Source organism: Lentibacillus sediminis, from assembly GCF_002763455.1.
Lineage (GTDB): Bacteria > Bacillota > Bacilli > Bacillales > Amphibacillaceae > Lentibacillus_D > Lentibacillus_D sediminis_A.
Genome location: NZ_NIXK01000001.1, coordinates 749,731 through 807,401 on the forward strand (window position 1 = coordinate 749,731; position 57,671 = coordinate 807,401).

60 protein-coding genes, 1 pseudogene and 1 riboswitch (2 of these 62 only partly in view) are annotated in these 57,671 nt (G+C 46.8%); of the genes and pseudogenes, 51 read left to right on the forward strand and 10 right to left on the reverse strand.

Going from position 1 to position 57,671, the window contains the following annotated elements; translation table 11 throughout:
- On the reverse strand, positions 1–219 hold the 5' end (the start) of the coding sequence (locus tag CEG13_RS03505) for a YeiH family protein (RefSeq protein ID WP_100010372.1). It extends 834 nt beyond the left edge of the window; the window shows 219 of its 1,053 coding nt (coding positions 1–219); the start codon lies at positions 217–219; the stop codon falls past the left edge of the window.
- Positions 220–420: 201 nt separating this feature from the next.
- On the opposite strand from CEG13_RS03505, the gene CEG13_RS03510 reads away from it, so the two are divergent.
- From CEG13_RS03510 to CEG13_RS03520, 3 genes are all read left to right on the forward strand, one after another.
- Complete coding sequence (locus CEG13_RS03510) at positions 421–1,302, forward strand: LysR family transcriptional regulator (RefSeq protein ID WP_100010374.1); 882 nt, start codon at positions 421–423, stop codon at positions 1,300–1,302.
- Between the two features lie 74 nt (positions 1,303–1,376).
- Positions 1,377–1,559, forward strand: coding sequence for a cold-shock protein (locus tag CEG13_RS03515; protein ID WP_100010375.1), 183 nt, complete (start codon positions 1,377–1,379; stop codon positions 1,557–1,559).
- 241 nt (positions 1,560–1,800) lie between these two features.
- On the forward strand, positions 1,801–2,265 hold the full coding sequence (locus CEG13_RS03520) for a hypothetical protein (RefSeq protein WP_100010377.1): 465 nt from the start codon (positions 1,801–1,803) through the stop codon (positions 2,263–2,265).
- A 59-nt stretch (positions 2,266–2,324) separates the two neighbouring features.
- Here the strand turns inward: CEG13_RS03520 and CEG13_RS03525 are convergent, their stop codons facing one another.
- Entirely contained in the window at positions 2,325–2,903 is a 579-nt protein-coding gene (locus tag CEG13_RS03525; protein WP_100010378.1) for a Uma2 family endonuclease, read from the reverse strand.
- A gap of 144 nt (positions 2,904–3,047) precedes the next feature.
- Between CEG13_RS03525 and CEG13_RS03530 the strand changes: the two are divergent.
- The 3 genes and pseudogenes from CEG13_RS03530 to CEG13_RS03540 all read left to right on the forward strand — a co-directional run.
- Positions 3,048–3,587, forward strand: a pseudogene (locus tag CEG13_RS03530) (plasmid pRiA4b ORF-3 family protein); the annotation flags it as partial.
- Between the two features lie 118 nt (positions 3,588–3,705).
- Positions 3,706–5,226 carry an aldehyde dehydrogenase gene (gene adh / locus CEG13_RS03535; RefSeq protein ID WP_100010380.1) on the forward strand — a complete coding sequence of 507 codons (1,521 nt, stop codon included), beginning with the start codon at positions 3,706–3,708 and terminating at the stop codon, positions 5,224–5,226.
- A gap of 58 nt (positions 5,227–5,284) precedes the next feature.
- A complete protein-coding gene (locus CEG13_RS03540; protein ID WP_100010382.1) occupies positions 5,285–5,644 on the forward strand; it encodes a DUF779 domain-containing protein in 360 nt (119 codons plus the stop codon).
- Between the two features lie 53 nt (positions 5,645–5,697).
- Here the strand turns inward: CEG13_RS03540 and CEG13_RS18675 are convergent, their stop codons facing one another.
- Together CEG13_RS18675 and CEG13_RS03545 are read right to left on the reverse strand one after the other, a co-directional pair.
- Entirely contained in the window at positions 5,698–5,862 is a 165-nt protein-coding gene (locus CEG13_RS18675; RefSeq protein WP_158234640.1) for a hypothetical protein, read from the reverse strand.
- 19 nt (positions 5,863–5,881) lie between these two features.
- On the reverse strand, positions 5,882–6,793 hold the full coding sequence (locus CEG13_RS03545) for an acetamidase/formamidase family protein (protein ID WP_100010383.1): 912 nt from the start codon (positions 6,791–6,793) through the stop codon (positions 5,882–5,884).
- A gap of 145 nt (positions 6,794–6,938) precedes the next feature.
- Between CEG13_RS03545 and aldA the strand changes: the two genes are divergently transcribed.
- Positions 6,939–8,384: an aldehyde dehydrogenase gene (aldA, locus tag CEG13_RS03550; protein WP_100010385.1), complete on the forward strand. Its 1,446-nt coding sequence runs from the start codon at positions 6,939–6,941 to the stop codon at positions 8,382–8,384.
- A gap of 72 nt (positions 8,385–8,456) precedes the next feature.
- Here the strand turns inward: aldA and CEG13_RS03555 are convergent, their stop codons facing one another.
- From CEG13_RS03555 to CEG13_RS03565, 3 genes are all read right to left on the reverse strand, one after another.
- A complete protein-coding gene (locus tag CEG13_RS03555) occupies positions 8,457–10,478 on the reverse strand; it encodes a penicillin-binding transpeptidase domain-containing protein (protein WP_100010567.1) in 2,022 nt (673 codons plus the stop codon).
- 109 nt (positions 10,479–10,587) lie between these two features.
- On the reverse strand, positions 10,588–11,532 hold the full coding sequence (locus CEG13_RS03560; RefSeq protein WP_100010387.1) for an LCP family glycopolymer transferase: 945 nt from the start codon (positions 11,530–11,532) through the stop codon (positions 10,588–10,590).
- Positions 11,533–11,642: 110 nt separating this feature from the next.
- The gene (locus CEG13_RS03565) at positions 11,643–12,233 is read right to left on the reverse strand and encodes a class D sortase (RefSeq protein WP_100010388.1); all 591 of its coding nucleotides are present in this window, start codon (positions 12,231–12,233) and stop codon (positions 11,643–11,645) included.
- 431 nt (positions 12,234–12,664) lie between these two features.
- Between CEG13_RS03565 and CEG13_RS03570 the strand changes: the two genes are divergently transcribed.
- From CEG13_RS03570 to CEG13_RS18870, 9 genes are all read left to right on the forward strand, one after another.
- Positions 12,665–13,240, forward strand: coding sequence for a TasA family protein (locus tag CEG13_RS03570; RefSeq protein WP_100010389.1), 576 nt, complete (start codon positions 12,665–12,667; stop codon positions 13,238–13,240).
- A gap of 103 nt (positions 13,241–13,343) precedes the next feature.
- A complete protein-coding gene (locus CEG13_RS03575) occupies positions 13,344–13,910 on the forward strand; it encodes a TasA family protein (RefSeq protein WP_100010391.1) in 567 nt (188 codons plus the stop codon).
- Positions 13,911–14,027: 117 nt separating this feature from the next.
- A complete protein-coding gene (tapA, locus tag CEG13_RS03580) occupies positions 14,028–14,933 on the forward strand; it encodes an amyloid fiber anchoring/assembly protein TapA (protein WP_100010392.1) in 906 nt (301 codons plus the stop codon).
- The gene (gene sipW, locus CEG13_RS03585) at positions 14,930–15,508 is read left to right on the forward strand and encodes a signal peptidase I SipW (protein ID WP_100010393.1); all 579 of its coding nucleotides are present in this window, start codon (positions 14,930–14,932) and stop codon (positions 15,506–15,508) included. Before tapA ends, sipW begins: the two co-directional genes overlap by 4 nt.
- A gap of 39 nt (positions 15,509–15,547) precedes the next feature.
- Entirely contained in the window at positions 15,548–16,222 is a 675-nt protein-coding gene (locus CEG13_RS03590; protein ID WP_158234641.1) for an LPXTG cell wall anchor domain-containing protein, read from the forward strand.
- A 121-nt stretch (positions 16,223–16,343) separates the two neighbouring features.
- A riboswitch (cyclic di-GMP riboswitch) is annotated at positions 16,344–16,427 on the forward strand.
- A 20-nt stretch (positions 16,428–16,447) separates the two neighbouring features.
- Positions 16,448–16,585: a DNA-binding anti-repressor SinI gene (gene sinI, locus CEG13_RS18570; protein WP_143469650.1), complete on the forward strand. Its 138-nt coding sequence runs from the start codon at positions 16,448–16,450 to the stop codon at positions 16,583–16,585.
- 69 nt (positions 16,586–16,654) lie between these two features.
- On the forward strand, positions 16,655–16,978 hold the full coding sequence (locus CEG13_RS03595) for a helix-turn-helix domain-containing protein (RefSeq protein ID WP_100010397.1): 324 nt from the start codon (positions 16,655–16,657) through the stop codon (positions 16,976–16,978).
- A 602-nt stretch (positions 16,979–17,580) separates the two neighbouring features.
- Entirely contained in the window at positions 17,581–18,090 is a 510-nt protein-coding gene (locus CEG13_RS03600) for a VanZ family protein (protein WP_100010399.1), read from the forward strand.
- A 136-nt stretch (positions 18,091–18,226) separates the two neighbouring features.
- Complete coding sequence (locus tag CEG13_RS18870; RefSeq protein WP_192869509.1) at positions 18,227–18,385, forward strand: hypothetical protein; 159 nt, start codon at positions 18,227–18,229, stop codon at positions 18,383–18,385.
- Positions 18,386–18,454: 69 nt separating this feature from the next.
- Here CEG13_RS18870 and CEG13_RS03605 read toward each other — a convergent pair whose 3' ends face one another.
- Positions 18,455–19,183 (reverse strand): GntR family transcriptional regulator, encoded by a 729-nt coding sequence (locus CEG13_RS03605; RefSeq protein ID WP_100010400.1) that lies wholly within the window; start codon positions 19,181–19,183, stop codon positions 18,455–18,457.
- A gap of 295 nt (positions 19,184–19,478) precedes the next feature.
- On the opposite strand from CEG13_RS03605, the gene nagA reads away from it, so the two are divergent.
- Both nagA and nagB read left to right on the forward strand, forming a co-directional pair.
- A complete protein-coding gene (gene nagA / locus CEG13_RS03610) occupies positions 19,479–20,654 on the forward strand; it encodes an N-acetylglucosamine-6-phosphate deacetylase (protein WP_100010402.1) in 1,176 nt (391 codons plus the stop codon).
- A 4-nt stretch (positions 20,655–20,658) separates the two neighbouring features.
- Positions 20,659–21,384, forward strand: coding sequence for a glucosamine-6-phosphate deaminase (nagB, locus tag CEG13_RS03615; protein WP_100010403.1), 726 nt, complete (start codon positions 20,659–20,661; stop codon positions 21,382–21,384).
- Between the two features lie 270 nt (positions 21,385–21,654).
- Here nagB and CEG13_RS03620 read toward each other — a convergent pair whose 3' ends face one another.
- Positions 21,655–22,302, reverse strand: a complete 648-nt coding sequence (locus tag CEG13_RS03620; protein WP_100010405.1) for a YigZ family protein — start codon at positions 22,300–22,302, stop codon at positions 21,655–21,657.
- A gap of 141 nt (positions 22,303–22,443) precedes the next feature.
- Here CEG13_RS03620 and CEG13_RS03625 point away from each other — a divergent pair, with 141 nt between their 5' ends.
- The 32 genes from CEG13_RS03625 (at position 22,444) to bshB2 (ending at position 55,326) form a co-directional block, all read left to right on the forward strand.
- Positions 22,444–23,595 (forward strand): sensor histidine kinase, encoded by a 1,152-nt coding sequence (locus CEG13_RS03625; RefSeq protein ID WP_100010406.1) that lies wholly within the window; start codon positions 22,444–22,446, stop codon positions 23,593–23,595.
- Positions 23,596–23,695: 100 nt separating this feature from the next.
- Positions 23,696–24,388, forward strand: coding sequence for a response regulator (locus CEG13_RS03630; RefSeq protein WP_100010408.1), 693 nt, complete (start codon positions 23,696–23,698; stop codon positions 24,386–24,388).
- Positions 24,389–24,778: 390 nt separating this feature from the next.
- Positions 24,779–25,621, forward strand: a complete 843-nt coding sequence (locus tag CEG13_RS03635; RefSeq protein WP_100010409.1) for a DegV family protein — start codon at positions 24,779–24,781, stop codon at positions 25,619–25,621.
- Positions 25,596–27,098, forward strand: coding sequence for an ATP-dependent helicase ComFA (locus CEG13_RS03640; protein WP_239984553.1), 1,503 nt, complete (start codon positions 25,596–25,598; stop codon positions 27,096–27,098). Before CEG13_RS03635 ends, CEG13_RS03640 begins: the two co-directional genes overlap by 26 nt.
- 1 nt (position 27,099) lies before the next feature.
- Positions 27,100–27,774 (forward strand): ComF family protein, encoded by a 675-nt coding sequence (locus tag CEG13_RS03645; RefSeq protein WP_100010410.1) that lies wholly within the window; start codon positions 27,100–27,102, stop codon positions 27,772–27,774.
- A gap of 36 nt (positions 27,775–27,810) precedes the next feature.
- Complete coding sequence (locus tag CEG13_RS03650; protein WP_100010411.1) at positions 27,811–28,227, forward strand: TIGR03826 family flagellar region protein; 417 nt, start codon at positions 27,811–27,813, stop codon at positions 28,225–28,227.
- 104 nt (positions 28,228–28,331) lie between these two features.
- On the forward strand, positions 28,332–28,595 hold the full coding sequence (gene flgM / locus CEG13_RS03655; RefSeq protein WP_100010412.1) for a flagellar biosynthesis anti-sigma factor FlgM: 264 nt from the start codon (positions 28,332–28,334) through the stop codon (positions 28,593–28,595).
- A gap of 29 nt (positions 28,596–28,624) precedes the next feature.
- Positions 28,625–29,113: a flagellar protein FlgN gene (locus tag CEG13_RS03660; protein ID WP_100010414.1), complete on the forward strand. Its 489-nt coding sequence runs from the start codon at positions 28,625–28,627 to the stop codon at positions 29,111–29,113.
- 19 nt (positions 29,114–29,132) lie between these two features.
- Positions 29,133–30,620: a flagellar hook-associated protein FlgK gene (gene flgK, locus CEG13_RS03665; RefSeq protein WP_100010415.1), complete on the forward strand. Its 1,488-nt coding sequence runs from the start codon at positions 29,133–29,135 to the stop codon at positions 30,618–30,620.
- A 6-nt stretch (positions 30,621–30,626) separates the two neighbouring features.
- Complete coding sequence (gene flgL / locus CEG13_RS03670) at positions 30,627–31,502, forward strand: flagellar hook-associated protein FlgL (protein ID WP_100010417.1); 876 nt, start codon at positions 30,627–30,629, stop codon at positions 31,500–31,502.
- 82 nt (positions 31,503–31,584) lie between these two features.
- A complete protein-coding gene (locus tag CEG13_RS03675; RefSeq protein WP_100010418.1) occupies positions 31,585–32,148 on the forward strand; it encodes a DUF6470 family protein in 564 nt (187 codons plus the stop codon).
- 53 nt (positions 32,149–32,201) lie between these two features.
- Positions 32,202–32,612 carry a flagellar assembly protein FliW gene (gene fliW, locus CEG13_RS03680; RefSeq protein ID WP_338032999.1) on the forward strand — a complete coding sequence of 137 codons (411 nt, stop codon included), beginning with the start codon at positions 32,202–32,204 and terminating at the stop codon, positions 32,610–32,612.
- 2 nt (positions 32,613–32,614) lie between these two features.
- Entirely contained in the window at positions 32,615–32,848 is a 234-nt protein-coding gene (gene csrA / locus CEG13_RS03685; RefSeq protein WP_100010421.1) for a carbon storage regulator CsrA, read from the forward strand.
- A gap of 86 nt (positions 32,849–32,934) precedes the next feature.
- The gene (locus CEG13_RS19050; protein WP_239984567.1) at positions 32,935–33,018 is read left to right on the forward strand and encodes a hypothetical protein; all 84 of its coding nucleotides are present in this window, start codon (positions 32,935–32,937) and stop codon (positions 33,016–33,018) included.
- A gap of 34 nt (positions 33,019–33,052) precedes the next feature.
- A complete protein-coding gene (locus CEG13_RS03690; RefSeq protein ID WP_100010422.1) occupies positions 33,053–34,531 on the forward strand; it encodes a flagellar hook-associated protein 2 in 1,479 nt (492 codons plus the stop codon).
- Between the two features lie 52 nt (positions 34,532–34,583).
- Positions 34,584–34,985, forward strand: a complete 402-nt coding sequence (gene fliS, locus CEG13_RS03695; protein WP_100010424.1) for a flagellar export chaperone FliS — start codon at positions 34,584–34,586, stop codon at positions 34,983–34,985.
- Positions 34,985–35,338: a flagellar protein FliT gene (gene fliT / locus CEG13_RS03700; RefSeq protein ID WP_100010425.1), complete on the forward strand. Its 354-nt coding sequence runs from the start codon at positions 34,985–34,987 to the stop codon at positions 35,336–35,338. The genes fliS and fliT overlap by 1 nt, the downstream gene beginning before the upstream one ends.
- A gap of 222 nt (positions 35,339–35,560) precedes the next feature.
- Entirely contained in the window at positions 35,561–36,118 is a 558-nt protein-coding gene (gene hpf / locus CEG13_RS03705; protein ID WP_100010426.1) for a ribosome hibernation-promoting factor, HPF/YfiA family, read from the forward strand.
- Positions 36,119–36,814: 696 nt separating this feature from the next.
- A complete protein-coding gene (locus tag CEG13_RS18680) occupies positions 36,815–36,955 on the forward strand; it encodes a hypothetical protein (RefSeq protein ID WP_158234642.1) in 141 nt (46 codons plus the stop codon).
- Positions 36,956–37,340: 385 nt separating this feature from the next.
- On the forward strand, positions 37,341–39,854 hold the full coding sequence (gene secA, locus CEG13_RS03710; protein WP_100010428.1) for a preprotein translocase subunit SecA: 2,514 nt from the start codon (positions 37,341–37,343) through the stop codon (positions 39,852–39,854).
- Between the two features lie 47 nt (positions 39,855–39,901).
- Positions 39,902–41,003 (forward strand): peptide chain release factor 2 gene (prfB, locus tag CEG13_RS03715; RefSeq protein WP_100010430.1). Its coding sequence is split into 2 segments (ribosomal slippage): positions 39,902–39,973 and positions 39,975–41,003, totalling 1,101 coding nucleotides; the frame shifts between segments, so codons are not numbered across the junction.
- A gap of 447 nt (positions 41,004–41,450) precedes the next feature.
- Positions 41,451–41,813, forward strand: a complete 363-nt coding sequence (gene cccB, locus CEG13_RS03720; RefSeq protein WP_100010431.1) for a cytochrome c551 — start codon at positions 41,451–41,453, stop codon at positions 41,811–41,813.
- A gap of 308 nt (positions 41,814–42,121) precedes the next feature.
- On the forward strand, positions 42,122–42,808 hold the full coding sequence (ftsE, locus tag CEG13_RS03725) for a cell division ATP-binding protein FtsE (RefSeq protein ID WP_100010432.1): 687 nt from the start codon (positions 42,122–42,124) through the stop codon (positions 42,806–42,808).
- A complete protein-coding gene (gene ftsX, locus CEG13_RS03730; RefSeq protein ID WP_100010434.1) occupies positions 42,798–43,691 on the forward strand; it encodes a permease-like cell division protein FtsX in 894 nt (297 codons plus the stop codon). The genes ftsE and ftsX overlap by 11 nt, the downstream gene beginning before the upstream one ends.
- A gap of 113 nt (positions 43,692–43,804) precedes the next feature.
- The gene (locus tag CEG13_RS03735) at positions 43,805–45,250 is read left to right on the forward strand and encodes a murein hydrolase activator EnvC family protein (protein WP_100010435.1); all 1,446 of its coding nucleotides are present in this window, start codon (positions 43,805–43,807) and stop codon (positions 45,248–45,250) included.
- A 352-nt stretch (positions 45,251–45,602) separates the two neighbouring features.
- Positions 45,603–47,072, forward strand: coding sequence for a S41 family peptidase (locus CEG13_RS03740; protein ID WP_100010437.1), 1,470 nt, complete (start codon positions 45,603–45,605; stop codon positions 47,070–47,072).
- Entirely contained in the window at positions 47,056–47,196 is a 141-nt protein-coding gene (locus CEG13_RS18685; RefSeq protein WP_158234643.1) for a hypothetical protein, read from the forward strand. Before CEG13_RS03740 ends, CEG13_RS18685 begins: the two co-directional genes overlap by 17 nt.
- Positions 47,197–47,317: 121 nt before the next feature.
- The gene (locus tag CEG13_RS03745; protein ID WP_100010569.1) at positions 47,318–48,505 is read left to right on the forward strand and encodes a PDZ domain-containing protein; all 1,188 of its coding nucleotides are present in this window, start codon (positions 47,318–47,320) and stop codon (positions 48,503–48,505) included.
- 603 nt (positions 48,506–49,108) lie between these two features.
- A complete protein-coding gene (gene uvrB, locus CEG13_RS03750) occupies positions 49,109–51,091 on the forward strand; it encodes an excinuclease ABC subunit UvrB (RefSeq protein WP_100010438.1) in 1,983 nt (660 codons plus the stop codon).
- A 28-nt stretch (positions 51,092–51,119) separates the two neighbouring features.
- A complete protein-coding gene (uvrA, locus tag CEG13_RS03755; RefSeq protein WP_100010440.1) occupies positions 51,120–54,008 on the forward strand; it encodes an excinuclease ABC subunit UvrA in 2,889 nt (962 codons plus the stop codon).
- Between the two features lie 277 nt (positions 54,009–54,285).
- Positions 54,286–54,639, forward strand: coding sequence for a YojF family protein (locus CEG13_RS03765; RefSeq protein WP_100010444.1), 354 nt, complete (start codon positions 54,286–54,288; stop codon positions 54,637–54,639).
- Positions 54,640–54,663: 24 nt separating this feature from the next.
- Positions 54,664–55,326 (forward strand): bacillithiol biosynthesis deacetylase BshB2, encoded by a 663-nt coding sequence (gene bshB2 / locus CEG13_RS03770; protein WP_100010446.1) that lies wholly within the window; start codon positions 54,664–54,666, stop codon positions 55,324–55,326.
- Between the two features lie 522 nt (positions 55,327–55,848).
- On the opposite strand, the gene CEG13_RS03775 is transcribed toward bshB2, so the two are convergent.
- Entirely contained in the window at positions 55,849–57,264 is a 1,416-nt protein-coding gene (locus CEG13_RS03775; protein ID WP_100010448.1) for a metal ABC transporter solute-binding protein, Zn/Mn family, read from the reverse strand.
- A gap of 248 nt (positions 57,265–57,512) precedes the next feature.
- Between CEG13_RS03775 and CEG13_RS03780 the strand changes: the two genes are divergently transcribed.
- Positions 57,513–57,671: the 5' portion of a Na+/H+ antiporter NhaC family protein gene (locus tag CEG13_RS03780; RefSeq protein ID WP_100010449.1), read on the forward strand. The gene runs 1,395 nt beyond the window's last position; 159 of the gene's 1,554 nt are visible here — the first part of the coding sequence; it begins with the start codon at positions 57,513–57,515; the stop codon falls past the right edge of the window.

Here is a 57,671-nt window from a genome sequence, read left to right on the forward strand (position 1 = left end):
AGCTTCCGGATAGCTGAACAGCTGCCGGTAGAGAATCGCCAGCAAAATGGCACAGGCAAGCGGTCCCACCCGGCTGAAGCCAGGCAGTACAGCCAGCATATAGCCAATACCGGCAATCAGGAAGGTAAACAAAACTCCCAGTATCAGTTTTCTCCAATATTCCGTATTCTTTATTTCCGGTTGCATCATACCATTCCTTTCATCTAAAACATGCCGCATTTCGTTAAACCTATACCATTTAGTATAAAAGGCTTTTTATTATAAGAAAAATAAATTATAATGATAGTGATGATAAGTGAATGGTTATGAGATTGGTGTGAGTAACTGAGATCCGGGAAATCCGCGGAAAATCTGCACGCCAAAAGAGCCAGTGGGGACTCCCCAGCAACAGCACCCCCAATAAATAGGAGGAAAACTCAGGTGGATCAGCGTCTCATCGTATTCAAAGAAGTAGTGGAACGAAAAAGTTTTTCCAAAACCGCGGAGGCATTGCATATGTCGCAGCCTGCGGTCAGTCAGTATATTGCTTCACTGGAAAAAGAGTTTGGCGTGCGTCTTTTGGAACGGAGCAATAAATTTGTTCATCTGAATCATGCAGGGCGCATCGTTTACAGTCACGCCCAGGAAATTTTGCGGAGTTACGAGCGGATGCATATCCTTGTATCTGATTTAAAAAATGAACCGGCCGGCGAGCTGAAAATCGGTGCCAGTTATACGATCGGTGAATACATGGTGCCAGGCATTCTTGGCACCTTGAAGCAGGAATACCCCAATATTTTGCCCGATGTGATGATTGCCAATACGAGCCGGATTGCCCGGCGGCTCCTGAATCAGGAGATTGATATTGGCCTTATCGAGGGGGAGTACTCTCACCCGCAGCTCACAGAAGAAGCGTTTGCGACGGATCAAATGTATATAATTGCAGCGAGTGGTGAATCCTTGGTAAAAGAGAAAAGATTATCCCCTGCTGATCTGGAGAACGAAACATGGATCATTCGTGAAGAGGGTTCAGGGACAAGGGAAATGGCAGAAGCCTTTTTCCAAAAACATCAGATAAAGCCGCAGAACCTGCTCACTTTCGGCAGCACCCAGCTGATAAAGGAAGCGGTGGAAGCGGGTCTTGGGATTAGCATGCTTTCCGAATTAACCATCAAAAAAGAACTGCAGCTGCAAACGCTCAAAAAGCTGGCAGTGCAAGGTACACCCACTCAGCGCACCTTTTCCATTATACGAAATAATCACGAATTCCAGCCAAGATCACAAATTGTTTTCGGGCAAGTTGTACAGGCATCGGTTGTCTGATTTGTTTGTATTGCCTTTCTTTCTTTGCTGAAAAGGAGTATAATGGAAGATGTATCAAGAAAGGAGATGCAATGATGTCATTTTCTCGCAGACCGAAAGAGGAAGTGCCGGAAGTTGAAACGAATGTATGGTCATGCACCAGTGATGATTGCCAGGGATGGATGAGGGAATCCTACAGTTTTGCCGCTGAACCAAAATGTCCGCTTTGCCAATCCGCAATGGCCCAGGAAGTACGCGTGCTTCCGGAAATGAAATAGGTCCGCTGGCATTACGTATCTTATAAGAGGAAGCTATTTTCCGGTTGCTGGTATTATCGGTTTATTATATTATGAGTGGTGACTCCAGACGTGGCTCTGGTGTTTTTTACAATCGGAAATAGCTTCAGTTTAAACCCTGGCATTTGGTGCTGGGGTTTTTTGCTGGGAGGAAGGAATTTTGCTCCTGGTTCCAGAACAAATATAGGTGAATACATATGTTTAGAAAGAGGGGGCGGGTCCATTGGTTAATAACAGCGAAGAAATATGGGAAGCATGGCAGCCTTTTGGTAGTTTAAACAAGTATGGAATGAATTATATGGTTTACAAAGAAATCGTCAGACATAATGACTATTTGAAGATCACCTTGGAAGATCAAAACGAAAATGAAATCGAAATTGTTTATGACGACCCTAATCAGGTATGCCCCCTGGAATATGTCGTATGGGCTTTCCGCTATGGAACAGAGATGGGATATTCTCTTTCAGGATCCGGGTCAAAGCATGACCTTAGTCTGCTGGAAGATGAGACAGCATTTCGTTTTTATAAGGTAAGAAACTCTCAATACATTAAGGAATTTGACCAAAATCATCTAGCAAATCGTCACATTTATCCCAACGTAGAACATCATGTTTACGCAACAGGAGATGAGATTCTTGAGGTAATCGCAAACTATGAACCGCGGTTTGTGGAGAGAAGGAAACAGTAAATCTTGTCAAACAACTCGACTAAAGCACCCTGGCTGGAAGTCAGGGTCTTATGTTACGGCTAAATCCGCATCCCTTCCTTCACCACAAAAGAAGCGCACGGGATCTGCTCGGACGTGACGGTATCATCTGCTTCAAAAACACGTCTTAAATCATATTCCTCGCCGCCCGGTTTCAATACATACTGTTCGATGGTCTTGTTGTTATAATCGGCAATCCAATATTCGGAAACACCAAACTTCGCATAGCTTTCTTTTTTCATGATCCGGTCCCGTGCGGCGCTGTTCGGGGATAGGATTTCCACACAGAGATCGGGTGGCCCGACTACAGCATGTTCTTCAATTATATGCTCCCTGCTGCGGTGGATCATCAGAATGTCAGGCTGGCGGGTTTCATCCTCGGAGATAAGGACATCAATTGGCGAGTCGATAATAATATACTCTTTTTCACATGAATCTATCAAAATTCGCTCCAAACGCTGACTGATCCGCTGATGCGTGGTAGTTGGTGATGGTTTGAGTTCCAGGATGCCTTTGACAATTTCATACTGATTTCCATCTTCCGGCAACTGATAATAATCGTCTACCGTCCAGCCTGGTTCGTTTATGACAGGTTTTTTGACACGCTTTTTCTCGTACATGTGGTTAGTCCTCCTGTTTGTTTCTCCTATTATCTCATTCTTTGCAAAAGTAAGCCAGCATAATATGGACCTTAATTCAACCCATTCCCGAAATATGTAGACTATGCAAAAAGGTGGCGAAAAGATGATCTATTCAGGGTAGCGTTAAAAGATGTCAGTGTTCCTGTTTGGCGAAAAATTCAGATCGGTAAAAATGCAACCTTGCATTATATGCATCAGGTTCTGCAGGTTGCTTTTAACTGGTATGATTCTCACCTGCACAGTTTTTTTGTGAATAAAACGGATGGCAAGCGTGCGGATAATTTGGAAATTGATAACCCGGATCGGGATGATGTTACGGACTTATTCGGCGGGCAGGTCTATCAGGGAAAAGAAGAGACGCTGGCTGACTGGTTTATCATGCCGAAAGATAAGACCACCTATGTTTATGATTTTGGCGATGACTGGAATCACGAAATTGTTTTCTCTAAAAAGATCACCCCTGAAAATGCAGTGAACTATCCGCGCTGCACGAGTGCGAAAAATCTTGCACCGGATGAGAACCCCAGATGGGAAGTGATTCAAGGAGAAGTTGACCTTTCTCACCCTGATGGCAAACAGCTGGCTCGTGAGGTGATTGAAGGTTTACATAACATGTTGGAAGATATGCTCACTTCCTATGGAGGCGAGATGATGCCATTCTAATCAAAAGGTTGTCCTGCTTGTGGATAGGGGCCCTATTTTTTCAAAGTTTAAGAGTTGAAATTTTTCTGAACTAAATGGTATGATGTTTGTAAGCGCTATCAAACAAAGGAGGAAGGGTATGAGGTACGCAAATCCAAACACAGAGGGGTCATTGGTCACATTCAAGGAGAGGTATGACAATTTTATCGGCGGGGAATATCGTCCGCCGGCAAACGGGAAGTATTTTGAGAATGTGAGTCCGGTTACGGGAAAGGTATTTTGCAAGCTTGCCAGATCAACCAAGGAAGATGTGGAAGCGGCGGTTGACGCGGCGCACGCAGCCAAGGATACCTGGGGGAAGACATCCGTTGCCGAACGGGCCAATATTTTAAATAAAATCGCCGACCGGATTGAAGAAAATCTGGAAATGCTTGCCGTCGCCGAAACTTGGGACAACGGAAAGGCAGTCAGGGAGACGCTCGCTGCTGATATGCCGCTGGCTGCGGACCATTACCGGTATTTTGCCGGCGCAATCCGCGCCCAGGAAGGCGGAATCAGCCAGATTGATGATGACACAGTGGCCTATCATTTTCATGAGCCGCTCGGTGTCGTGGGGCAGATTATCCCATGGAATTTCCCAATACTGATGGCGACATGGAAACTGGCACCAGCGCTTGCTGCAGGAAACTGTGTGGTGCTGAAGCCTGCAGAACAGACACCTGCTTCGATACATCTCTTGATGGACTTAATCAAAGATCTGCTGCCGCCAGGTGTGGTCAACATTGTCAATGGCTTTGGCGTGGAAGCCGGAAAACCGCTGGCCTCCAATTCCCGTGTGTCAAAAGTTGCATTTACCGGGGAGACGACGACCGGCCGCTTGATCATGCAGTATGCTTCAGAAAATATCATTCCAGTGACGCTGGAGCTTGGCGGGAAATCGCCGAATATTTTCTTTGAAGATGTCATGGACAGAGACGATGGTTTCCTCGATAAAGCGGTGGAAGGCTTTGTGATGTTCGCACTGAACCAGGGAGAGGTCTGCACCTGTCCGTCTCGTGCACTTGTCCATGAATCGATCTATGATGCATTTATGGAGCGGGTCATTGAGCGCGTGAAGCAAATCAATATTGGCCACCCACTGGATACCGACACGGCGATGGGAGCTCAAGCTTCTCAGGAGCAAATGGAAAAAATCGCCTCCTACCTGGATATCGGGAAGCAAGAAGGGGCAGAAGTGCTTGTTGGAGGAAATATCAATAAATTGGAAGATGAATTGGAAGGCGGCTATTATGTGGAGCCGACGATTTTCAAAGGCACCAACAACATGCGTATTTTCCAGGAAGAAATTTTCGGTCCGGTGCTGTCTGTGACCACATTTAAAGACAAAGCAGAAGCCATGGAAATCGCCAATGATACGCTATATGGCTTGGGTGCCGGAGTCTGGACACGGAATATCAACACGGCCTACCGTTTCGGGCGCGGCATTCAGGCGGGACGTGTGTGGACGAATACGTATCACGATTATCCTGCCCACGCGGCGTTTGGCGGGTATAAAAAATCCGGTATCGGACGGGAGAATCATTTAATGATGCTCGGCCATTACCAGCAGACGAAAAACCTGCTGATCAACTACAGCGAGGAGCCTAAAGGTTTCTTTTAAATCGTAGCGAGCGCGCGAAAGCTGACATAAGTTATAGGTAAAGATGGGAGGGGTCAAAATGGTGGAACGAGTGACTGCCACGGAGGAAGCAATCGACCTGATTAACAATCTGAAAGAAATGCACGGACCGCTGATGTTTCATCAGAGCGGGGGATGCTGTGACGGCAGTTCGCCCATGTGCTATCCCAGGGATGAATTCCGCACCGGCGAATCGGATTTTTTTCTGGGCAATATTGCGGACACACCTTTCTATATGTCGAAGGACCAATATGAATACTGGAAGCACACACAGCTGATCATCGATGCTGTTGATGGCCGGGGCGGGATGTTCTCTCTGGAAGGACCAGAGGGGAAGCGCTTCCTGACCCGGTCTAGGGTATTTACGGAAGATGAACGGGCAGAATTGACTGCGCAGTAGAATCAAAAAACCTGCCATCCGGTTACGGGGGCAGGTTTTTTTGCTGTGTAAGTTTAAAAAACTTTCCTGTGCTTCACTGTTTCGAGGTCTTCCGTAACTTGCTGCATTTGTCGCTTTAAAGCTTTGAATCGTTTGAACGTGAGCAGGTAAACAATTTTAAGCGTATAAAGTTCCATCTGTGACGTGCCTACTCGCTCATTGCTGGCAATAATGCGCAAGGCTATCCCTCCCCAGGAATTATTTTTGCTGGAACAACTGAATACCATAAGCATCCAGTACATATCGCGGAACAAAAAACCTAGCGGTAACGAGCGGGTCGACGATTTGGGAAATCTGTGTCTGCCCCGCAGCGCTCATCAGCATCGTCAAGTGGGACAGGCTTAAATCGGTATGCGGGTGCAGAAAATCGACCATTTCACGGACGGCCGTTTTTGCCGCCTCATCCAGGGTTTCCGCACTCACAAGAAAAGCAATGCCGTCCTCATTTTCCAGTAGCGGATGGCTTATCGTGTGCTGCTTGATTACCTCAAAAGTGACCGTTACTTCCCCGGGTACTTCAATTCCGGAGACAGAAATTTCCCCATCTCCCATGGCAGCGTGGAAATCCCCTGTGGCAAATAATGCACCAGGCGCAGAAACAGGAAAGTAAAGCGTTGCACCCTCGGTAATCAGCTTGGTATCCATGTTCCCGCCATGCGGCCCAGGCGTTCCGCAATTCACTGGTTCATCCTCCGGCGCAACACCAATGACACCGATCATCCTATTCAGCGGGATCTTGAGGTTTTCATCAAATACTGCGTAATCCTCCTCAATCGGGAAAATCTTCACATCGAATTCATCAAAATAATCGCCTAATACTCCCTGGTTTTTGCCAGTGAGCATGACACCGCGCTCGCCGATTTTTAATTCATCAATCTTCACCTTGAGAATGTCGCCAGGCTCTGCTTCTTCAATATAAATCGGGCCAGTGGCTGGGTTAATTTGATCCCAATTCAGTTCGGTCATTTTTGTGTGTTCTGAGGTGATCTGGTTGGTAAAGCAATCATAGGTTTCGATCGTGACTGTCTCGCCTGATTTCACCTTCATCGCAGGCTCGGTATTTTTGTCAAAGGCATAGATAGCAGTTGTTGTGGTAAGGTTTCTGGACATGGAATGGGCCTCCTTGTGTTTCTATTATAATAATTATAACACGTTTCAGACATATTGAAGCAAATGGAAGTTTGCCCAGTTCGTCAGTTTAACCGCCTCCAATTCGTGGAAGAAGACAATCAGAACACAACAAGGAGGCATTTCATTGCAACCGCACAAAATCTATATAAACGGCAACTATACGACATCTTCATCAAACGAAACCATTGATATCATCAACCCTTCAACAGAAGAAGTAATTTCCAAAATCTACGACGGAACAGAAGAAGATGTGAACCAGGCGGTAGAGACAGCCAAGAAGGCGCAGACCGGCTGGGAGCAGACTCCCGCAATAGAACGGGGAAAAGTTGTCCGCAAGCTGGGTGAAAAAATCGAGGCGAATAGGGAGAAATTCATTGACCTGCTGCAGGAGGAGCAGGGGAAAGATTATGAGCTCGCTACAGGAGAAATTGATTTGGCCATTGATTATTTCCAATATATGTCCGAATGGGCGAGACGAATGGAAGGAGAAATTGTTCCGAGTGACCGTCCAAACGAGAACATCATGATGTTTAAAAAGCCAATCGGCGTGATTGGCGGCATTGTTCCATGGAATTTTCCAGTCTTTATCTTGGCACGGAAAGTGGCAACCGCCTTGGTGACTGGATGCACGATTGTCTTGAAGCCAAGTCAAAAAACGCCAAACACTGCGGCTGAATTCACAAAACTAGTGGATGATATGGAGGAAATTCCAAACGGTGTCTATAATTTCATCACAGGCACTGGCGGTAAACTTGGTAATGCATTGGCATCCCACCCTGATGTCGACATGATTTCCATGACCGGGAGCATCACCGCAGGCACCAAGGTAATGGAGGCAGCAGCACAAAGCATCACAAAAGTGAACCTTGAGCTAGGCGGAAAGGCACCGGCCATTGTCACGGAAAATGCCGATCTGGATCTTGCCGTGAAGCATATTACTACGTCACGTCTGGCAAACAATGGACAGGCCTGCACGAACGCGGAACGGATTTATGTACAGGAATCGGTTGCTGAACCATTTATAGATAAACTGAAGACCGCATTTGAAGAGGTATCCATTGGCAATCCGCGCGAAAACAAAGAAGCTGATGTCGGGCCGCTTATCAGCCAGGACAGACTCGAATCAGTAGAAAGCATGCTGCAGGATGCTGTGGATGCAGGCGGGGAAGTCGTGACAGGCGGCAAGCGGCCCTCCATTGACAATGGCTATTTCCTGGAGCCTGCCATTATTAAAAACGTGAAGCAGGACAGCGAAATCATCCAGGAGGAAATATTCGGACCGGTCGTTCCCGTAGTAACATTCCAGACATTGGATGAAGCAATCGAATATGGCAATGACACGAAATTTGGCCTCTCCTCATCGGTTTACACGGAAAATCTGCATGAAGCCATGCGCGTGGTCAATGAGCTGAAATTCGGTGAAACTTACGTGAACCGGGAAAACTTTGAAGCCGTACAGGGTTATCACACCGGACTCCGACAATCCGGACTCGGTGGAACGGACGGAAAACATGGCGTGGAAGATTTCCTTGTTACGCAGACAGTATATATGCAGTATAAGCAGGATTAAGAAGAGGAAGCAGCATTCCGTTTTCTCCACAAATAAAAAACCTGCTCCCGCTGATGTGGGAGCAGGTTTTTTCTATTGTTTCAACTCGATCAGTATATCCGTCGCTTTCTCCACAGCATAACCACTTTCCTCATCCTGTGTCTGCTCAACCATCATGGAGAGCAAAAGATCTTGGTCTTCTGTCGGGTAGCCAACGAACCAGCTGTTGATTTCTCCTGATTCGTCGTCAACGGTTAGCTTTAACTCAGCTGTTCCGGTTTTCGCAGAGATAGGAAAGTCAGCTTCCTGAGCCTGTGGCGCCGTACCATCTGTCACGACCGCTCGCAAGGCATCACGTATCAGCTCGGATTGTTCGGGCGTCGCCAGACCTTCCTGCCACACTTGACCGGTTTCTTCCGAGGTCAAAAGTGTCGGCTTCAGCATGTTTCCGTCATTTAAAAAGGTCGTATAGGTTGTTGCCAAGTGCAGGGCGCTCATTTCCAGCTGGCCCTGTCCGTAACTGGTATTGGCCAGCAGCACCTCATCCTCGATGGTTCCATCTGCGGAAATGGTTGAATTCTCGATTGGATATTCGTATGGCAATTCTTCTCCAACTCCGAACTGCTGAAATCCTGAAATCAATGATTCGCTGCCCATCTCCAAGGCCTGCATGGCAAAATAAATATTGTCTGATCGCACGAGTGCGTCGTGCAAGTCGACAGGTCCGTTCGATTCAGAAACCCGGGTGACTTCATAATCGCCCCAGCCTTCTCCGCCACTCCAGGTCAATCCGTTGATTTCGATGCCTTCATTGGGATCGATCGTCCCATTCTGCAGTCCGATCGCGGCAGTAACAGGCTTGATAACAGATCCCGGCGCATAGGTGGCGGCAAACCGGTTCAGGAGCGGCTGCTGCTCATCATTGTTCAGTTCCTCCCATAAATTTTCTGTTGTCCCATACATGATTTCATTCGGATCAAAGGAAGGACTGCTTACCAATGCCAGTGTTTCCCCGGTTTTCGGATCCATTACCGTGGCAGTGCCGGCATCTCCGCCATATGCTTCGTACACCTTTTCCTGCATATTGATGTCAATGGTAAGGGTGATATCTTCCCCGTCCTGTACCGGTTTTTCCGCAATTACACTTGTTTCCTCTTCATTGGTCACAACAATTTCCACACCGCGTTCGCCCCGCAGCTGCTCTTCGTAGAGCTGTTCCAGTCCACGGGCGCCGATCATGTCATTTGGTCCGTATTCGCCTGCATCCAATTCTTCCAGATCCTCAGCGGTAACCTGGTTCAGGTAGCCCACCAGTGGTCCGGCAGCTTCACCGGCAGGGTAGACACGTCCAGGAACTTCACTGATGCTTACACCGCTAACCTGCAGCAGCTGATCAACGAGCTCTTGATTATTCTGGGAAATTGTGGTGATTGGCACGAGAAGTTCAGGCTCCACCCAGCTTGCATTTAGCGCGGTATCAATTTCCTCCACGGACATGTTCAAGAGACCGGCAATTTCTTCTTTGGCTTGATCCGGATTGTCCCCAAGTTTCCCCGGTACAATCCCCAGCTGATTTACCATGCCATTGAGCGCGAGCGGCATTTGATTGCGGTCAAAAATTTCTCCGCGTTCCGGCTCCTGGGTATTCAGGCTAACTTCACCGCCACCTTGCAGTTCCGGAAAAATGTAGCCGGTATTCCACTCAACAAACCAGTTGGGCTCCGCGTCTTCACCTGCGCTCTCCTGCACCAGGGAAGCTTGATAATTAAAGGAAATAGGGCCGGCAATGGTTTGCATTTCGACATGGAAGGGGATTTCCACTGTACCTCCCTCCATGGCAGCAGTGGTTTCTTCTTCACTCAATTCGTTGAAGCTTACACGAAGCTCCGACACATCCAAATCTTCATACATATTGCTGTAGCGGTTTGCCATTTCTTCGGTTGAAAAAGTGTCCTGCGCTTCACCTGACAGCATTTCATACATGCCGGCAAACTCCTGGTTGTTCCACTGTTCCACAAACGCACCAAATCGCTCATTTGGTGTCGGTAAATCTTCCGAGCACGCAGTTAAAAATAGAATAAGCAACCCCAAAAATAATAATATCGCTTTTCTCATTGTAAGCTCCCCCATCAAAAAGCTTTTTCTCAAACGTGGAAAAGCCACACTGTTAAATAGATATTCCCAGGTGACTTTTCCTTTTTGTATATTCATCTGCCGGTCAGCGCTATCTTGCTTCCATATGTTCATTAATTGCATTGGTAATTCGCTGGAACTCTTCATCCGGCACGATCAGATACCAAATACCATTGATTATCTGGCCGCTGCCTGAGATCTCCATTGTGTCCACATTGCTCATAATGCCGCGGTAGTTGAGAAACAATGTCTGCATTTGGCCTTGATCTAAATTGGTCGTCACATTTTCGCCAAGAATGCCCAAGATTTCCCCGACACGGGTGATGCTGGAGAAACTCGCGGCCTTATCCATCGCGGCAGTAACCACTTCACGCTGCCGTTCGTTTCGTCCCAGGTCTCCACGCGGGTCTTCTTTTCGCATGCGAATATATTCCAGGGCTTCCTGACCGTTTAAGTGAATCTCACCGGCAGGGAACTCGATTCCTCCCTGGGTGAAGGCCGTGTCATTCGTGACGGTCACTCCGCCGAGCGCCGCAATTCCTTGTTCAAAGCCTTGCATATTCACCCGGGCATAAAAATGGACCGGTATATCGAATGCTTCCTCCACTGTCTGCACAGACAACCCGACACCACCAAATGCATAGGCATGGTTGATTTTATCCATTCCGTAGCCGGGAATATTGACATACGTATCCCGGGGGATGCTCACCATTTTCAGTGAGTTGGTGTTCGGATTGGCAGATAAGAGTATCATCGTATCGGAGCGTCCGCTGTCACCTTCGCGTTCATCCACACCTAAAAGCAGGACATTGATGGATTCTTTTTCCGTAAAAATCTGGCTGATTTGCTCCTGGCGTTCCGGGTTTGTGTCCCTTTCCAGTGGTTCATGCATCGTAGTAACCGTATCCCCGACCTGGTCATACAGATACCAGAGATAACTACCGGTCAGTAAAATTAACCCGAGAAATATTCCGCCTATCCAATATGGCCATTTGCGCCGTTTTTTATGTTTTCTTTTGTTCACTCTCGAATTCACACGTATTCTCCCCTGCCTGCTTATTATCTATATAACTATAAAGTTCGCAAATTTTGTCATGTATAGGTAGATTATACCGGATTTTAAAGAATCCGTCTATGGAAGAAACGTTAATTTTCTGTTTGCGGAAGTGCAGTGATGATATAACGCTCAGGTGCATTTCCTATAAAGGAAAATGGATAGCAAGTCGTTAGTGTCAGTACTTCCTTACCTTTAGGTGCAATGACAGAGCGATCATCCGCATCCACGATCGCTGTATCAGTAATTTTATAGGTAAATTCCCCGTAAGGCATCTTTATTGTCAACAGATCACCAAGCTTCAGTTCTCCCATACGGCGAAATACCGTGTCGCGGTGCCCGGACAGCACAATTTGCTCCCCTTCCTTTGGGAAGGCGGTGCCGCTGTAATGTCCGACTCCTTTTGCCAATTCGTCTTCATTGGTTCCCTCAATAATTGGCAGGACGGCATCTAATTTCGGAATATGTAAAATGCCTGCAGTTTGCCCGGAGGCTGGCTTGTATATTTTTGCTGATGTGGCGGAAACATGTTGATTCTTTTCCCCAACAGTACCTTTTTCCACTAATGTTCTGGCTTCGGAAAGACTCTGATTCTGTGCATAATTGGATTGGACTAATTGATAACCACCATATAATAAGAACATAGCCCCGGCAGCCATTAGCAAATAAGCAATTGCTTTCATTGAAGACCTCCCGATTGTTTTGTTCATTATAACACACAAAGAAATTTTATAAAAAATGTAATTGTTAGTAAACGCAAGTAAATGAAAGAAAACGAAAGGAAATAGTTCTTAATAAAGAATAAAACACTGATTTTCGGGTTTTGCGTCTGATGAGCAATAGATTATACTGCAAGTAGTTGTTCGTTATTAGGAACAAAGAACTATGAATAACGCTATTTGTGATAGAAAAGATACAAGAGCGTTGGTCTACTGTGTTTCTTTATAACGAATGTACATAAATGAAAGGAGGATATCGCTGTGTAGCTGGTTAGGTCGTTCCATAGGACAAGAGCTATGACAGGGAAAAAGCAACCTGATGAAACAGAAATCGTACAAAACATCACAGAGAACGGCAGCGATAAGTTGAATTAAAAAATGAGGAGGAAACAGACATGGGAATTAAAAAGAAATTAGGAATGGGTGTAGCAACAGCAATATTGGGGTTGAGTTTAGTCGGTGGGGGAACGTTTGCTTATTTTAGTGATGCGGAAACCGTTGATAACACATTTGCAGCAGGAACACTGGATTTGGGAGTGGACCCGACAATCGCCTTTGATATTGATAACTTAAAGCCGGGAGACACTATGATCAGGTCGTTTAAAATGACTAATGAAGGATCACTAAATATATCCAAAGTGCTAATGAACACCTCGTTCACTGGCACGGAAGAATTTGCCAACCATTTGAAAGTTGACTTTCTGGCAAGTGATCTTACTGTAATTGATGAATTGAGCGGGTATACAGTTGCTGAATTGGCTCAAATCAAGGACACAGATATAACGCCTGGTTTTCCGATATGGTTTGATTTCATAGTTGATGCGCAAGGAATTCCAAATGGTACGGAGGATTGGGTTACCATCAAAATCACCTTTGAAGACAATGGGCAAGATCAAAACAACCTGCAGGGAGCCAATTTGGATGTGGCGTTTGAACTGGAGGCACATCAAACAGAGGGGACACTAAAATAAGCCAAGCAGATAAGAGAGGGGGAGAACACTTCTCCCTCTACATATCATTCATCAGCCCAAATACTTAAAGGTTAAACTGCAGAATGGTAAGGAGGGGATGCAATTGAGCATTAAAAATAAGATTCTTTGCTTTGTGGCAACCGCTGTGCTGGGTTTATGCCTGATGGGCGGCGGGACGTATGCCTATTTTAGTGATTCCGAAACAGCGGCCAATACGTTTGCGGCAGGGGTGCTGGATCTGGGCCTGAACAAGGAAACGATTATTGAAGTCGATGGTATCGTGCCGGGTGACACCGTGAAGGGTGACTTTACACTTACCAATGATGGGACCGTCGATATGGGAGAGGTTGTACTTGCTTCTTCTTATGAAGTAGTGGATAAGCATGAGAATAACGGAGATAGCGACCTGGGCGACCATATTCTGGTTGAATTGCGGACGAAAGGAAGCGAAGAAGTAATTTTTGAGAAACAGCTCTCCGAATTGAAGGATAACCCAGCACTCGTTTTGGAGTCGTTTACTGCCGGGAATAAATCGGAGGAATTTTCCGTCCATTTCACCTTTATCGAAAATAACGAAAACCAGAATCATTTCCAGGGAGATGCACTAAGGCTGTTTTGGGAGTTCACAGCAGAACAACGGGAGGGAAAAACAACAGTTAGCGGGAAATAGCTATCCCGCTTCCTTCCAGATTGCCGTCGTGGAGCAAGGGATCTTCTTGTCTTTGCTCTTACAATACATATAACTGTTTAACCTAAAAAACCCCTCTAACCAAAGGTGGAGATACTCATGAGACAGAGCAGGTTAAGAAAATATAAGTCCCGGTTTCAGTGGTTTCTGCTGATCGGAAAAGTGGTGATGATCTGGTATTTAATCATCTTTTCCACAACCTATCTGGTCAACCATACATCAGCCCAATTTACGGATGCCAGACAGGCAAACGGATTGCTGGAAGTGGGTCATTGGGAGGAAGAAGGGGACCCCAGGGGCATTCTGATATTTACCGGGAAAGGCAACCAGAACATTGATTCCTGCAAACCGATCACCATCAAGGCAGGGATTAAAAATATCGTGGAAAGAGACATGACAGAAGACAGCACTTATGAAGTCTTTTATGCAGAAAATGGTAATCCGGAAAAAGGCGAGAAGCAGAAACTCGGCGAAGGGGAAGGCACTATCAAAGCGCTTGCGAGCGGAGAAATAACCGAGCTCACCTTTTATGCTGAGAAACCTGGAAGGTATGTTTTTTTAGCCTACCAGCATGAGGACCATAAAGGGGATAAGAAAATCTGGAGTGAAAAAATCCGCGTAGACTGCAGCTCAGGGCAAAAGCCGGACAGCAAAGAGGAGAGCCCGCACGCAAAGAAAAAAGCTGACACTGATGAAGAAAATAAAGACATGGATAGAAAAGAAAAAGAACAGAATAAAGAACCCGCGAAACAAGAAGGAGAGGAAGATGTAGAAGTAAAAAACGAAGATAAAAAAGATGAAGCACTACCAGAAACTACGCAAAAAAAGACCTCTCCTTCCACAGAAGAGAAGGAGGAGAATTCTGAAGAGAAGCAGCAAGACAGCATAACAGAAGCGGATACCCAGAGTGAAGCCGACAAAGCGGCAGCCGAAGAGAAAACAGATCGAACGGAAACAGAAGCAGGGGACAAACAAATTAGTGACGGAAAGGGGGCGAAGGAGTGAAGAAACAAAAGGTCTTAAAAAGGGTAAATAGCGTAGTATCAAGCGTGCTGGTTGTGCTGCTTGTAAGTGTTGCGGTCATGGTAGTTTATACAAAGATCTCAGACGGTGAACCGGAAGTATTCGGCTATAAACTGAAGACCGTGCTTTCCGGTTCGATGGAGCCAGGCATTCAGACAGGATCCCTCATCGCGGTCAAATCCGTTGCCGGGGAAGAACGCGGATCCTTTCAGCCAGGCGATGTAATTACCTTCATGGAAGATGAAAATAAACTTGTTACCCACCGAATTACAGAAGTAAGAGAAACTGGGAGCGGAGTGATTTATACGACCAAAGGGGACAACAATGACACGGTAGACAGTGCCCCAGTGCTTGCCGAAAATGTAGTGGGGGTCTACACCGGTTTCACCCTGCCATATGCCGGGTATATCAGCAGTTTTGCCCAGTCGCCTGAGGGTAGTGCAATGCTTCTGATTTTACCGGGAATCCTGATGTTTGGCTATTCGGTTATCAGCATCTGGAAGACGCTAAATGAGCTGGAAAAAAGCAATCAAAAAGAAACGGCAGAAGCGAAGTAAGCGGCCTGGAAATTTTACGTCGTATTGGAGACGATGCTTATGATGCATAAAAGCGCAAGACTTATAATAGCCGGAATCGCAGTTTTCTTATTTTCTCTCGGTTTTTCGTGGCCTACAGCTGCAGAGGAAGGAAACGAGATAGATATTCAAATAGAACCTCAGGGTGTCCTGTTCGATGTGGCGAATATGAAGCCGGGAGACTGGGCCCCAAGAACAGTAGTTATCCAAAACAATGGGTCAAGTGCATTTGATTATGTGGTTTCGTTAAGAAATGAAAGCAAAGCGAACAAACTTTTTAACGAATTATTGCTGGAAGTGAGGGGGGGAGAACAGGAACTATTCAGTGGAAAACTTGCTGACTTCCAGGAACTTGCACCAAGATCATTAACTTCATTCACGGAAGAAGAATTGCAGTTCACCGTTCGCTTCCCGGAGCATCTAGACAATGACTTCCAAGGATTGAGTGCCAGGTTTGCCCTGATCTTCTCGACTGCAGGGCAGCAGCAAGACACAGATGAAGCAGTAGCTTCCGGTGTTGTCGGTAGTGGAAGCAGGGGCGAAGGAGCGGCAGGAGGATCCATCCTCCCTGATACCGCCAGTAACATGTTTAACTATCTGCTGATCGGATTGTTGCTTCTCTTTAGCGGAGCGGGGCTATTTATTTACCGCAAGCTTGTCAAAAAGATCAACCCAACAACAGTCAATGAACGCTAGGTTTTTGCCCACCGACAAAAGTAGTGCCTTCGCATAACAAAAATAGAAGCAAACCGACAAAACAATCTATACAAAAAATTTGCATTTTATAGTATGATAGAACCAGTACTAAGAATATAGTCCCAGTCAAAGGCAAACTTATTGAAAAATAAGGACGCAAAATCACGGGTCTAAAGCTTAACGCCAAGACGGCCGGGTTTCCTGGACAAAAATGGGGGACGGAAGATGGAGAAAACGATAAAAGACGCCGCAATTGATTATGAGTGGGCAGTGCTTATAGCAGAGGCTAAAATTATCGGTATGACGACAGAGGAGGTCCGTCAATTCCTGCAGGTAGAAGCGGAAGCGGAAAAGAGTGGCTAAAAAACGTGCTTTATATAGAACCTTTTACCCGTTTTATGTTATAATCACGGGGAAAGAAGGTGAGCGTGCTTGATCGGCGAAAAAATAAAAGAGTTGCGTCAGGATAAAAAAATGTCCCTTTCCGAGTTGGCTGAAAAAGCAAATGTAGCAAAATCATACCTGAGTTCGATTGAACGAAACCTCCAGACTAATCCATCCATCCAATTTATTGAGAAGATCAGCAATGTGCTGGGCGTATCTGTAAATGAGCTTATACAGGAAGAGAATTCCGTCCCCATAGAAAGCTTGGATGATGAGTGGATGACCATTGTAAAAGAAGCGATGAATTCCGGTGTGTCCAAAGACCAATTCAGGGAATATCTGGAATTTTATAAATGGCGAAATCAGCAATAACCGTTCAGCACTGCTGGCGGTTTTTCTGTGTCTGAATTTTTTATTGTAAACTGCCGTTCGTTCAACAGGGCTGGATTTTCCACTGCCAGCAGTTATAATAGGAATGATGTAATTTAAGATAGGGTCTTTTCGTAAGTTTTGTTGCTTATTTATTTCGTAGTTGATGGGAAAATGTGACTTAACCTACAATTTGTTGCAAAAATTTCTGCAGCAGAGTGCGCGTTGATTTCCGCTCTGGGCATCCGCTTTCCGCGGGAAGCTGCCGAGCCCCCTTGTGCTGGCGCACTTCAGGGTCTCACCTAGGCTTTTCTTCCCGCAGGAGTCGGATGCCCTCCGCTCCAATCAACCATCAACAAAGTAGTTAGCTGTTGATGAATTAAAGAGCATACCTGTAGCGGAGGAAATACCCCGAGACTCCTGCGGGATCATAGTCATAGGTGAGACCCCGCAGCGCGACAGCGCGAGGAGGCTCACCAGACGCCCGCGGAAAGCGAGGGGTATTTCCGCAGCGGCGATCATAAACCCCATTGGTTTTCGTCGCGGTTTATATATTGTGATAAAAAATTCTTTTAGAAAACATCCTTAGAAAAAGAGGGATATTATTGGGAAAATGGCTGTACTGGCTGCTGCCGATCGGCTGGATGGGAATTATTTTTTATTCTTCGGCCCAGCCTTATGAAAATCAGGATATCCGCCCACTGCTGGGAAACTTCCTGGACCTTTCTTTTTTGGAACCATTTCTTGCCGGCATAACTTTTTCCTATAACGGATCGGAAGTCAGTGTCGCTGCCCAGGGTGTCGCCGGGTTCCTGGAATTTTTTATCCGGAAGGGAGCGCATGTCGGGGTGTTTTTCGTTCTCTGCTGCTTCTTTTTTTTGGCGCTGCGGAAAACCACCTCGTTTCACATGAGGACAAGCCTTGTGATTTCCTTTTTTGGAACAGTTGCATATGCTATTACAGATGAAATTCATCAAGGCTTTACACCAAACCGGACACCGTATGTTGGCGATATTATACTGGATAGCGTTGGAGCAATTGCAGCTGTGGGCTGTTTATGGCTGTTCCAACGGTGGAAAACGCCAAAAACCCGACAAAATACCCAGCCAAAATGATAGATTCATGGTATAATAGCAAGCAATATATTAAAAAATGTTCTATTACGACAGTATTCGACAATATTTTTCTTTCGAATATGCTATAGTACGCATATCTGGTGAAACGGTGCGACTTAAAAAAGGTGGGAGTTTAATGGGAGAGCAGGAGCGTTATAAAAATATCTTGCAGAAAGTGATCAGTGATACGGAAAGCTCTAAGATCCAGTCTTCTCAGGAACTTATTCAGATGCTTGTAAAAGAATTGACTGGCGGATCAGGAGAGCGAAAAGATTTACAGAATATTATCAAGTAAAGGTAAGCAAAATAAAAGCTAGTGCCGGGGAATAGGCGCTAGCTTTTTACTTGGAAAGGAAATCCGCATTCACCGGTTCATTCGCATCCTGAATTTGTATTTATCAGCCCGGTAGGCGGATTTGACATATTCCAGCGGCGTTTTTGGCTCATCATGCAAATGGGTGATTCGCTGCATCAGCAAAACAGGGGACCCCTGTTCAATGTTTAGGTGGCTGATTTCGAAGTCACTGGCCAGGACTGCCTCAATCGTCTGATCGCCATAGGCAATGGTCAGTCCGAGCTTTTCTTCAATGAATTGGTAAAAAGAATCGGGCCAGTCTGCTTCCTGCAAATCACCGGCGACCTTCCAGGGAATATAGCTTGTTTCCACAGCAACAGGGAGATCACTTGCCATGCGTATTCGGACAATCTCATACACCTTTTCGTTCGCACCTAGGGAAAGATTCTCTAAAGTCGCTTCGTCCGGCTCGATCAGCTGAAAACTTAGAAGCTTGCTGGAAGGAGTCAGTCCGCGCTTTTTCATATCCTCACTAAAGCTGGTCAGTCCTGCCAGATTTTGCTCAAATTTCCTGTCGGCTATGAAGGTGCCGCGGCCTTTTTGCCGGTAGATCAAGCCCTCTGTCACCAAATTATTAATCGCCTGGCGGACGGTCATCCTGCTGATATTGTATTTTTCCGCATATTCCCGTTCCGATGGCAACAGATCTCCTGGAGCAAGCTCACCGGATCTAATCAATTGTTTAATTTCCTCTGCCAGCTGGTAATAAATTGGCAAAGGAGATTGTTTATTAACCATCAAATTGCCCTTTCTTCATGTCGTTTGTTTTTATCGCAGGTTAACAGGCAGTAAATCCACCACTTCAAAAATAGGTTGGACCGCTGAATATTTTAGGTGGGGATAACTGCCTGTAAAAGCCCGATTGGTTCAACTAACATTCAGTGGGGAGAAGCAAAAACCCCACTGAATGAAGTTTCACTTTATTAAATTTTACCAGAGTCTCCTCCCCATGTATAGACCTATATAGTGGTATAGACAACTAGTATTTGATATACTACGTTTAAACAGCAGAAAAGAGGAAGGGTGAAGTAGAATGAGCAATGCATCCTTATATATAAAAAATATCACGGTCTACACAGAAAATGAAATTATTCCTAACGGCGCGATTTATGTGGAGAACGGAAAAATTATCGCTGCAGGGGAGCAAGAATCGGTCAGCCCAAAGGTGCCAGCACATACTCCTCGGCTTGACGGGAAAAATCTTAATGCCATTCCCGGTTTTATCGACGGTCATATCCATGGCGCAAATGGGGCAGATGTGATGGATGCGACAGAAGAGGCCTTGGATAGGGTGGCGGAGGTGTTGCCACAGGAAGGGACAACCAGTTTTTTGGCAACGACGATTACGCAGTCCCATGAGAATATTGAAAAGGCTTTGCAGACAGTTGCTGATTATTCCAATAAACCTGGGCAGGCGGACATCCTTGGCATCCATCTCGAAGGACCGTTTGTGGAAAAAAGCAAGGCTGGTGCACAGCCGGCTGCTTACATCACAAAACCGGATTTGGCGCTGTTTAACAAATGGCAGGAATTGTCCGGAAATAAAATCAGGACGATTACCATGGCGCCGGAGCATGATGCAGATGGTGAATTTATCCGTCAGCTGAAAGCGTCAGGTGTCAATGTTTCGGCAGGACATACGGATGCTGATTTTGCCGGAATGAAACAGGCTGTGGCCCATGGGGTGGGGCAGCTCACCCATCTGTGCAATGCGATGAACGGTATCCACCACCGCGATATCGGAGCTGTCGGTGCTGCTTTTCAGCTGAATGAACTGCGTGCAGAACTGATTGCTGACGGCATTCATGTCTCAAGGGAGATGCTGGAGCTGATTTATCAGAATGTCGGCAAGGAGCGCCTGATCCTGATTACGGATGCAATGCGTGCGAAATGCCTCTCTGCCGGTGATTATGAACTGGGCGGACAGCCGGTAATGGTGACAGAGGACCGTGCCGTGCTGGAAGACGGAACACTGGCGGGCAGTATTTTGAAAATGGAAGATGCCGCCAAACTCATGCTGGATATTGCAGGCGGATCTATACAGGACATCATTGCCATGGCCTCGATGAATCCGGCCAAACAGCTGGGTGTATTTGCAGAAAAGGGAAGCATCACACCGGGAAAAGATGCAGATATTTTGTTGGTGGAGGATGACTTAACAGTAAAGACAACGATTTGCCGCGGTATGGTCGCGCATGACAGGAGGTAAGCAAATGGACATTATAAAAGTAAAAGACTACCAAGAGATGAGCGAAAAGGCTTGCTCCCACGTGATAAACAATATCCACCGGCAGGACGCACCGGTGCTGGGTCTTGCTACCGGCTCGACCCCGGAAGGATTATATAAGCAGCTGATCGAAAAATATCGGCAGAAGAAAGTGTCATTCGAGCAAACCACAACCTTTAATCTGGATGAATATGTCGGTCTCGAAAACGATGATCGGAACAGCTATCATTATTACATGCAGGAAAAACTGTTCAACCACATCGATATTTCGGCTGAGAAGGCGAACCTGCCGAATGGTTCGGCGGCTGATCTGGAGCAGGAATGCAGAAATTATGAAGCACAGATTCAGCAGGCAAACGGTATCGACCTGCAAATATTGGGAATCGGATTAAATGGCCATATTGGCTTTAATGAGCCAGGGGTTTCTTTTGCCAGCAGAACTCATGTCGTAGATCTTGCTGCTTCTACCAGAGAGGCAAATGCCAGGTTTTTCCCTTCATTGGAGGATGTGCCAACGCAAGCGATCACCATGGGGATAGAAACCATCATGGAAAGTAAGGCCATCTTATTGCTCGTTTCCGGCAAACAGAAAACTGAAGCAGTTGCCAGGTTCGTGAATGGCGAGATTTCCGAGGGTTTCCCGGCATCGGTGCTCCAGCAGCATCCGCAAGTTACGTTGATTGCTGATGAAGCGGCGCTTGGTGAGGTGTAGGCGGTAATGCTGAGACGGGGGCGAGCAGCGTCGGCAGCATGTCAACTTGAGCGGCAGGGAATCAACCGGAATCGAGGCTAAATCAACCAGAAGCGAGCAAATGTTAATCTCGCTCCGCTGCTGGCTGACCCCCGGGACAGACAGCTGAAGTTCACGAACCGAATGCTGAATTTCTCTTGATAAGAGCTTAACAACAATATTTCTGCAGCCTCCACAGAGCGGCTGCCCGCTCGCCGTACCACTCCGGTCCGCTCGTCTCCAAACACCCCTTCAATCTACCGTCGACTCCACTTCCGTCTCCACATAAACCTGTTTCACCTCGGCAATTTCAGCCTGACCGCTGGTGAGATCTGTGATCCACTCCCGAAATGGTTTTGTCTCATCCATTTTTACATAAACAATCATTTCCACATTTTCCATATAAAGGATTTCATCCAATATATGCAGAGAATTGCGGATTTCATTTTCCAGTTTACCTAGCAGGGTGTAGTCAATAGTAACAGAAAATCCTTGCATCAGCTCGCGTTTGACAATTCCAGTAGTACGAATGGCCTGTGAGGTGGTGCTGCCGTAAGCACGGATCAGTCCACCGGCGCCGAGTTTGATTCCTCCAAAATATCTCGTCACAACAATTGCCGTATCTTTCAGTCCCTGTTTCTTCAGTACTTCTAGCATCGGCACCCCAGCCGTACCGCTGGGCTCTCCGTCGTCATTTGCTTTTTGGATCTGATCATTTTCGCCGATCATATAGGCGGAACAGTTATGATTGGCATTCGGGTGTTTTTTCTTGATTTCCTGGATGAATTGCTGGGCCGCTTCTTCTGTTTCAGTCCGCCTGACATATCCGATAAATCGGGACTTTTGGATGATCTGTTCATCGTTTCCTTCCTGTTTTACGGTGAAATATTTTTTTAACATGTAAATTCACTCTCCTATATCCACCATTTTAGTATATAATAGAGGATAAAATAACGATAGAATTTGCATTATCTGAGAGGAAAGACCCTATTAAACGGTCGCATTATTGCGTATAATTATTACATAGGTTGGTGGAAGAAAATGGCACAGAAGCTGAACGAGAAAGCGCTCGACTACATTATTGATGAAATGATCGAGGTTGTGGAGAACTCGAAGGATGAAATCTTCCATATCAGTGAGGAAGCGCGCAAGGAACACGAACAGCTGGTGCAAGAATTGCAGGAGACGAAAGTACAGGTCCTCCGGCACATAGAAAACGGAGAACAGCTGGAGCAGAAGGTGCGCTATTCCCGGCAGCGGCTGGCTGAGGTCAGCAGGTATTTTGACAGATACAAAGAAGACGAGATTCGCGATGTTTATGAAAATACCCATGAGATGCAGACAAAACTGGCCATGCTGCAACAGGAGGAAAAATCGCTCCGGGAAAAACGGGACTACCTGGAAAGAAGGCTGATCACCCTCAGTCAGACGATTGAGCGGGCAGAAGGGCTTGCTGGTAAAATCGCAGTAATCCTTAACTACTTGCATGATGATTTTCGCCAGGTTAATGAAATTATTGCTGATGCAAAAGAGAAACAAGAATTTGGGCTGAAAATTATTGAAGCACAGGAAGAGGAGCGGCGAAAAATTTCCCGGGAAATCCATGATGGGCCAGCGCAAATGCTTGCCAATATCCTTCTTCGCTCGGAACTCATCGACCGGTCATTCCGGGAAAAGGACATCGAGCAGGCCTTGCTCGAAATACGGGATATACGGAAAATGATCCGATCCTCTCTTTATGAAGTCCGGCGAATTATTTATGATTTGCGGCCAATGGCACTCGATGATCTGGGACTCGTCCCTACCATCAAACGTTATGTTGCCACCATATCCGACTATAGTGATACCACATTAGAGTTTACTTCTATCGGAGAAGATAAGCGGGTGAATCAAAACTATGAAATTGCCTTTTTTCGGCTGATCCAAGAATCAATTCAAAATGCACTGAAGCATGCGAATGCATCCTTGATCAAAGTAAAACTGGAAATTCGGTGCGATTATATTACCGTAGTTGTAAGGGATAATGGAAAGGGGTTTGATCCGGCAGAGAAAAAAGATAAATCGTTTGGCTTAATCGGTATGCGTGAACGGGTGGAGCTCCTGGAAGGGGAAATGAGCATTGATTCCAGATTGAACAAGGGCACAACGATTATGATCAGGGTTCCTTACAATGCCAAGCTGGAAAATGCTTAACGAATCGCAGTTTCAAACCGACATAGAGAGAAATGAACGATCATCTTTCATAATTAAATGGTAATAGAACAAAGCGACACAGACTTAGGAGGAGCACAAGATGAGAACAGAAAAACCAATCCGAATTGTGTTAATTGATGATCACAAGTTATTCCGGGAAGGTGTCAAGCGCATCCTGGATTTTGAGCCTTCTTTTAAAACGGTGGCTGAAGGGGAAGACGGAAGTGAAGCGGCAAGGCTGGTAAAGCAGCATAAGCCGGATGTTGTTTTAATGGACATCAATATGCCGAACATGAATGGTGTGCAGGCGACAAAGGACCTGGTGCGATTTTTCCCTGATGCGCGTGTCATCATATTATCCATCCATGATGATGAGAGCTATGTATCACATGCGCTGCAAACAGGTGCACAAGGTTACCTCTTGAAAGAAATGGACTCGGACGCGCTGATCGAGGCGATTAAAGTTGTCCATGAAGGAGGTTCGTATCTGCATCCTAAAGTCACTCATAATCTTGTCCAGGAATACCGTCGGCTGTCGAAAGAAAATATCACCGGCATCGCGGAGAATAAAGTGGAGTACCGCAGACCGCTGCACATCCTGACGAAACGCGAAAGCCAGGTACTGCAGCTGCTGGCGGACGGAAAGAGCAACCGCGCCGTGGCAGAGTCGCTGTATATTAGTGAAAAAACGGTAAAAAACCATGTCAGCAATATTTTGCAGAAAATGAACTGCACGGACCGCACCCAGGCTGTTGTGGCAGCAATCAAAAAAGGCTGGGTGGAAGTTGTATAGTACGAGAATAAGACATTTATATTTACCCTGATGCCTGGTGGTGTCAGGGTATTTTTGAAAGTGTATGGCAGATTTATAGCCTCAGGCGGAAGCTTTCCCTCTCGGGCGGAAATTTTTGCTCCCGGGCGGAAGTTTTCTCTCACGGGCGGAAGTTTCTGCTCACGGGCGGAAGTTTCCTCTCACGGGCGGAAGTTTCCTCTCACGGGCGGAAGTTTTCTCTCACGGGCGGAAGTTTTTGCTCTCGGGCGGAAGTTCTCACTCTCGACCGGAAGTTTTCCCTCTTATCAAAATCACATTCAGTAATGCAATTTCCGGCAGGTTAATGTAAAATAAGCCTAGACAATGATCCTATTAAACATAAATCATTACATGGAAGAGGAGAAGGTATTCATGAAGGTTGCTGTAATGACGGATAGTACGGCTTACATCCCGACTGCGGAACGGGAAAAACATGGCATTCACATGCTGCCGCTGAGTGTCGTGTTTGGCGATGATTCCTATGAAGAAGAAATCGAAATAACGACGGAGGAATTCTACCGGAAATTAAAAGAATCCGAGCATTTTCCGAAAAGCTCCCAGCCATCCATTGGCTATATGACAAGTAAACTGGAAGAGCTGGCCAAGGAATATGATGCAGTGGTCTCGATTCATTTGTCGAGCGGAATCAGCGGCACGTATCAAACCATGGTAGCTGCCGGAGAAACGGTAGAAGGAATTGAAGTATATCCTTATGATTCGGAACTGAGTGCGATGGGGCAGGGCTTTTATGTGCTGGAGGCTGCACGGATGGCCAAAGAAAACCGCTCGGCGGAGGAGATTGTTCAGCGGCTTGATGAGATGAAGCAAACGATCCGCGCTTATTTCATGGTGGATAATCTCACCAATCTGCATCGCGGCGGCCGGTTGAACGGGGCTCAAGCGCTGGTGGGAAGCATGCTGAAGGTGAAGCCGATCCTGCATTTCGTTGATAAAGTGATTGTTCCATTTGAAAAAATCCGCACCCGCAAAAAAGCGCTCAACCGCATTTTCAGTTTGCTGGAGGAAGATGCGCAAAAAGGGGACAAGCTGGTCGTTTCGTTCATCCATGCCAATAATGAACAGGCTGCGGTGGAGCTGAAAGATACCTTTCTGAAAAGATACCCGTCCCATGATGCATCTGTCAGTTATTTCGGCCCTGTGATCGGTACCCATTTAGGGGAAGGTGCTGTTGGCATTACCTGGTATAAGGAATAATGCTAAATGCTGCGGCATCTGCCGCAGCTTTACCCCAAAAGGAGTGAAACAATTGCAACCCCATCCAACCTCATCCACGACAGACGCTCCCAGCAATGAAGCAATTTCCCGGCTGCTTTCAGGAAAACTGCTGCTTCGTGAAGAGTTCCCTCTGGATGAAAAAACCTTTCAGCGATTCCTAGAGCAAAAGCTTATCGCGCCCACCGCATCAATTCTCACAAAAGCCTTTTCCCACCAATGCCAGCGCTGCGGAAATAAAAAGAAGTCACTATTTGCCCTGATCCCCTGTGAAATTTGTCTTTCCACCCATTTATACTGCAGAAAGTGCATAGAGATGGGCCGGGTGATGGCCTGTCAGCCGCTTTACTATTGGACAGGTGAAAAGCCGGTTTGGCCGGCGCATGCAGATCCCTGCACCTGGGAAGGGGCACTGACACACCTGCAGCAGCGGGCAGCGGACCGGATTGCTGAAGCTATTGCAGGACAAGAGAAAGAGCTATTATGCTGGGCTGTGTGCGGTGCCGGAAAAACGGAAATGCTTTTTCCAGGCATCACAAAAGCACTCAAGCTCGGCAGGCGAATCTGCATCGCCACACCGCGGGCGGATGTCGTCCGTGAACTGCTGCCCCGCATCCGCCGTGCCTACCAAGACGTCGAGGTGGAAGGCTTATATGGAGGCAGTGAGAATAAAGCAGGGAGTGCCCAGCTCATTCTGGCTACCACGCATCAGCTGCTCCGCTATCAGGACGCTTTTGATGTGATGGTAATCGACGAAATTGATGCTTTCCCCTATCATGCTGATCCTTCCCTGCCGTTTGCTGCCGAGCGGGCAAAGACCTCAGCGAGCACCACGATCTACCTGACCGCCACCCCTAGAAAAAATCACCGCAAACGGATAAACCGGAGAAATCTGCCGCATATCTTTGTTCCTGTCCGATTTCATGGACACCCGCTTCCTGTCCCCAAACTGAACATTTCCTTTTCGCTGAAACGCGATTTAAAAAACGCCATCCTCCCGCAAGCCTTTCAAAAATGGACCGAAGCAAGAGAAACGAAAAAACGACAGCTGCTGATTTTTGTTCCAGCTGTATCAATGGCAGAAAACTTGCAAGAACCGCTCACACAGTTTTTTCTAAAGGAAAGAACTATTTCATCACCGGATCAGCTGACCGCCGTGCATGCCGCTGATCCGGATCGTGAAGAAAAAGTGCAGCAATTCCGGGACAAACAGCTTCATATCCTGATAACAACGACGATACTGGAGCGGGGCGTTACTTTTCCTTCTGTCGATGTTGCCGTATTGGATGCCGGACATGAAGTTTTTGATGAAGCAGCGCTTGTGCAAATTGCCGGACGAGCCGGCAGAAGTCCGGATGATCCGACAGGCGAGGTAGTCTTTTTCCATGAAGGAAAGACAGATGCGATGGTTCAGGCGAAAGAAGCGATTCGGAAAATGAATCACCGGGGAGGGATATGAGATGGAATGTTTGTGGTGCCAGGAAGCGATTATGCCGGAAGTAAACTGGGCTACCCTTGTGCAGCTTTCCCCAAAGCGTTCCTTATGCCCTGGATGTGAGGAGGAAATGGAGCGGATTCACGGCAAACGCTGTCCGCGCTGCAGCAAAGTGGGCTCAGATGCCGTTTGTCGTGACTGCAGCTGGTGGGAGGAGCGTATGCCTAAAGAAACTTTAGCACAGAATTACTCGGTATTCTCCTATAACGCACGGATGAAAGAAATGATTGCCAAATGGAAATACCGCGGGGATTATCATCTTGGCCACGCATTTAAGCAGCATGTAAAGACTGCGTTCGCCGATTGGAATTTTTCCGAGGAAGCCATCGCAGTGCCAATTCCCTTAAGCGAGGAACGGCTGCAGGAGCGCGGGTTTAACCAAGCAAAAATGCTGGCATCGTTTTTGCCGTTGGAGACAGAAGAGGTGCTCACTCGGCTGCACGGAGAAAAGCAGTCAAAAAAAACGCGAGAGGAACGGATTTTAACGGAAAATCCATTTGTCCTCGAAAAAGCACTTCACAAACCAGTTGTTCTTGTCGATGATATTTATACAACCGGCACGACATTGAGGCATGCAGGAGCACTGCTGCATGCCTTAGGCTGTCCAGCTGTCTATGCGTTCACGCTTATAAGGGGATAGCTGGAGCGAGGCTGGTACATCAAGGAGGAATCATCATTGGCTGAGCTAGCAAATTGTACCCGTTGCGACGTGGTTTTTGTTAAACATACGAGAGATATTTGTCATGACTGTCAAAAGTCAGAAGAAGACGCTTACCAGACCGTGTACCAATTTTTGACCATCCGCAAGAACAGGGAGGCAACCATTCCGGAGATTGTGGAGGCCACCGGAGTGGAGGAGAAACTGCTTATCAAATTTTTAAAAGAAAAAAGACTACAGCCATCACAGTTTCCCAAACTTTCTTATCCATGTGAAAAATGTGATACGCCAATTGTTTCCGGAAAACTCTGCTACAAATGTACAGAGGAATTAAGAGAGGATCTAGAACGCTATGAAGTAAGCGAAAAGCGAAAAAAAGAGCAGGAAAAGCGCCGCCATACCTACTATGTCATGAGAGATCAGGAGAAAAGTTAATTTTCCCTTTAAATCGGTAAAGGAATAGCCGATAATAGAAGAAACAGGACATCATAACGGAAATGAACCATAGATAATGCATTACTGGAAGGGGTGAAGGCTTAATGAAAATCAACGGGCCAAACCAATCGAATTTTCATCCATATAAACAGCAGCTGCAGCAGCAGGCGGAACATAAGCAGGCGAAGAGCCATGAAGACAAACTGGAGATATCGAGCGAGGCAAAAAAGCTGCAGGAGAACGGAAAGGCTAGTGCAGAGCGGACTGCCCATGTTCAGGAAATCAAGCAGGCTGTAGATAGAGGAGAATATAAGGTAAATCATGAGCAAACGGCACAGAAGATGATTGATTTCTGGAGGAAACAATAAACAGCCAAACGCATCTAAAGGAGGAAACCATGTCTATTCAGGCAATAACCCGGTCACTGGCCGAGCTGGTCGAGGCACATGAAGCCTTGGTAAATAACTCCCGGGAGAAAACAGCGGTCCTCAAAGAGGGATCTGCGGAAAAACTGCAGACTGTGCTCGTTAAAGAGCGGCAAATCATTCAGGCCGTGGAAAACGCGGAGGCAAACAGACAAAAGGCAACAGCCGCATGGACGGCCGAGCATGCGCCACACCTGGAAAATGCCACCATTACAGATATTCTGGAATTGGCAGAAGAAGACAGGCAGCAGGAGCTTGCTGATGTGACTGCTGCCCTCACAAATAAAATTACGGAATTAAAACAGCAGGAGCAGCTGAACCGGTCCTTGATTGATCAATCGATGCAATTTGTTCAGCTGTCACTGCAGACATTGCAGCCGTCGATTCAGAATTTGAACTATGGAAAACAAAAGCAGGAGGGCACATCGTCCAGCCGCTCCCTTTTTGATTCCCGGGCGTAACTATTAGAGGAGGCAGGACATGAGTACATTTTATGGATTGGAAATGGCCAAGCAGGCACTCTTTGCCCAGCAAGCAGCCTTACATACAACGGGACACAATATTTCCAATGCCAATACGGAGGGCTATTCCCGGCAGCGTGTTAATTTTGAGACCAATATTCCATTCCCCGGGGCTTCCCGGAACCGACCGGAGATACCCGGGCAGATTGGAACAGGTGTACAGGTCGGGGCTGTGGAGCGGATCCGCAATGAATACCTGGACGGTCAATTTCGCAGTGAAAACTCGAAGGCTGGGTTTTGGGAGACAAAAGCAGATGCTCTACGCAGGATGGAAAATGTGCTGAATGAGCCATCAGAAGCCGGACTTTCTCATTCCATGGATCAACTCTGGCAATCGTTGCAGGATCTTTCCGTGAATCCGGAAAACTCGGGGGCACGCTCAGTTGTGCTGCAGCGGGGACAGGCGCTGGCGGAGACGTTCCAGTATTTGTCCCAGTCCCTGAACACGATCCGCGGGGATTTGAAGACGGAAATTGATACAAAACTTAACAATGCTAATTCTCTCTTGACGCAAATTCAGGAAATCAATGTGCAGGTGAAGCATTCGGAAACACACGGGTATCTGACAAATGATTTGTATGATCGAAGGGACAATTTGATTGATGAATTATCAAATATCATGCCGATCTCTACTTCTTATGATAATTCCCATGCAACTTCGGAAATGGCCGCTGGAGTGGTGACAATTACAGTTGTCGGGGAAAACGGTGCTTCACTGACCCTCTTGGACGGGATCAGCGGGGAAGTGCAGCAGTTTGATGAAGCGGTAACCGAAACCGTTGATGGAGTAGAAGTAATTTCTGATATTACAGCAGGCGGTGTATCGCTTCCATTTAAGGACGCAAATGGCTCACTTTCCGGGCTCATAGAGGCATATGGCCATACGTTTAATGGTGATGTGGAAGGAGAATTTACTTCTGTGCTCTCAAGTCTGGATCAGGCGGCGAAATCTTTTGTGGATGCTTTTAATGAGGTACACCGGGAAGGAACAGGACTTGATGGCAGTACTGGTGTGAATTTCTTCTCGGAAATAGGTGAGGTGAGCGGTGCAGCAGGAGCGATTGAGGTTGCCCTGGAAGAGCCTGACCAAATTGCTGCCAGCCTTAATGGCAATATGGGTGATGGACAAAATGCCCTAGAGCTCGCCCAAGTGTTTGATGAAGATCTTGATGGATTGGATAACAGCTCGGTCAAGGACTTTTACGAGGGTGTAATTGGATCACTTGGCGTGCAGGCACAAGAGGCGAACCGGATGGCAGACAATACAGGCATGCTCCGGTCCCAGGTGGAAAATCAGCGTATGTCTGTAAGTAGCGTTTCTCTTGATGAGGAGATGTCTAATATGATCAAATTTCAGCACGCGTATAACGCCGCGGCCAGGACGATGACGGCGACCGATGAATTGCTGGACCGGGTCATTAATAATATGGGATTAGTCGGGAGGTAACGGGAGATGAGAGTAACACAGGGAATGCTTACCAATAATATGCTGCAGAATTTAGCCAGCAGCAATCAGCGTATGAACCAGTACATGGAACAGCTGAGCACGGGGAAAAAGATCACCCGCCCTTCCGATGATCCGGTGATTGCGATGAAGGGAATGGATTACCGCACCGAGGTCAAACAGGTGGAGCAGTACATGCGGAATACCAGTGAGCTGCATAATTGGATGGATAATTCCGATGCTGCCCTCGATAAAACAACGCAAGGATTGCAACGGCTGCGTGAACTGGCAGTACAGGCCAGCAATGATACATATGATGCAGAGGAACGACTGAACATACAGGAAGAAGCAATGGAATTGAAAGAACATTTAGTAGAAATCGCCAACACACAGGTAAATGATAAATACATTTTCAACGGAACCGATACAAACAGCCGTCCGGTGGCTGATGATGGCACGATCCTCCGCGATGGTGAGACACAGCCTGTAGAGATAGCAGTAGCTCAAGGTACGACACTTCAGGCAAGCGTTAACCCAGATGATGTGTTCAGCCAGGAATTCTTCACACGGATTGACCAGTTTATTACGGGACTTGGCGAAAATGATCGGAACGCAATTGAAGGAAGTTTGGAAGCAATCGATGAAAATATTAATGCGACGATCAATACAAGAGCAGAACTGGGAGCGCGGATGAACCGGCTGGAATTGGTGGAAAACCGCCTCAGTGAACAAGAGATCATTGCCACCCGGACCATGTCAGAAAATGAAGATGTGGACTATTCAAAAGCAATTATGGAATTAATGACTCAGGAGAGCCTGCACCGCGCCGCATTGTCTGCGGGCTCGCGGATTATTCAGCCGTCTTTGATGGATTTTCTCAGGTAAGCTAGAGCTCTTGCTTAGGATAAATAGGCTATCTGGCGATGCGCATGAAAAGGCTCTGGAATGAAAGTGGGGGAGATGGGAGATGAAGCTACCGCAAATCCGGATCGAATCCCAGCTGGCGAGGATTCAGATCCGGACCACGCCGGCCAGACAGGAGATCCGCCAGCCAGAGGCGGAGTTGACCATTCGCCAGCCGCAAGCCGAGGTATCGATTCAGACAACGCCCGGGCGGCTGCAGATTGATCAGACGCAAGCATGGGAAGATATGAATCTTATGCATGTTTTCCGTTTGAATGAAAAATTTGTCGACGAGGCAAAAGCAGATTGGTCGGCGGGAATCGCAAGGCGGGCGCAGCAGGGTACAGAACTGATGCAGATAGAAAATGGCGGCAATCCGCTCGCTTCCCAGGCGACGGCCAACGCCTATGACGGGAAGAAAGCGCTTGGCATCACATTTATCCCGTCGCCTTTTGCTGTGAAAACGGACTATCAGCCAGCTGAGGTGGAGATCGATGTGCAAACAAACCCACCGGTAATTGACGCCAAGCAACAGCAGCCAGTGCACAACTATTATCCGGGATCGGTGGAAACGAGCCTGAAACAGCAGGCTGAATTGGATATTACGTTCACTAATTTGTTTGCATAGAAAGGAAGTTCAAGTCAATGCACATACAAACGAAATATTTAGGAGAACTGGAGATGGACGCAAGCAAAATCATACAGTTTCCTGCAGGGATTCCCGGTTTTAAAGAGGAAACAGCTTTTGTCCTGCTTGATCTGCCGGACAATCAGCTTTTTCAGGTTCTGCAATCCGTTCAGACAGTGGACGTTGCTTTTATCGTCCTCCATCCGTTTGATCTCTACCCGGATTACGCCTTTGATCTGGACGATACGATGGCGGAAATTCTGGAAATCAACAAACGTGAGGATGTTGTGGTCCTGACCATCGTGACCCTGAAGAATCCATTTGCGGCAAGCACGATTAACCTCAAGGCACCGATCCTGATTAACCCAAACCGCAGACTTGGCAAACAATACATACTGAATCAGGATGAGCTTGCATCTAAGGCTCCGATCACCCCTGAAGTGGCAAAGGTGAAAGGAGAATAAGCATGCTTGTACTCACAAGAAAGCGCAATGAAGCCATCCAAATCGGTGAAGACGTTGAGATTAAAGTGCTCGCTATTGAAGGGGATCAAATCAAACTGGGGATCGATGCTCCAAAATCCGTTGACATTCACCGAAAAGAAATTTACCTGGATATCCAGGAGCAGAACAATGCCGCGGCCAACACTCCATCTGAACTTCTGCAACTGTTGAATGGTTCGGCGGATAAGGAATCCTGATCATTTAAGTTTGCAGAAAAAACTTTATAAGCCCGGTAGTTTATCCGATATAAAAGGAAAAGCCGGCCAGATATTATGTATCGGTTATTAATACAGATACGGATGAAGCGATTAAGGAAATACCCCAAATAAAATGCTTGATATGTATGCGGAAGTGGCGGAATTTATGAGCATTCTCATGGAGTGTAAAAGGAGTGGGCAAAGATGCGAATTGGCGGTTTAGCCAGCGGGATGGATATTGATTCGCTTGTCAATCAACTGATGACTGCCGAGCGAATTCCTTTGAACAAGATGGAACAGGACAGAACCTTGCTGGAATGGGAACGCGACGGATTTCGGGAGATTAACACAAAGCTGTCGGAATTGGATAACATGATGCTGGACATGAAATTAAGCCCCACGTACAACAGCAAATCTGTCCATTCATCCAATGATTCAGCGGTGACTGCTACGGCGACATCGGCGAGTTCCAATGGGTTGTACAGTTTGGAAGTAACAGATCTTGCGACAAGTGCGATGAGAATAAGTGCTCCACTGAATAATGTCGAGGACCCTTCCCAGCCATTGGATATAGACGAATTTGGAACCTTTACCTTCAGTACCTATGATGAAAATGAGAAAAAAATGAAGGCGCATGAATTTGAGGTTACGCGGGGCGACAGTCTGAATGATGTGCTGAAACAAATCACCGATGCGGATAACAACGTGCGGGCGTTTTTTGATGAGCAGTCTAAGCAAGTGATTTTGGAAACGACTCGGACTGGTGATTACAATCAAGAGGGCGATGGCAAGGAAATTTCCTTTGATGCAGATAATACATTTTTCACAGATGTTCTACAGCTCGACCCCGCCGCTGAAGAAAAAGGCGGCACAGATGCCACATTTACGTATAACAAAAACTTAGAGTTAACATCCAAATCAAACAGCTACGAATTAAACGGAATCACGTTCCAATTTCAGGATGTTGGCAGCGCCAATCTGACCGTCAACAATGATGTGGACAGTGCAGTCGAGAAGATTACCGAGTTTGTCGAGAAATATAATGAAGTCGTTGAGGAAATGTCTGGCACTCAACAGGAAGAAAGGTATCGCGACTACCCCCCTCTCACAGATGAGCAGCGGGAGGAGATGTCGGAAAGTGAAATTGAACTGTGGGAGGAGCGGGCCAAGAGCGGGATCCTTCGCGGGGAATCTGCTATCACCAGTGGTTTGTTTTCCATGAGGCAAAGCTGGTACGCGAATGTGGAAACAGATGGAGCCTTCCAATCATTAACGGAGGTCGGCATCACCACAACCAGTGATTACCTGGACGGCGGAAAACTGGAAATTGATGAAGAAGTACTCCGCAGCAAGCTGGAAGAAGACCCGGCCAGTGTGCAGCAGCTTTTCTCCAACAGTTCAGAAGGCGCAGACAGAGGTCTGATCAACCGGCTGGAGGATTCGCTTGGAGCAACAATGGACCAAATCGGCGAGCGTGCCGGAAGTGGCGGGGACACACTGGAAAATTATACCCTGGGCAGAGAAATGAAAGACCTCGAGGAACGGATCACAGCGTTTGAAGACCGTCTCACTCAGGTGGAAAACCGCTACTGGAGCCAGTTCACCGCAATGGAAACAGCCATTTCGCGGATGAACCAACAGTCCACGATGCTAATGAATAATTTCGGCGGCGGAAACATGTAGCAGCGGATGGCATGATTGCCAGCGCTTAATGCAAGGAAAAGGAGGAGCTGGAATGACACCGAATAAATCCTATCAGGTGTACCAGAATAATGCGGTAAACACGGCATCCGGCGGAGAGCTGACCTTAATGCTTTACAATGGCTGCATCAAGTTTATCAAGCAGGCAATTAAAGATATCCAGGAAAAGAATTTTGAGGCAAAAAATACAAATATCCAAAAAGCCCAGAACATTATCCGCGAATTGATGCTGACATTGGATACCAATGTCGATATTGCCAACCAGATGATGCCGCTCTACGACTATATGCAGCATCGGCTGAAGGAAGCAAATGTCCAGAATGACCCGGCCATTCTGGAAGATGTGCTGACCTTTGTGGTAGACTTTCGAGATACCTGGAAGCAGGTTATCCGCACGACACGGCAGCAGCAATTTTCCCAGGGCGCACAAGTCTGATGAACCGGCTAGCGCCGCTTTATCAGGTGACAGCAGAACTGCAGGAACTGCTGGAACAGGAAATTACAGCAAAAAACCGGGAACAGGTGATACTCAAGGTTGATCTGCTTGTGGAAAAACGGGGAAAGTATATGGAAGCATTGGAACCCCCGTATATGGATGAGGAGATACAATTGGGTCAGCAGCTCATCCCCATGAATGAGCAAATCCAGCAGCTGATGAATCAGTTATTTGCCGACTTAAAGACGGAAATGAAGCAAGTGAAAAAGCAGAAGAAATCCAACCGCAGTTATGTTAATCCTTATAAAAATGTGCAAGCCCTGGATGGACGATTTCTGGACAGCAAAAAATAATGGCAGACCGATTGAAGCCGATTACAGGCTTCTTTTTCTTTTATTTAGAGGAGAATTTTACGCAAACGCTTAATTTCGAAAAATTTTGCAGGTTTATGCAGGACTTCTTCGTGGAACTGTAGTATAATAAAGTTATAGGATGAATGAAGAGAAATGGCGCTGGCAGACCCTTTTCTTTTCCTTCCAGCCTATACTTTTCCAAGTTCAAAGGAGGACACTTATATGAATTTTATCATTCGTGGTGAAAATCTTGAGATTACAGGGTCGATCCGAGAGTACGTGGAGAAAAAAATCAGCAAGCTGGAACGGTATTTTGATACACCGCCGGCATCCGATGTACATGTTAACTTAAGTGTCTATAATGATGAGCAGCGAATCGAGGTAACCATCCCGATGACAGATCTTCTGCTGCGCGGGGAAGAGCAGCACACGGATTTGTATGCTGCAATTGATTTAGTTATTGACAAGCTTGAACGGCAAATTCGCAAATATAAAACCAAGGTTAATCGCAAGTTCCGGCAAAAAGGTGCGCCGAAACATGTCTTTGCAGAACTGGAAAGAGAAGCAAATAGTGTGGCAGTTGAAGAAGAATCCGATGAGATCCAAATCGTCCGGCAAAAACGCTTCAATTTAAAACCGATGGATTCTGAGGAAGCCGTATTGCAGATGGATATGTTGGGACACGCCTTCTATGTATTCCAGAATGCAGTGACCGACGAGACCAACGTGGTATACCGTCGCAAAGACGGAAGATACGGACTGATTGAACCGAATGCTTAAGAAAACTATTGAGAGAGAGCAGTTCCTGTTGAGGGGCTGCTCTTTTTTGGTGTTTGGGATGATGGGATTGTGGTTCTCAAGGATAAAAGGGCTGGATTGAGCGGCTGAAATGTTGTAGAAAGGTGCTCTCAACGACAAAAGCGGCAGGAAGAGCGTCCGAAATGACGTAGAGATTATGCTCAGCTTTCTTAAAATCCCCCTTAATAATCCTTTTTCAAATTCAAATAATGCGGGTTTTCTTTTGGGCAGCAGCGTTGTACTTGGGTCGGCAAATGACATAGTGCCTATTTTTCCTATTCTATTAATCGGGCATCGTTCTGGTGAATAGTAGAGAATTTGTAAGAATGCAACCCGTCAAGAAACTCTTTTGCAAAAATTTGACCGGATTACCACTGAAGTTTCTAGGGGAAACAGAGTACGGAACCGCATAATGGCGCACGTTTATGCTAAATCAATTCAGGCATTTTCAGCACTTCATGCAAAATCTTGTCGAATTTTGCAGGACGAAAAGCCAAAATTCAATTTTGGAACTTGTAGACAAGGGAATTCGTGCAATTTAGACAAAAACCGCTATCGAATCTTGTGGAATCCGACATGAAAGCTGTCGAATCAACTTCCAAAATTAAAAAATGGAAATTAGCGTTTTTGTTTGTTTCCATGGTATAAATAAGTCAAAGGTAATAGGAGGTAAGGCGCATGAGTGAAAATGAGCGCATTTTAATCAATAATTTGGTGAGAAAAGTCGAACAGCATGAAAATACCATCACCCAATTGGTGAAAATCATCGCAGCTACCAACCGGAGAATTACCGATGAGGCAGAAAAGCAGCCACAGTAATCCACGTTCCTCTTTTCTTCTGCACATCTCTCCGCAACATGCTTTTCCAATTTTCTACATATTTCCCACGCAAGCGATGCCCCGCGAAGAAGACAGTTCATCCCCGGACTGTCTTTTTATTTATGGGAAATTATAACCTATTGGGAATCATGGAGATTCTGGAGGTGTCACATCCAAGTGAGAATGTTCTCGGTTGAACGAGTAATCGCAGCCCAGGAATGCGATGTCTATTCTAACACAGTAAATAAAATGCCGCACTCTTTCCAACATTCCTTTCCCTAGGCGATGCGGCAGTTGTCATCTTTGTTTGGAAAGTGTTATTATGAAACATGGACTAAACTAAAATTTTGAAAGCAAATTTTCATATAGATTGAGGAGCGTTTACATGGCTGGATTACTGACAAAAATCTTTGGTGACGGAACACAAAAACAGCTAAAACGACTGCAGAAAACGGTGGATCAGATAGAGGCTTTTGAACCAGAAGTGGAAAAGCTTTCTGACACCCAGCTGCAGCAAAAGACAGAGGAATTCAAGGAGCGCTATGCAGGTGGCGAAACCCTTGACGATTTGCTGGTAGAAGCATTTGCTGTTGTACGTGAAGCCTCCAAGCGCGTATTGGGGATGCGGCCGTTTCCTGTGCAGCTGGTAGGAGCAGTGGCGTTGCATGAAGGGAATATCTCCGAGATGAAGACAGGGGAAGGGAAAACCCTTGCTTCCACAATGCCTGCCTATCTGAATGCGCTCAGTGGTAAAGGCGTCCACATTATTACCGTCAACGACTATCTGGCAGACCGTGATGCGAAGGAAATGGGTGAGTTGTATCAATTCCTTGGGCTGACGGTCGGCTTAAATGCGAATGGGCTGTCCAAGGAAGAGAAGCGGGCAGCGTACAATAGTGACATTACCTATGGCACGAATAATGAATATGGGTTTGACTATTTGAGGGATAATATGGTGCTGTATAAGGAACAGATGGTACAGCGCCCGCTGAATTTTGCCATCATTGATGAGGTCGACTCGATTTTAATTGATGAGGCGCGAACACCGCTGATTATCTCCGGTTCTGCCAAAAAATCTGCACAGCTTTACCAGCGTGCGGATGGCTTCGTGAGCACGCTGAACCGGGAGACCGATTACACGTATGATGAAAAAACGAAGGGTGTCCAGCTCACCGAAGAAGGCATCAATAAAGCGGAACAGTATTTTGGCATTGAGAACTTATTTAATCTGGAGAATGTGTCCCTAACGCATCATATCAACCAGGCGCTGAAAGCCCATGTGTCCATGCATCGCGATACCGATTATGTGGTGGAAGAGGGCGAAGTGGTGATTGTTGATCAGTTTACGGGACGGCTAATGAAAGGCCGACGCTACAGTGACGGACTTCACCAGGCGATTGAGGCAAAAGAAGGGCTGCAGATCCAGAATGAGAGTATGACTCTGGCATCCATCACCTTCCAGAACTTTTTCCGCATGTACGATAAGCTTGCCGGGATGACCGGGACAGCAAAGACGGAAGAAGAGGAATTTCGCAACATTTACAACATGGATGTCATTGCGATTCCGACAAATAAGGAAATAATCCGGGATGACCGGGCGGATATGATTTATAAATCGATGGAAGCAAAGTTCCGTGCAGTCGTGGAAGATATTAAAGAGCGGCAAGATGCGGGACAGCCGGTTCTTGTCGGGACAGTGGCGGTCGAGACATCCGAGCTGATCTCCAAGCTGTTGAAACAGAGGGGTGTGCGGCATAATGTGCTGAACGCCAAAAACCACTTCCGGGAAGCGGAAATCATTGAAAATGCCGGGCAGCGCGGTGCGGTGACTATCGCAACCAACATGGCCGGCCGCGGTACGGACATTAAACTTGGTGATGGTGTAACGGAAGCCGGCGGTCTTGCGGTAATTGGTACCGAGCGCCACGAGTCACGCCGGATTGACAACCAGCTGCGTGGTCGTTCCGGCCGTCAAGGAGACCCTGGCATGTCGCAGTTCTTCCTTTCAATGGAAGATGAATTGATGCGCCGTTTCGGATCGGATAACCTAAGATCGATGATGGAGCGGCTTGGTATGGAAGAGGACCAGCCGATTGAAAGTAAAATGGTTTCCCGTGCCGTCGAGTCTGCCCAGCGCCGGGTGGAAGGAAATAACTTTGATGCGCGAAAACAGGTGCTGTCCTACGATGATGTACTCCGTGAACAGCGCGAGATTATTTACAAACAGCGCTTTGACGTGATTGAAGCGGATGACAACCTAAGAGAAATTGTCGAACGGATGATTTCCTCGACCGTAAGTCGTGTGGTCGCCACACACACCCAGGATGACGATGAGGATAACTGGGATTATAAAGCGATCATTGATTTTGCACACGGCAGTCTGTTGGACGAAGAGGATATATCCGAAGCGGACTTGAAAGGCAAAGAGGCCGAAGAAATTAATGAGCTGATCATGGAAAAAGTACGGAAAAAGTACGATGAAAAAGAGGCCGAGCTTACGCCTGAGCAAATGCGCGAGTTTGAAAAAGTGATTGTGCTGCGAACGGTGGACACGAAATGGATGGACCATATCGACCAGATGGATCAGCTCCGCCAGGGAATCCACCTGCGTGCTTACGGGCAGACTGACCCATTACGTGAATATCAGCTGGAAGGCTTCTCGATGTTTGAGGTAATGATCGAGAACATTGAAGAAGAGGTTTCCAAATATATCATGAAAGCACAAATCCGCGAGAATCTGCAGCGGGAAGAAGTCGTGAAAAATACCCAGGCAGTTTCCGGCGGCCAGGATGATAAGCCGAAAAGAAAGAAACCATTCGTGAAAAAGCAAAATGTTGGCCGCAATGACCCATGTCCATGCGGCAGCGGCAAAAAATATAAAAACTGCCACGGGGCTTAATTAAGGGGCCCCAGCCAGACAAAGCAATTTTAATAGAGGTGAAGAATATGGAATTAGCAGAAATCAGAAACGAACTGGATAAAATGCGCACGCGAATAGAAGACTTCAGGGGGTCTCTTTGACTTAGATGAGAAGCGCGCGAAAATAAAAGAATTGGATCTAAGGATGACGGAGCCTGAGTTCTGGAATGATCAGAACGAAGCGCAAAAAGTAATTAACGAGGTAAATGGACTCAAAGGCTATGTGAACAAGTTTGAAGAGCTGGAAGAAAGCCTCGACAATCTGGAAGTATCGCATGAATTGGTGAAAGAAGAAAATGACCAGGAGCTTTTTGCCGAATTGGAGCAAGATGTGAGCAAGCTGAGGGAGGCAATCGATCAGTTCGAATTGCAGATGCTGCTCAGTGAGCCGTATGATGCCAACAATGCGATTTTAGAACTCCATCCCGGAGCAGGCGGCACCGAATCCCAGGACTGGGCAAGCATGCTATTGCGCATGTATCAGCGCTGGGCAGAGGAAAAGGACTTTAAGGTGGAAACCCTTGACTATCTCCCAGGGGAAGAAGCTGGGGTGAAAAGTGTGACACTGCTGATTAAGGGGCACAATGCCTATGGCTACCTGAAAGCGGAAAAAGGAGTGCACCGGCTTGTGCGGATTTCGCCATTTGACTCATCCGGCCGCCGGCACACGTCCTTCGCTTCCTGTGAAATCATGCCGGAACTGAGCGATGATGTCGACATTGAAGTGAAGCAGGAAGATATTAAGGTGGATACCTACCGGGCGAGCGGGGCAGGCGGGCAGCATGTCAACACGACCGATTCCGCGGTACGGATTACCCACGTCCCGACGAATACGATTGTCACTTGTCAGAATGAGCGCTCCCAGATAAAAAACCGGGAAGCAGCGATGAAAATGCTCAAATCGAAACTGTATCAGCAGGAAATCGAAAAGCAGCAGGAGGAACTGGCAGAAATCCGCGGCGAGCAAAAAGAAATCGGCTGGGGAAGCCAAATCCGCTCCTATGTTTTCCATCCATATTCGATGGTGAAAGATCATCGGACAAATAAAGAAATCGGCAACACGCAGGGCGTGATGGATGGCGGTATTGATCCGTTTATTGATGCTTATTTACGTTCGCAGATTCAATAGTTATTTTAAAAAGGACAGCAGAGTGGTGCTGTCCTTTTTTTATAGGAACTCCGTCGTTGATGGACAATGCGACTTACCCCGCCGCTGCGGAAATACCCTTCGCTTTCCGCGGGAGGCTGGTGAGCCCCCTTGTGCTGCCGCACTGCGGGGTCTCACCGATGCCTTTCCTCCCGCAGGAGTCTTCGGGTATTTCCTCCGCTCAAGGTGTGCTTTGTTAAATTAATCAAAAGCTATCTGCTATGTATATGGTTGGTTGGAGCGGAGGCCAGCCGATTCCAGCGGGAAAAGCACGTATTTGAAGCCCCCGGAGCGTAAATCAACAAAGACCTATGTCGTAGTTTATACATTTCGTGATGTAACCAACATTTCCTTAAAAAGACACCTTTCCGTTTTAACTCCATCATGTCGGGTTATAATAAACGGAAGCTTATTTAAGGAGTTGATCAAATGAAGAAAAGCCTGATAGCTGCTTTATTCGGTATGATCCTCGTTCTCACCGCATGCGGCGGTGGGGGAGAAAACGAGGAACAGCCGGCAGAAACGGGTGATGCAGGCACAGAGCAATCCGGGGAGGGTGGCACCACGGATACGGCTGCTGCGGAAGAAATTTTCCAAAACAATTGTGCAAATTGCCATGGAGGCGATCTCTCCGGTGGCGCAGGTCCGGATCTGCGTGAGGTTGGTTCTGCCTATTCACAAGAGGAAATTGCCGATATTATCCAGAATGGAATTGGAAGCATGCCGGCGCAGTCGCAGGTGACAGGGGAAGATTTAGAGGCGCTGTCCAGTTGGCTGGCAGGAATGCAGTAATCAGCACGATATTCGGTCTGCGGTCAACCCGCAGACCTTTTCTTATGATGAAAAACACCCTCGGCAAAGTCCTTGTGAAAATTTCCTGCCCGGAAAACTCTTCTCAGCATCTCCCTAATCTGACAAGAAAAGACAGGATTGGCAGCTCTCTCCCTCTTTATTACAAAACTGAAACACAAATGTAATATAAATTTGTCAAAAAAACCTGTAGAAAAATGTTATACTAAACCAGTAATTTCCTCAGATGCTTTTTCTTTTTACATAGAAGAAACGGCAGAACAACCAACTTAAAAAGGTGATACGATTCTATGATTTTCATGAAAGATATATATAAAACATACGCCAATGGGGTCACGGCCCTGAATGGCATAGATGCTGACATTAAACAGGGTGAATTTGTTTATATTGTCGGACCCAGCGGTGCTGGAAAATCGACATTCATAAAACTTATATACAGGGAAGTAAAGCCGACCAAAGGAACGATTGTTATCAATGATATGAACCTTGAAAAATTGAAAGAACGCAACATACCGATGCTGCGCAGAAATATCGGTGTTGTATACCAGGACTTTAAACTTCTTCCGAAACTATCAGTCTATGAAAATATTGCCTTTGCTTTAGAGGTGATTGAAGAGTCTCCGAAAAACATCCGAAAGCGGGTGATGGAGGTTCTCGATCTGGTGGGACTGAAGAACAAGGCAAGATTTATTCCGGATGAGCTTTCCGGCGGGGAACAGCAGCGTGTTTCCATTGCCCGGGCGATCGTCAATCATCCGAAAATCGTCATTGCGGATGAACCGACAGGGAATCTGGATCCCGATACTTCCTGGGAAATTATGAAGACTTTTGAGGAAGTTAACGCAAGCGGGACAACCATCATCATGGCGACCCACTCGAAAGAAATTGTTAATACCATCAAAAAGCGGGTTATCGCCATTGAGGGCGGTTTGATTATACGGGATGAACATCGAGGTGACTACGGTTATGAAGCTTAGAACCATGAACCGGCATATGCGGGAAGGGTTTAAAAATATTTTCCGCAATGGCTGGATGACTGTAGCCTCGATCGGTGCTGTGACCACAACCTTGATTTTAGTGGCAGCATTTCTCGCACTGGTCCTTAATCTCAACCAGATCGCGGTGAATGTTGAAGAGGATGTGCAAATCAGCACATTAATTGACGCCACACTTGGCGAAGAAGAGATAACCGCATTGGGAGAAGAAATTGAACAGCTCGGCGGAGTCGAATCCGTGGTTTTCTCCTCCCGTGATGAACAGCTGAATCAGCTTGTGCAAAGCATGGGCGAGGAAGGACAGGCCTGGCAGCTGTTTGAACAGGATAATCCGCTGACTCACGCGTATATCGTTACAGCGGCGGAACCGGATCAGACAGCGGGCTTAGCTTCCCAGATTGCAGAACTGCAAGGTGTACAGCAGGTGAATTACGGGCAGCAAGTTGTTGAGCAGCTGTTCCAATTTAACCAATATGCCCGGATCATTGGATTGGCTTTAATCATCGGGCTGGTATTTACCGCGATCTTCCTGATTTCCAACACGATTAAAATTACGATTATGGCACGGAGCAGGGAGATCGGCATCATGAAACTGGTCGGAGCAACGAACGGATTTATCCGCTGGCCGTTCTTCGTGGAAGGGCTGCTGCTCGGGGTGCTTGGCTCGATTATTCCAATCGCAGCGCTCCTCACCGGGTATTACTATTTGGATACCGCAGTCAGCGAACAGATCAGTTACACCTTTATCGAACTATTGCCATTCAGTCCATTTGCATGGCTGCTTTCCCTTCTTATTTTGGCAATCGGCGCGTTTATCGGCGTATGGGGAAGTGTCATGAGTGTACGCAAGTTTCTTAAAGTATAAACAGAAGCCTCAGCTTGTCTGCCAGCCGGGTATGTCCCGCTGGCAGGGAACAGCTGAAGCGAAGAAGCGGGAAAAGAGAGAAACAGAAGAATGCTCAAGGAAGGGGAAAGGAAATGAAGAAAGTCTTATCAGGCGCACTTGCCGTATTGCTGACAGTATCCGTTGCGGGCAATGTGAACGCAGAATCCATCAACGACCTGGAAAATGAAATCAACGAACTTGAAAACAAGAACGGAAACCTTGAGGAAAAACGCGAGAATGTAGAAAGCAAAAAAGAAGAGACACAATCCGATATTAAGGAAAATGAAGCAGAACAAGGCTCTGTTGCGGAAGAAATTAACCAGCTGGAGCAGGAACTGAACGAAAAAATTGAGCAAATTAGTGCAAAAGAAAATCAGATCGAGACAACCAATCAGGAAATTGAGGCATTGAACGACAGAATCATTGAATTAAAAGATGAAATCGAAGTACTGGAAGAGCGGATTGCAGAGCGCAACGAATTATTAAAAGACCGGCTTCGTTCGATTCAGCAAAACGGCGGTCCAATGAAATACATAGAAGTTATTTTCGGTTCGCAAAGCTTCAGTGACTTTGTCAGCAGATCATCTGCGGTCAACACGATCATGGACTCTGATAAAGCGATCATGGAAGCACAGAAGGCGGACAAAGAAGCTTTGAATGCGAATAAAGAAGAAGTCGAAGCGAGCAAAGTAAAAGTTGAAGAGAAAAAAGCAGCATTGGTAGGCCAAAAAGAAGAGCTGGTGACATTAAAAGCACAGCTTGCTGACCAGAAAAAAGAGCAGGAATCACTGATGGCTCAGCTGGAAGAAGAGCATGGCAATTTGCAAGAAGTGAAATTAAGTCAGGAAGAAAAACAGCAGATTTTGGCAGCAGAAGCCGAAGCGAACAAAAAAGCAATCGCTATGGCTCAGGAGAAAAAAGGTGAATTGGAGCAGCTGGCAAGAGAAAAGGCAGCAAGAGAAAAGGCAGCAAGAGAAGAGGCAGCCAGAGAGCAAGCAGCAAGAGAAAAAGCTGAAAGAGAACAGGCTCAGAGAGAACAGGAGCAAGCTGAAGCAGAGCAAAATGATTCAAGCACTGACGATTCTAATGAGTCGTCCCCTGACACGGTTGTTGCATCCAATTCCAGTTCATCCGGAAGCGGCATTTTCAGCTGGCCGGCAGCAGGTGGCGTGAACTCTAATTTCGGGATGAGATTTCATCCAATAGATAACGTAATGAAGCTTCATGCAGGTATTGATATGCCTACTGGAATGGGCACTACGCTGAGGGCTGCTGCTGATGGTGTAGTCAGCCGGGCGAGCACCCTTGGCGGATTCGGGAATGTTATTATGATTTCTCATCATATTAACGGACAGAGCTACACCACCGTTTATGCGCATTTAAGCAGTATGTCTGTCTCTCCTGGACAGACAGTCAGTGAAGGACAGGTAATCGGAGCAACCGGAAATACCGGCAACTCCACCGGGCCGCATCTTCACTTTGAAGTGCACCCAGGCGGATACGGAAACCCGGTCAATCCATTGCCGTACATGAAATAAGCAACGAAGTAATCTGTAATAAAAGAGGCACCTCCTATCATTGGAGTGATGCCTCTTTTTGTTTATGCTGTTTAATTTTAACAAGGTTAAGGACAAAAATCACAACAGCTAGCGAAGGGTATTTACGTAGCGACAGTTAGATCGCATTTTTGAACAAAAACAACAAATACAAAAAGAGCCTTTGCTTAAGAAGAACCGCCTGTTGTGATAAAATATTAAAGAAAACCATAGTCATTAGTGAGAGAACATGGTATGCTTTTTATAACAACTGCAGATCTTAACATACATGACTGTACGTGTACCAAGCGAGTATGATGCGGAAAGCTAAGACCAAATAAGCTGGGGTGAAAAGATGAACATAAAGAAACGCCATATATTTTTCATATTGCTTGCGGCAATTGTGCTGGGATTTGGCGGTGCCTATGCCGGGATGCAAATCGCCTCGCCGGAGACACCATCCATTACGGAAAATGACATTGTCAGTGCCTTGCAAGGTGCAGCAGGCAACGATCAGCAAGCACCGGAAACTGCGGAGAATATGGAAAAGATCAGCCAGGCCTACACGCTGATCCAGCAAAATTATCTGGAGGATGTGGAGGATCAGCAGCTGATTGAAGGTGCCATCAACGGCATGCTCTCCACACTGGAAGATCCGCACAGCTCCTATATGGATGCTGAGATGATGGGGCAATTCAATCAGCAAATTGAATCCTCCTTTGAGGGAATTGGTGCAGAGGTAAGCATGGTAAATGATATAGTCACCATCGTCGCACCAATCAAAGATTCACCAGCCGAAAAAGCCGGCTTGCGTCCGAACGATCAGGTGCTGAAGGTGGACGGGGAAAGCCTTGAAGGACTGAACCTGAATGAAGCAGTTGCCAAAATCCGTGGAGAAAAAGGCTCGGAAGTCGTTTTGCAAATTCAGCGTTCCGGTGTTTCTGAACCATTTGATGTGACGATTGTCCGTGACGAAATTCCGGTGGAAACCGTTTATAACAGCATTGAAACGGTAGACGGCAAGAAAACCGGGATTCTGGAGATCACTAACTTCTCGGAAAACACCGCTGCCGAGGTGAAAGAACAGCTGACCATGCTGGAAAACGAAGGCATTGAAGGACTGGTCATTGATGTGCGTGCCAATCCGGGCGGACTGCTGAATTCGGTGGAAAAGATTCTTGCGTTGTTTGTACCGGAGGATATGCCATATCTGCAAATTGAGGATCAAAACGGCAATAAAACACCATATTACTCGGACCTTAAGGAGAAAAAGGACTATCCGATTAGTGTGCTAATTGATGAAGGAAGTGCCTCTGCTTCGGAAATACTTGCTGTTGCCATGAAAGAAATGGGTTATGATGTAGTCGGCCAGCCGAGTTATGGGAAGGGGACCGTGCAGCAGGCAGTACCGATGGGTGACGGTAGCTCCATTAAGCTGACTTTCTACAAATGGCTTTCCCCGAATGGAACATGGATTAACGAAACCGGGGTAGAACCGACCATTGAAGTAGAACAGCCGGATTATTATTATACCAACCCTGTACAAATCGAGGAACCACTCGGATTTGATGAAACAGGGCAGGATATTGCCAACATGCAGCAGATGCTTAAAGGGCTTGGCTATGAACCTGACCGGACGGACGGTTACTACGCTGAGGAAACAGTAGCCGCAGTAGAAGCATTCCAAGCAGATCAGGATCTCGAAGTCACCGGAGAAGTGAATCAGGAAACTGCCGGTGTGATGGAAGCAGCGCTTGTTGAGCAAATCCGCAATGGAGAAGACGACAGACAGCTGGAAGAAGCATTGAATGAAATTTATCAGTAACGTGCTTGGCGGCTGGCTGGAAGAGCAGTTGCGGCAAGTAAATATAGACAGGGAAAATCCGCGGGCAGTTGTCCGCGGATTTTCCTTCATAAAATTTTTAAGCATGCAGGAAAAGATCCAATAAATGTAGAATATAGATAGAGTCTAATATCGGTGATCAGATGAGTGGTCCTCCGGATGGAATTTATAAACAGCATTTCCATAAAGGGAAGGCAGAAATTGTGATTCAGAAGGGTGATAGTGAGATGACAGAGGCATGGCTAGTGGAAGCAGGCAAGGGAATCGGCCGGTTTTTTCTCAATCCGATCGTTTACTGGGCGATTATCCTGGCAGTACTGGCAGGATACAAGCGAATAAAACGGGAAAGGAAGCAGTTTGGCAGCAAAGTGTTTGATCTGTTTGCTGAATGGAGAAAAACCTTGGGGATTTCCCTGATTGCAGGCCTTTTGGTGTCCCTGATCGGCATTGGGACAGGCCTGGTCCTCAGCTATGAAACCATCCTGCTCGCCAGTGGTATGATGGTTCTTTTGAGTCTGACTGCCAGGTTTACGATGCTGTCGCCAAGCTACACGATTGGATTCACCTATTTACTGCTGTTATTCTTGCCGTTATTGCTGGATAATCAGACAGCAGGCGTGGGACAAGCTTTGTTCAGCGAAATTAATTTTACGGGTCTGACGATATTGCTTGGGGTATTTTTAATTGTGGAAGCGATCTTGCTTTGGCGGGTGAAGAGGAACCAGACCTATCCACTGCTGAAGAAAGGCAGCCGCGGTGGCTGGCTGGGCGCGCAACAGATGAAAAAAATGGCGGTCATCCCGTTTTTTGCACTGCTTCCTGCCGGGATGATTGAACCTTTTGCGCCGTTTTGGCCGTATTTTTCTGTGGGCGGGGAGTCCTACAGCCTGATTCTGGTGCCGTTTCTGCTGGGGTTTGATTATACGGTGACGAGCTCAATCGTCACAGATAAGGCGAGGCGGCTTGCTAAACAGGTGCTTTCTCTCGGGCTGGCGGTGCTTTTGCTTGCAGTCGGAAGCACGTATCTGACCTGGCTCTCCCTTGCCGCTGTGATTGTTGCCGTGATCGGAAGGGAATTTATCAATTACCGTCACCGGATCCGCGAGCGTACAGAGCCGCCGTTTTACCGTCAGACGGCAGAAGGGCTGAAAATTACCGGAATTATCCCGGGAACGCCTGCAGACCGGCTTGACCTTTTAGTTGGAGAAACGATTGCGAAGGTTAATGGAATCAAAGTTAGTACGGAAAAGCAATTTTATCACGCGCTTCAGGAAAGCGGGGCGTATATTAAATTGGAAGTATTGGATGACGCGCGAGAGATGCGCTTCGTCCAGGGAGCGGTATACGAAGGGGATCATCACGAGCTGGGACTGCTGTTTACCGGAGCCCCGCACCGGCGGGAGGAGTCAGCGTAGAACAGATCGTATCCTTTCTTTATTCCTTGGAGTTGATAGCGCGACATGAGTGCTCGTTGATTTCCGCTGCGGGCAACCGCTTTCCGCGGGCACGGCTTCAGCCTCAGGCTAACAGGATGTTAGTCATGAAGGCGTTGCGACAAACGGTTTTCGGTGGAACGAGCATTTACGCGCAGTCCCAGGACGTCGCGACTTTAGCCTTCCATCCTTTTAACCACTTCCTGCTCAGGTCTAGACTCGTGCTTTCCCGCAGGAGTCGGTTGCCCTCCGCTCCAATCAACCATCTAAAGAGTGGACAGCTGTTGTTTGCTTTTAACAAAGCACACCGTTAGCGGAGGGTATTTCCGCAGCGGTGGGGTTATGTCATATTTTATGTCTCAAACACCTTTTCAAAACGACCAGAAAAACATGAGCCCCAGCTGCTGATGTTTTTTGGTCGTTCAAAAATATCCGCCTGTCATGCACAATAAGCGCTTCCCGTGTTTTCTCCTTAAAATAAGGGTATGATTGTAATAGAAAGCAAGGTAAAATAGTCGAATATTAGTTCGTGTTATGGTATAATAGAAAATAGAGTATGTCAAGAGAACGGAGGCTTGATTTCAGGTGAAAAATAAATTTGAATTGGTATCAGCCTATGAACCTTCTGGGGACCAGCCGGCCGCAATTAAAGAGATTATCGAAAAAGTGAAGGCCGGGCAGCGCCACCAGACATTGCTGGGCGCCACCGGGACCGGAAAAACATTTACCGTTTCCAACGTCGTGGAGGAAATTAACCGGCCAACACTGGTGATCGCCCATAACAAGACGCTGGCCGGGCAGCTGTACAGTGAGTTCAAGGAGTTTTTCCCCAACAACGCGGTGGAATACTTTGTCAGTTATTATGATTACTATCAACCGGAAGCCTATGTGCCTTCCACCGATACATTTATCGAAAAAGATGCAAGCATCAATGATGAGATTGATAAATTGCGCCACTCCGCTACCTCGTCCTTATTTGAACGGGATGATGTACTGATCGTGGCCAGTGTGTCCTGCATCTATGGTCTCGGTTCGCCGGAAGAATACAAGAGTCAGGTGCTCTCCTTAAGAATGGGCATGGAGAAAGACCGCGACCAGCTGCTCAGGGATCTGGTTGATATTCAGTATGCCCGCAATGATATTAATTTTCAGCGCGGAACGTTCCGTGTGCGCGGCGATTCGGTGGAAATCATCCCGGCATCTCGCGAGGAGCATTGTATCCGGGTGGAATTTTTCGGCGACGAAATTGACCGGATTCGTGAGGTTGATGCCCTGACCGGTGAGATCATCGGCGATCGCGAGCATATTGCGATTTTTCCGGCATCCCACTTTGTTACCCGTGAGGAAAAAATGAAGCTGGCCATCAAGAATATCGAAAAAGAGCTGGAGGATCGGCTAAGCGAGCTGCGTGAAGACGGGAAGCTGTTGGAGGCTCAGCGTCTTGAGCAGCGCACGAACTACGATCTGGAAATGATGAACGAGATGGGCTTTTGTTCGGGGATCGAGAATTATTCCCGGCATCTGACATTGAGAGAATCAGGCGCAACACCATACACCCTGCTTGATTTCTTTCCCGATGATTTTCTTGTTGTAGTGGATGAGTCCCATGTTACCCTGCCGCAAATCCGCGGTATGTTTAATGGTGACAGGGCACGTAAGCAGGTGCTGGTGGATCACGGATTCCGCCTGCCGTCCGCTTTGGATAACCGGCCATTAAGATTTGAGGAATTTGAGAAATCGACCAGTCAGCTTGTATATGTTTCGGCAACACCGGGGCCTTACGAATTGGAGCATACGCCGGAAATGACCGAACAGATTATTCGGCCGACCGGACTGCTTGATCCAAAAGTGGATGTGCGGCCGATTGATGGTCAGGTGGATGATTTAATTGGTGAGATCAATAAACGTGCCAAGCGGAATGAGCGAGTCTTAGTCACGACCTTGACGAAGAAGATGTCCGAGGATTTGACCGATTATCTGAAAGAGCTTGGCATCAAAGTGGCCTATCTCCATTCGGAAATCAAGACACTGGAGCGAATTGAAATCATCCGCGATCTGCGGGTTGGAAAATATGATGTGCTCGTCGGGATCAACCTCCTGCGTGAGGGACTCGACATCCCTGAGGTATCGCTTGTCGCTATCCTTGATGCGGATAAAGAAGGCTTCCTGCGTTCCGAGCGCTCCCTGATCCAGACAATGGGCCGGGCTGCGCGGAACGAAAACGGTGAAGTGGTGATGTACGGCGATAAGATTACCCACTCCATGGAGGTAGCGATAGATGAAACAAACCGCCGCCGCGAAAGACAAATGGCGTATAATGAAACACATGGCATTACACCAACAACGATTAAAAAAGAAGTGCGCGATGTGATTCGTGCAACTGTTGCAGCAGAAGAGTCAGAAGAATATCAGGAAAAATCGCAGAGCTTGTCGAAGCTGTCACAAACCGAGAAATCCAAAGTCATTGAGCAGATGGAAACAGAAATGCGCGAGGCCGCCAAATCGCTTGATTTTGAAAAAGCGGCCGAACTGCGTGATATTATCCTTGAATTGAAAGCGGGAGCGTAAATATTTACAGCGGAAAGGTGAATGATGCATGCCTAGCAAAGAAATTCAAATACAGGGTGCCAGAGCCCATAATTTAAAAGACGTCGATGTTTCGATTCCTAAAAACAAACTGGTGGTGCTCACCGGTTTGTCGGGGTCGGGGAAATCATCGCTCGCGTTCGATACGATCTATGCAGAAGGGCAGCGCCGTTACGTTGAATCGCTTTCCGCCTATGCCCGCCAGTTTCTTGGGCAAATGGATAAGCCGGATGTGGACGCGATCGACGGACTATCTCCGGCGATTTCGATTGACCAGAAAACAACCAGCAAAAATCCGCGCTCCACAGTCGGTACGGTAACGGAAATTTATGATTATCTTAGACTACTTTATGCGCGTGTTGGCCGGCCAACCTGCCCGAGACATGGAATTGAAATCAGTTCTCAGACCGTTCAGCAGATGGTCGACCGGCTCATGGAATACCCGGAGCGCACAAAAATGCAGATTTTGGCACCGGTCGTATCTGGACGGAAAGGTGAACATGTCAAGGTTTTGGAAAATCTGAAGAAGGAAGGATATGTTCGGATTCGCGTAGACAATGAAATGCGCGAAGTAGCAGAAGAGATTAAGCTGGAAAAAAATAAAAAACATTCTATCGAAGTTGTGGTGGACCGAATCGTCGTGAAAGAAGGCGTAATGGGACGGCTCAGCGATTCGATTGAGACGGCACTCCGATTAGGCGAAGGAAAAATCATTGTCGATGTGATCGGCGAGGAAGAGCTGCTGTTTAATGAGAATCATGCCTGCCCGATCTGCGGCTTTTCCATCGGGGAACTCGAGCCACGGCTATTTTCCTTTAACAGCCCATTCGGGGCATGCCCTACCTGTGACGGACTGGGCACCAAGCTGGAAGTGGATCTCGATCTGGTCGTTCCTGACTGGGAACTTTCGCTGAATGAGCATGCAATTTCGGCATGGAAGCCAATCAGTTCGCAGTATTATCCGCAGCTTTTGAAAAGTGTGTCCGATCATTATGGAATCGATATGGACATTCCAATAAAAGACATCCCGAAAGACAAGATGGACATAATTTTGTACGGAAGCGGCAAGGAAAAAATCCGTTTTCGCTATGAGAATGATTTCGGCACCCTCCGTGATAACGAGGTTTATTTTGAAGGGGTGCTGAACAACGTGGCACGCCGTTATCAGGAAACGTCTTCTGATTTTATCCGTGAAACTCTTGGGAAATACATGGGACAAAGTCCGTGTGCGACGTGTAAAGGACACCGCCTGAAAGAAGAAGCACTTGCTGTTCTGGTTAATGGTCTGCATATCAGCCAAGTGACCAATTTTTCCATTGTGGAGGCAGATGCTTTTTTCGCGAAGTTGGATTTAACGGAAAAAGAACAGCAAATTGCCCAGATGATTTTGAAGGAGATTCATAACCGGCTGGAATTTTTAAATAATGTCGGACTGGATTATCTAACATTATCCCGAGCGGCTGGGACGCTTTCCGGCGGGGAGGCGCAGCGGATCCGGCTGGCGACCCAAATTGGTTCTGCCCTGACCGGTGTGCTGTATGTGCTGGATGAGCCGTCGATCGGCCTGCATCAGCGGGACAACGACCGGCTGATCGCCACACTCAGGCGCATGCGCGATCTGGATAATACGCTGATCGTGGTAGAACATGATGAGGACACAATGCTCGCTGCCGACTGGCTGATCGACATCGGCCCAGGGGCAGGTGAGCATGGCGGAGAAATTGTCGCAAGCGGCACCCCGGACGAAGTGAAGAAAAACAAACGCTCTTTGACCGGCCAATATTTATCCGGAGAAAAATTTATCCCGCTTCCTCACAAACGGCGGAAAGCGGACAAGCGGAAAATAGAAATTACCGGGGCGGAAGAAAATAACCTGAAAAATGTCACGGCTAAATTTTCGCTCGGCCAGATGCATGTGGTTACGGGTGTTTCCGGATCGGGAAAAAGCACCCTGGTTAATGAAATTTTGTATAAATCGCTCTCCAAGGAACTGAATCGTGCCAAACATAAACCTGGCAAGCATAAACGAATCAAGGGGATTGACCAGCTTGATAAGGTAGTCGACATTGATCAGGCGCCAATCGGCCGGACACCGAGGTCAAACCCGGCAACATACACCGGCGTTTTCGATGATATGCGTGATGTATTTGCCCAGACGAATGAGGCCAAAGTGCGCGGCTACAAGAAAGGACGTTTCAGTTTTAATGTGAAGGGCGGGCGCTGTGAAGCCTGCCGCGGGGACGGCATCATTAAAATTGAAATGCATTTTCTGCCGGATGTGTATGTTCCGTGCGAAGTCTGTCATGGCCAGCGCTACAACCGTGAGACGCTCGAAGTGAAATATAAAGGGAAAAATATTGCAGAAGTGCTGGATTTACGGATCGAGGAAGCACTCGATTTCTTCTCGGCGATCCCGAAGATCAAGCGCAAACTGCAGACAATTTATGACGTCGGTCTTGGCTATGTTCGCCTTGGTCAGCCGGCGACAACACTTTCCGGCGGGGAAGCACAGCGCGTCAAGCTGGCAAGCGAGCTGCATAAGCGCTCCAACGGCAAGTCGTTTTATATTTTGGATGAACCGACAACCGGTTTGCATACGGAAGATATTAAACGGCTGCTGGATGTGCTGCATCGCCTGGTGGATAACGGCGATACCGTGTTGATCATCGAGCACAACCTCGATGTCATCAAAACCGCCGATCATATCACGGATCTTGGACCGGATGGCGGTGATCGCGGCGGGCAGATCATTGCTACAGGAACTCCTGAGCAGATCGCTAAGGAGCCTGCCTCCCATACAGGGCGTTATCTGAAGCCGATTTTGGAGCGTGACAAGAAACGCACGAAGGAAGCATTGGATCGAAAAGAAAAAGTTGGCGCGGGAAGTCGCGCTGAATGATAGGAAAGCAGCAAGCTGTGGGGATCCCGCCTCCGGTTTGCTGCTTTGATTTTTGTAGGGGAGGATTTGAGGGAGAGGAACTTCAAACTTCCGGCCGAGAGAGGAAACTTCCGGTCGAGAGCGGAAACTTCGGCGGGAGAGCGAGAACTTCCGCCCGAGAGGAGAAACTTCTGCCCGAGAGAGCACACCAACCCTGCTCCCCAAAAAACAATTCAATCCTTTGACGTTCAGCCGCCCTTTCGGTAAGCTAAAATGAGAGCATATTGGGAGGTTGACAATGAAACCAATTGTAAAAGCCGAGGTACAAAACCTATTGAATCAGTTTATAAATAAGGATGTTTACATTCATCTGGAAACGACGAACGGGGCGTACGCAAGTCATTTAAACGAGAATGCTTATAATGTCGGGGCTTATATTCGCAATGCCAAAGTTTCCTTTGATCAGGCGAAAATTGTCCAGGACGGAAATATCTTTCGGGTCGGTCTGAAAATGGAGATTGGCTGGATTTATGCGGAAGGTCTGACAGATTGGACGATGCATGAAGAAACAAAGCTGCTGATGGCAGGGCATGACCGGGAAGGCCGGCTGATGGTGTCCTTGCAGATTAGTGAAACGCCGTTTAGTTACTAGATGATGAGAAACGAGGTGGAACCGATGGAAAAACATGTGGTGGTAATTTACCCGCATCCGGATGATGAGTCATTTGGAGCGGCAGGAACGATGACGCAATTTCGCGAGCAGGGAGTTCCGGTTACCTATTTATGCGGCACTCTCGGGGAAATGGGACGGAATATGGGTACCCCGACCTTTGCCAATCGCGAAACATTGCCGGAAATCCGCAAACAGGAATTGATCGATGCCTGTAAGGCGCTTGATATTGAGCTGAGAATGCTTGGCTACCGGGACAAAACTTTGGAGTATGAGGACCGCGGGGAAGTGGCAGCACATCTGAAAGGGATTTTACAGGAGATCAAACCGAGCCTGGTTATTACCCATTATCCGGATCATGCTGTCCATCCCGACCATAATGCCCTGGGAGCCGCTGCAATCGAAGCTGTCCGGTTAATGGATCCAGCCGATCGTCCCACCGTTTGGGCACAAGCGCTGACCGAGGAGATTGATGGGAAAGTGCGCGAGCGGGATATCGTCAATGATGTCACAGCCCAGTTTGACACGAAATTGCAGGCAATTCTTGCGCATAAATCCCAAGCAAGCCCAATGCTGGGACTGATGAATACGGAAGATAAGGAAACGATAGAAGCAGTAAAGGACCGTTTCAATACGGAAAGTTTTTTTATTTGGAAATATGATGATTGATGGTAAGCCTCCTATACACCGGGAGGCTTATTTTGTTGTCAGGGTACGCCTTTTTACATCAATTTCACATCTTCCTTTCACCTTCCCATTTTTATGTTGTACATCATGCCCTGTTCCCAAGACAGCATGACATAAAAAAATTGGCTTTATGCATACCCAGCATCAGCACACAGGCAAATGCCTGTTCATATTCACTATGAAGAATTTACGAATGCATCTGCAGAGTCGGCCAGGAACTTCCAACAGCAATCGTAGTGGTTAGGATGATTGAATGCTCCCGCGAGTGGTTCGCCATCTTCAAAATGGCTGACAAAGTGGTTATTGAATAGCATTATGTTGTTTAACATAAAATACCCCCCGAATTATAAATATCCGGAGGGATAAAACTTCGAAACTTCTTTAACATCTTACCTTTTTTTACAAACGTATGACTTTATTTCAACTGTACAATAGATACAAGTGTGCGTTTAACTCTCTCCTCTTGCTCAACAACTTTATTGCCTCTCAACAGACTTGGATTCATTATTTCGTGGCTTGATCCAAAACTTCCAAGTTATCATACATTAAAGAAAGATAGTCTTGATGATTCGTAATATCTTCTTCGGTCAGAACAGCAAGCGTATGAATCGTTAATGTTTCCAGCCCGAGTTCTTCCTGAATAACTTGTGATACACGATTTGAATTATTTTGCTCAAATAAAATGTAATCAAGGTCATTTTCTTCTGCCTGATCGACTATGTCCGTCAATTCTTTTTGAGACGGTTCGTTTTCAGTGGATAAACCACTTACTGCAATTTGTTCGATGCCATAGCGCTCTTCCCAGTATCCATATGCAGCATGTGATACAAGGATCTTCTTATTTTCCTTTTCGCCCAATACTTCTGTGTATTGGTCATCCAATTCTATTAGATGAGATGTTAGGTTATCAAAGTTTTCGTTGTATTCAGCCTCTTCACTTGGGTTCAAGGCAATGAGTTCCTCCTTGATCATTTCAGCTGCTTCAATCATACGCATTGGATCCAACCAGATATGCGGATCATAATCACCATGGCTGTGCCCATGATGGGAGTGGCCTTCTTGTGTTTCGTCTTCATGACCATTATTTCCTTCTTCACCATCATGGTCATTAATTGTTATCGTTACCGGTTCTGTTTCTGCAATTACATGATGGTCCCCGTCGTATAACATAGCCTTGATTTTCTGACCAGATACATCAGCCGTATCTTCATATTGATTGGTTCCTTGGTTGGGAACTGTAACCCATTCCTCTTCTTCCGGTTCGAATGCATACCAGTGCCAGTGATTATGATCACTTGCTTCAGGAAGGACAGCAGTTAATTGAACGGCATCCCCTGTGTGATAATGATCGGATAATCCTTCTATTTGCGCTGTATCCGGTGAGGTATCAGCACCGTCTTTTTCATGGTCATGAGAATCGTGGTTATGAGCACCGTCTTCTTCATGGTCATGAGAATCGTGGTTATGATCTTCACCTTCTTCATGATCATGAGAATCATGGTTATGAGCCTCTCCCTCTTCGTGTTCGTGAACATGCTCATCCCCGAATTCTTTAAATAGTTCTTCGTTTTCGCCAATCTCAATTAAACGGACATCCTGTGTACTTAGAGCATCTGCAGCTGTTTCTGCAAAAGCTTCCATTCCAGCACCTAAATAAATAAAGGCATCACTTTCTGCGATGGCTGTCATATCTTTTGAAGCAGGTTCGTATGTATGGGCATCGGCTCCTGGAGGATATACACTTTCAGCGTTAACTGATTCGCCTCCAATTTGTTCCGTTACATACTGCAGTGGATAGATGGTTGTATATACCAGTAGATCCTCTTCATCAGTACTCGTGGAAGCTTGATTTTCTGCGGTACAGCCAACAGCAAACACCCCAATTAATACAAAACCAATAACCTGTTGAAATAATTTCATTTACCTTATTCCCTTCTATTTGAATTTCTTCACAGAAATCATCATATCGTAATGATTACGATTTGTAAATAGTAATCATTACGATTTATAAATAATTTTATCGACAGTTTATTCTACTCACTGAAAAATCCGCATCTTTCACTGGATATTCATCAACATGCTTTTCGGAAAAAATGCGAAACATAGCAGGAATTTTCAACCCCAGATAGAAATATAATAAAATACACAATTTTGAGAGGAGATTGAATATGGAATTTGGTGTGCTATCACTCCTGCCTCCCGTGATTGCGATTGTCCTGGCTCTCCTTACACGTAATGTAATTCCTGCTCTTTTTGCCGGTGTCTGGCTAGGGGCGACGATGATGCATGACTGGAATCCGTTTATGGGCCTGTATGCCAGCTTCAAA

Bases quoted from the DNA above. Each gene is read 5' to 3' on its own strand.
- CEG13_RS03515 (WP_100010375.1), top strand. From the start codon at position 1,377: ATGTCATTTTCTCGCAGACCGAAAGAGGAAGTGCCGGAAGTTGAAACG.
- CEG13_RS03525 (WP_100010378.1), bottom strand. From the start codon at position 2,903: ATGTACGAGAAAAAGCGTGTCAAAAAACCTGTCATAAACGAACCAGGC.
- adh (WP_100010380.1), top strand. From the start codon at position 3,706: ATGAGGTACGCAAATCCAAACACAGAGGGGTCATTGGTCACATTCAAG.
- CEG13_RS03540 (WP_100010382.1), top strand. From the start codon at position 5,285: ATGGTGGAACGAGTGACTGCCACGGAGGAAGCAATCGACCTGATTAAC.
- CEG13_RS03545 (WP_100010383.1), bottom strand. From the start codon at position 6,793: ATGTCCAGAAACCTTACCACAACAACTGCTATCTATGCCTTTGACAAA.
- CEG13_RS03555 (WP_100010567.1), bottom strand. From the start codon at position 10,478: ATGAGAAAAGCGATATTATTATTTTTGGGGTTGCTTATTCTATTTTTA.
- CEG13_RS03565 (WP_100010388.1), bottom strand. From the start codon at position 12,233: ATGAAAGCAATTGCTTATTTGCTAATGGCTGCCGGGGCTATGTTCTTA.
- CEG13_RS03570 (WP_100010389.1), top strand. From the start codon at position 12,665: ATGGGAATTAAAAAGAAATTAGGAATGGGTGTAGCAACAGCAATATTG.
- tapA (WP_100010392.1), top strand. From the start codon at position 14,028: ATGAGACAGAGCAGGTTAAGAAAATATAAGTCCCGGTTTCAGTGGTTT.
- CEG13_RS03590 (WP_158234641.1), top strand. From the start codon at position 15,548: ATGATGCATAAAAGCGCAAGACTTATAATAGCCGGAATCGCAGTTTTC.
- sinI (WP_143469650.1), top strand. From the start codon at position 16,448: ATGGAGAAAACGATAAAAGACGCCGCAATTGATTATGAGTGGGCAGTG.
- CEG13_RS18870 (WP_192869509.1), top strand. From the start codon at position 18,227: ATGGGAGAGCAGGAGCGTTATAAAAATATCTTGCAGAAAGTGATCAGT.
- CEG13_RS03605 (WP_100010400.1), bottom strand. From the start codon at position 19,183: ATGGTTAATAAACAATCTCCTTTGCCAATTTATTACCAGCTGGCAGAG.
- nagA (WP_100010402.1), top strand. From the start codon at position 19,479: ATGAGCAATGCATCCTTATATATAAAAAATATCACGGTCTACACAGAA.
- nagB (WP_100010403.1), top strand. From the start codon at position 20,659: ATGGACATTATAAAAGTAAAAGACTACCAAGAGATGAGCGAAAAGGCT.
- CEG13_RS03620 (WP_100010405.1), bottom strand. From the start codon at position 22,302: ATGTTAAAAAAATATTTCACCGTAAAACAGGAAGGAAACGATGAACAG.
- CEG13_RS03625 (WP_100010406.1), top strand. From the start codon at position 22,444: ATGGCACAGAAGCTGAACGAGAAAGCGCTCGACTACATTATTGATGAA.
- CEG13_RS03630 (WP_100010408.1), top strand. From the start codon at position 23,696: ATGAGAACAGAAAAACCAATCCGAATTGTGTTAATTGATGATCACAAG.
- CEG13_RS03635 (WP_100010409.1), top strand. From the start codon at position 24,779: ATGAAGGTTGCTGTAATGACGGATAGTACGGCTTACATCCCGACTGCG.
- CEG13_RS03645 (WP_100010410.1), top strand. From the start codon at position 27,100: ATGGAATGTTTGTGGTGCCAGGAAGCGATTATGCCGGAAGTAAACTGG.
- flgM (WP_100010412.1), top strand. From the start codon at position 28,332: ATGAAAATCAACGGGCCAAACCAATCGAATTTTCATCCATATAAACAG.
- CEG13_RS03660 (WP_100010414.1), top strand. From the start codon at position 28,625: ATGTCTATTCAGGCAATAACCCGGTCACTGGCCGAGCTGGTCGAGGCA.
- flgK (WP_100010415.1), top strand. From the start codon at position 29,133: ATGAGTACATTTTATGGATTGGAAATGGCCAAGCAGGCACTCTTTGCC.
- flgL (WP_100010417.1), top strand. From the start codon at position 30,627: ATGAGAGTAACACAGGGAATGCTTACCAATAATATGCTGCAGAATTTA.
- CEG13_RS03675 (WP_100010418.1), top strand. From the start codon at position 31,585: ATGAAGCTACCGCAAATCCGGATCGAATCCCAGCTGGCGAGGATTCAG.
- fliW (WP_338032999.1), top strand. From the start codon at position 32,202: ATGGACGCAAGCAAAATCATACAGTTTCCTGCAGGGATTCCCGGTTTT.
- csrA (WP_100010421.1), top strand. From the start codon at position 32,615: ATGCTTGTACTCACAAGAAAGCGCAATGAAGCCATCCAAATCGGTGAA.
- CEG13_RS03690 (WP_100010422.1), top strand. From the start codon at position 33,053: ATGCGAATTGGCGGTTTAGCCAGCGGGATGGATATTGATTCGCTTGTC.
- fliS (WP_100010424.1), top strand. From the start codon at position 34,584: ATGACACCGAATAAATCCTATCAGGTGTACCAGAATAATGCGGTAAAC.
- fliT (WP_100010425.1), top strand. From the start codon at position 34,985: ATGAACCGGCTAGCGCCGCTTTATCAGGTGACAGCAGAACTGCAGGAA.
- hpf (WP_100010426.1), top strand. From the start codon at position 35,561: ATGAATTTTATCATTCGTGGTGAAAATCTTGAGATTACAGGGTCGATC.
- CEG13_RS18680 (WP_158234642.1), top strand. From the start codon at position 36,815: ATGAGTGAAAATGAGCGCATTTTAATCAATAATTTGGTGAGAAAAGTC.
- secA (WP_100010428.1), top strand. From the start codon at position 37,341: ATGGCTGGATTACTGACAAAAATCTTTGGTGACGGAACACAAAAACAG.
- cccB (WP_100010431.1), top strand. From the start codon at position 41,451: ATGAAGAAAAGCCTGATAGCTGCTTTATTCGGTATGATCCTCGTTCTC.
- ftsE (WP_100010432.1), top strand. From the start codon at position 42,122: ATGATTTTCATGAAAGATATATATAAAACATACGCCAATGGGGTCACG.
- ftsX (WP_100010434.1), top strand. From the start codon at position 42,798: ATGAAGCTTAGAACCATGAACCGGCATATGCGGGAAGGGTTTAAAAAT.
- CEG13_RS03735 (WP_100010435.1), top strand. From the start codon at position 43,805: ATGAAGAAAGTCTTATCAGGCGCACTTGCCGTATTGCTGACAGTATCC.
- CEG13_RS03740 (WP_100010437.1), top strand. From the start codon at position 45,603: ATGAACATAAAGAAACGCCATATATTTTTCATATTGCTTGCGGCAATT.
- CEG13_RS18685 (WP_158234643.1), top strand. From the start codon at position 47,056: ATGAAATTTATCAGTAACGTGCTTGGCGGCTGGCTGGAAGAGCAGTTG.
- CEG13_RS03745 (WP_100010569.1), top strand. From the start codon at position 47,318: ATGACAGAGGCATGGCTAGTGGAAGCAGGCAAGGGAATCGGCCGGTTT.
- uvrA (WP_100010440.1), top strand. From the start codon at position 51,120: ATGCCTAGCAAAGAAATTCAAATACAGGGTGCCAGAGCCCATAATTTA.
- CEG13_RS03765 (WP_100010444.1), top strand. From the start codon at position 54,286: ATGAAACCAATTGTAAAAGCCGAGGTACAAAACCTATTGAATCAGTTT.
- bshB2 (WP_100010446.1), top strand. From the start codon at position 54,664: ATGGAAAAACATGTGGTGGTAATTTACCCGCATCCGGATGATGAGTCA.
- CEG13_RS03775 (WP_100010448.1), bottom strand. From the start codon at position 57,264: ATGAAATTATTTCAACAGGTTATTGGTTTTGTATTAATTGGGGTGTTT.